Here is a 55395-nt window from a genome sequence, read left to right as displayed (position 1 = left end):
CGCGCCCGGTACGTGGGGCTGAGCAACCACCCCGGCTGGGCCACGGCCCGCGCCGCGACGCTGCTGGAGCCCGACGTCGGCCTGGCCGCCGTCGAGCTGGAGTACTCGCTGCTGCAGCGCGGCGCGGAGCGCGACGTGCTGCCCGCCGCCGACGCCCTGGGCGTGGGGCTGCTCGCCTGGTCGCCGCTCGGGCGCGGCGTGCTCACCGGCAAGTACCGGCGCGCCATCCCGGCGGACTCCCGGGCGGCCGGGGCGCTCGCGGGGTTCGTCCAGCCGTACCTGGAAGGTTCGGCGTCCGCCGTCGTCGAGGCCGTGGCGACGGCCGCCGAGGGCCTGGGCCGCACGCCCGGGGAGGTCGCCGTGGCGTGGCTGCTGGAGCGCGACGGCCTCGCGTCGGCGATCCTGGGCGCGCGCACGCCGGCCCAGCTGCGCTCGTCGCTCCAGGCCGCGACCCTGGAGCTGCCGTACGAGGTGCACGCCGCGCTCGACGACGTGTCCGCCCCCGACCTCGGCTACCCGGAGCGCTGGTGACCGTACCCGTGCCGGACCCGGCTCAGCCCTGCCGTGCGGGCTGGGGCTCGTCCTCCTGGGCGCTCTCGTCCGCGTCGTCGAGGTCGTCGTCGAAGTCGAGGTCGTCGAGGTCCTCGTCGTCGTCCTCGTCCTCGTCGTCGTCGACCTCGTCGGCCAGGTAGAAGGGCGTCACCTCGCCGAACACCGTCGCCAGGGACTCCTCGTACACCTCGTAGGCGTCGGCGAGCACGTCGTAGGCGTCGTCGACGGCGGGGTCGTCGTCACTCCGGCGAGTGGCGACCGCGTGATGGTGGGCCTCGAGTGCGGCAATGAGGCGATCGAGCGCGGCACGCGGTTCAACGGTCATGCCTTGAAGGTAGCGCCCCGTGGGCCACAATGGGCAGACGAAATCCGTGGCTGTCATCGCACTGCAACGAAACCGGCATAAACTGACCTCACCCGCGACCCGAGGACGGTGCATCAGATGGCGAGAGAAGGATCCTTGTTGCACAAGCACAGTCAGTACGAGTACCGCGTCGTGACGTTCGAACCGGGCACCACCGTGCCGGACGCCCGCAAGGTGCTCACCGAGGAGGCCGAGTACGGCCGCTGGGAGCTGGCGAGGACTCTTCTCTACATCGGCGGCAGACGCAAGGTCTGGCTGCGCCGCAAGATCATCCGGGTCCGGTCGACCCTCTGACCCTGCGGCGCACCCGCGTCAGCAGGTCGCCAGCAGCCGGTCCAGCACGCGGGTGCCGAACCGCAGCGCGTCGGTCGGCACCCGCTCGTCCACGCCGTGGAACATCCCGGCGAAGTCGAGGTCGCCCTCCAGGCGCAGCGGCGCGAACCCGTACCCCGTGATGCCCAGCCGGTCCAGCGACTTGTTGTCCGTGCCGCCCGAGAGCGTGTACGGGAGCACCGTGGCCCCCGGGTCCTCGGCGTCGATGGCCGCCACCATGGCGTCGACCAGGGACCCGCTGAACGGCACCTCCAGGGCCGTGTCCAGGTGGATCGGCTCGATCCGCACCCGGGGCCCGGCCAGCTCGCGCAGCGTCGCCATGCCGGACTCCTCCTGGCCCGGCAGGAGCCGCACGTCCACGGTCGCCTCGGCCCGGCCGGGGATCACGTTGGCCTTGTACCCGGACGCGAGCTGCGTCGGGTTGGACGTGTTGCGCACCGTGGCGCCCACGAACTTCGCCGCCGGCCCGAGCGCCGCGACCAGCTCGTCCACGGAGGCCGGGTCGGACAGGTCGACCCGCAGGCCGGTGAGGTCGCCGACACCACGCAGCAGCGCGTCCACCGTGGGCGTGATGGTGTACGGCCAGGCGTGCTGACCGATCCGGGCCACGGCCGCGGCGAGCTCGGCCACCGCGTTGTCCTCGTTGATCTGGGAACCGTGCCCGGCGCGGCCCTCGGCGATCAGCCGCAGCCAGGCGATGCCCTTCTCCGCCGTCTGGAGCAGGTAGGCGCGCTTGCCGCCCACCTCCACGGAGAAGCCGCCGACCTCCGAGATCGCCTCCGTGGCGCCCTCGAACAGGTCGGGCCGGTGGTCCACGGCCCACCGGGCGCCGTGCACCCCGCCGGCCTCCTCGTCGGCGAAGAACGCCACCACCACGTCGCGGGCGGGCTTGCGGCCCTCACGCGCCATCTGCCGGACGACCGCCAGGATCATGGCGTCCATGTCCTTCATGTCCACGGCGCCACGGCCCCAGAGCAGCCCGTCGGTCTCCTCGCCGCCGAACGGGTCCACGCTCCAGTCGTCCTTCGCGGCCGGCACCACGTCCAGGTGCCCGTGCAGCACCAGCGCGGGCCGAGCCCGGTCCTGCCCCTCCAGGCGCACGACGACGGACGCCCGCCCCGGCCGGGACTCGAACAGCTCGGGCTCCAGGCCGACCTCGTGCAGCAGCTCCATGACGTACTCGGCCGCGGCCCGCTCCCCCGGCCCGTCGTCGGTGCCGTAGTTCGAGGTGTCGAACCGGATCAGCTCCTGACAGATCCGGACCACCTCGTCGGCGGCGGTGGGCACGGGCGCGGAAGTCGGCACAGTCTCAGTCACAGGGGCCACGGTAACCGGCCGGGCAACCTGCCGGAATCCCGACCGGCCCGCTGACTCGCTGCACGGCGCGGCGAGTCAGCGGCCCGCTCCGCGAGGTCAGGCCAGTCCGCGCCGCTCCAGCAGCGGCGTGATGTCGGCCGCACGGCCCCGCAGGTCCTCGAACGAGGCCAGCGGGTCCTGCGACCCGCCGCGGGCGAGCAGCTTGCGCCGGAACGCCTCCCCGTTCTCGCGCGTGAGCCCGCCGTTCTCCGCGTACCACTGCACGGTGTCGGCGTCGAGCACCTCGGACCAGATGTACGAGTAGTACCCGGCCGAGTAGCCGCCGCCGAAGATGTGGTTGAAGTACGTGCTGCGGTACCGGGGCGGCACGGAGGCGAAGTCCACGCCCGCGGCCGCGAGCGCCGCCGCCTCGAACGGCAGCACGTCGTCGACCGACGTCGGCACCTGCTCGGGGGTGAGCTGGTGCCACGCCTGGTCGAGCAGCGCGGCGGCGAGGTACTCCGTGGTCGAGAAGCCCTCGCCCCAGACGCGGGAGGCCAGCATGGTGTCCACCCACTGGGCGGGCATGGGCTCGCCGGTGGCGTGGTGCACCGCGAACGACTTCAGGATCTCCGGCTCCCAGGACCACATCTCGTTGACCTGGGAGGGGTACTCGACGAAGTCGCGCGGCACGGAGGTACCGGACTGCGACGGGTAGCGCACGTCGCTCAGCAGGCCGTGCAGCGCGTGACCGAACTCGTGGAAGAGGGTGGTCACCTCGTCCCACACCAGCAGCGTGGGCTCGCCGGCCGGCGGCTTGACGATGTTGAGGTTGTTGACCACGACGGGCTTCTCGTCCAGCAGGGCGCTCTGCACTACGAGGCTGTCCATCCAGGCGCCGCCACGCTTCGACTCGCGGGTGTAGAAGTCGCCGAGGAACAGGCCCAGGCCGGTGTTCGGCTCCCCCGGCTCGACGCTGTCGAACACCTCGAAGACGCGGACGTCCGGGTGGTAGCCCGGCAGGTCGGGGCGCTCGACGAAGGAGAGGCCGAACAGCAGGCCGGCGGCCCTGAAGACGCCGTCGTGCAGCACGCGGTCGAGCTCGAGGTAGGGGCGCAGGGCGGCGTCGTCCAGGTCGAAGCGCTCCTTGCGCACGGCCTCGTTGAGGTAGGACCAGTCGGCGGCGGCCACGCCGTCGGCCGAGCCGCCGGCCTTCGCGAGCTCCGCGGCCTCACGCCGGGCGTTGGCGACGGCGGCGGGCGCGAGGCGCCCGAGCATCTCGTTGACCGCGGCGGTGGTGCCGGCCGTGGCGTCGGCGGCGATGTACGCGGCGTGGTGCTCGTAGCCGAGCAGCTGCGCGCGGCGGGCGCGCAGCAGCGCGAGCTCCAGGAGCACCTCGCGGGTGTCGTTCTCGCCGCCGGTGGCACCGCGCGCCATGGAGGCGCTCTGCACGCGCTCGCGCGTGGCCGCGACCTCGAGCGAGGCGAGCACGTTCTGGTGCGTGAAGAGCTGCATCTCCAGGAGCCAGCCGTCCTGGCCGCGCGCCTCCGCTGCGGCGCGCGCACCGGCCTTGGCGTCGGCGGAGAGCCCGGCGAGGTCGGCCTCGTCGGTCACGAGCACGCTCGCCTCGTTGGCGCCGGCCAGGAGCTTGCGCCCGAAGCTCGCCTCCAGCGTCGTGATGCGCGCGTTGAGATCGCGCAACGTGTCCTGGTCGGCCTCGGACAGCTCGATGCCGGAGCGCTTGAACTGGGTCATCAGCTTCTCGAGCAGGTACGCGGTGTCGGGCTCGAGCTCCAGGTCGCCGGCCGCGGCGGCGTCGGCCAGTGCCTTGGCCCGCGCATGGAGGCGGGCGTCCATGGTGATCGCGTCCTGGTGGGCGGCGAACAGCGGCGCGAGCCGCTCCTGGATGTCCTCCAGGCCGGGCGTGGAGTCGGACGGGAGCTGGTTGAAGTACGCACGAGCGGCCCGTCCCAGGAGCTGGCCGGACCGCTCCAGCGCCTCCAGCGTGTTCTCGACGGTGGCAGGCTCGGGGTTGGTGGCGATCGCCTCGACCTCGGCGCGCTGGGCCGCCATGCCGGCCAGGACCGCCGGCTCGTAGTGCTCCTCGCGGATCGCGGAGAAGTCGGGCAGCCCGTACGGAAGGGTGGACGGCACGGCGAACGGGTTGGCCGGGTCCAGCTCCGTGGGCGTGGTGGTCTCATGCGTCGAGGTCATGGGGAACATCCTCACTCATCGGCGGGGCCTGGGGCGCACGCTTTCCGGGCGGGCGGGAGCAGTTAGGGTCGGGGCGTGGATCCTCTGCGGCTCGTCGGCACCTGGGACTTCCGGCGGGAGATCCGGCACGCGGACGGCGCGGAGTACACCGCCGACGGCGAGGCCCGGTTCTCCCTCCAGGACGACGGCCGGGTGTGCTGGGCCGAGCACGGCACGCTGCACTGGGCGGCGGGCAGCACACCGGTGACGCGGACGCTGTTCATCGTCCGTGACCGGCACGGCCAGACGCCGTCGGGCAGGTCGGACGACGACGCGCCGGCCGGGGACCCGGCCGGCGACCACGAGCCGCCGTGGCGCGTGACCTTCGAGGACGGCCGCGACTTCCACCCGTGGACCGCGGGCGCCGTCGAGCACCTGTGCGGGCGGGACCTGTACCAGGGCGGGATCGAGGTGCCGGCGCGGACGGCGTCGTCGTGGGAGCTGCGCTGGCACGTGACCGGGCCGGAGAAGGACTACCTGATGCACACCTGGTACATGGAGCGCCCCTGAGGGACCTCTGTCCCGCGGCTCGCCGAGGTCGGCAGCTTGCCAGCCGGTCGGGGGGGGGGGGGGGGGGGGGGGGGGGGGGGGGGGGGGGGGGCGGGCGGGGGGGGGGGGGGGGGGGGGGGGGGGGGGGGGGGGGGGGGGGGCGGGGGTGGCGGGGCCCCCCCCCCCCGCGGGGGGGGGGGGCGCCGCGCCCCCCCCCGCCCCCCCCCCCCCCGCGCGCCCCGCCCCCCCCCCCCCCCCCCCCCCCCCCCCCCCCCCCGACCCGTCAGTAGACGACCACCGGCGTGCCCGACGGAGCGCCCCAGGTGTCCCAGATCCAGTCCATCGCGCCGTTCGACACACGCACGCAGCCGTGCGACGCCGGGAACGCCGGCACCGACGCCGAGCCGTGCACCGCGATGCCACCCGTGAAGAACTTGGGCCGCCACATGTCGCCCAGCTCCAGCGACGACGAGTACATCCGGTTCTCCTCGCGGTACACCGCGAACGAGCCGCGCGGCGTGTACGCCGTGTAGGTGGCGCCCTTCGCCTCGTACGTCTCCCCGTTGCCGGACGACGCGTTGATGATCTTGACGACCTTGCCGTTCTCGACCGCGAGCACGAGCTGCCGGTCGATGTCGATCTCCAGCACCTTGCCCGAGGACGTCTGCGCCCGCGGCACCACGCCCTTGTCGGCAGCCTGCTGCGTGACGTCGCCGACCACGCCGTCGCGGTAGAGGCCGCCGGCCTTCTGCAGCGCGAACACCGCCTGCTGCGTCTCGCTGCCGAACGCGCCGTCGACGGACGTCACGAAGTACCCCAGGTCCTGCAGCCGCTGCTGCAGGGCGCTGACGCGTGCGCCCGTCTCGCCGAGCTCCACGTAGTCGGGCTTCTCCTCCTCCGCGGAGTCCTTGCCGTCGCCCTTGCCCTCGTTCCCGCCCTTGCCGTCGCCCTTGCCGCCGGACTGCTCGTCCCCCTGGGACGAGCCCTTGCCGGGCTGCTCGTCGTCGGTGCCATCCTCGTCGTTGCCCGCGCCGTCCCCGGCGTCGCTCGGGTCGTCGCTCGGCTCGGCCGTCGTACCGTCGTCGGTCGGCTCGCCGGAACCCTCGGCACCGTCGGACCCGTCCGTGCCGTCCTCACCGGCCGTCGGCTCGCCGGTCCCCGGCTCCGCCGAGCTCCCGGGATCCGTGCCGGGGCTGCTCTCGGCCGGGGCGCTGCTCGCCCCGGCGTCCGACGGCGGCTCCTCCTGGTCGCCGCAGGCGGACAACAGGCCCGCCGTCAGCGCCACGGCGCCCAGCGTGCCCAGGACCCTCTTGCCGACGGTCCGGCCCGCACCAGGGGCCGGCCTTGCGTGCATTACCCGCATCGTGACTCCTCCTCGGCCGCACCTTCTGGGGTGGCGCGGCACCGCACCCGCGAGACGACGTCGTCCCCTCGCGAGTGTCCTGTATCTCTAACCGACGCGCGGCCGCTCAGGATGGTTGGGTAGGTCTATCGTCACCCAATCGTGACAGTGCCACGCGCCGGGAGGGTGTTCAGGGTGTCGGCGGGGTCGGGCGCCAGCAACCACGCGTCGACGTCGGCCAGGAGCCGCGCCTTGGTGCTCTCGGACGCCCGGCTCGCCCGGATGGACGACGCCGCCAGCGCGGCGAGCTCGGCGTCCGTGAACCCGTGGGCGTCGCGCGCGATCTCGTACTGGTCCACGAGCCGGGAACCGAACAGGAGCGGGTCGTCGGCGCCGAGCGCGACCAGGGCGCCGGCGTCCACCAGCGTGCGCAGCGGCACCTCGGCCGCCTCCGCGTAGACGCCCAGGCCGATGTTCGACCCCGGGTTCACCTCCAGCGCCACGCCGCGCTCCACGATGCCGGCCAGGACCCGCTCGTCCTCGGCGGCACGCACGCCGTGCCCGATGCGGTCGGGAACGAGCTCGCGCATGACCTCGCTGATGTGCTCCGGCCCCAGCAGCTCGCCGCCGTGCGGCACGGCCGCCAGGCCGGCGCGGCGCGCGATGTCGAAGGCCGCCGCGAACTGCGACGTGTCCCCGCGCCGCTCGTCGTTGGACAGCCCGAAGCCCACCACGTCGCCGACGCCGTCGCCGGCATGGCGGGCGGCCAGCCGGGCGAGGGTGCGCGCGTCGAGCGGGTGCTTCATGCGCGACGCCGCGACGATCACGCTCACCTCGATGCCGTGGGCGGCGCTCGCGGCCTTGGCGGCGTCGATGACGATCTCCACGGCAGGCGTGATGCCGCCGACGAAGGGTGCGTACGACGTGGGGTCCACCTGGATCTCGAGGCGCCGGGAGCCCTCGGCGGCGTCGTCGGCCGCGGCCTCGTGGACCAGGCGGCGCATGTCCGCCTCGGAGCGCACGCACGCCCGGGCGGCGTCGTACAGGCGCTGGAAGCGGAACCAGCCGCGCTCCGTGGCCGGCAGGCGCAAGGGATCGTTGTCGACGAGCGCCTCGGGCAGCCGGACACCGTATGCGGCGGCCATGTCGACGAGCGTCGGCACCCGCATGGATCCGGTGAAGTGCAGGTGGAGGTGCGCCTTGGGGAGAAGTGCGAGGTCGCGCATCTGCGTAGTCTGGCAAAGCGACGGGGTGGCGGCAGCCGCGATCGTGATACTCCGCACTACTCACACATCCCGTCGGTCATCGTTGGTGCGCTCGCGCCCCGCTACGTATCCTGAGAAGGACATGCCCCAGATAGCCGAAATGACTGATTTGCTCGATGCGCACCCATGGACACCGGTGAACCAGTGAACGAAGAGAACACGGGTGAGGACACCGCGGCAGACCTCCCCGTCCACGTCGTCCTCGGCGAGAAGTACGAGCTGGTCGACGTCCTCGGCACCGGGGCGACCTTCACCGTCTACGACGCGCAGCGGGTAGCACCGCCGGCCGTTCCCGAGCCCCTGGCGGACGACGCCGACGCGGCCACCGGAGCACCGGACGACGACGGAGCCGCGGACGATGCGGCCGCGGCGGGCGACGCCGCCGACGAGGCCGCCGTGCAGGGCGACGCCGCCGACGAGGCCGCCGTGCAGGGCGACGCCGCCGACGAGGACGACGAGTCCGGCGAGGGCGCCGCCACGACCGACGACGCCGAGGCGACGGCGGAGGACGAGACGGGCGCGGTGTCCGGCGAGGACGGGTCCACCCCGGCCGCCGAGGCCGACGCGGACACGACGCCGGACGTTCCCGGTCCCCCGGAGCCGGACGAGCCCGAGGACCCCTTCGACCAGCCGCTCGTGGTCAAGGTGCTCCACCCGCACCTGGTCGACGACGAGAACGCCCGCGCCTCCCTGCGCCGCGAGGTCGAGGCCTCCGCCCAGGTGGACCACCCGGGTGTCGTGAAGGTCCTGGACTCGGGCGAGGAGGACGTCGCGGGCGCGGCCGTGCCCTGGACGGTCATGAACCGGATGCCGGGCGTGTCCCTGTCCGAGCTCGCCGGCGACACCGGCCTGCCCTGGCGCGACGCGCTGGTGATCATCGACGGTCTGCTGGAGGCGCTCGCCGCGGTGCACGCGGCCGGCCTGGTGCACCGCGACGTCGCGCCGCGCAACGTCATGGTCGACAAGCGCGCTGACGGCACCTACGCCGTGGGCCTGATCGACCTGGGCCTCACCCGTCCGGCCGGCGGCGAGGGTGACGGGGACACCGTGGCCGGGTCGGTCATCGGCATGTCCCCGGAGCAGGCCCGCGGCAAGCCGCTCGACGCGCGCAGCGACATCTACGCCGTCGGCGCGCTCGCGTACTACGCGCTGACCGGGCACGCGCCGTACGAGCGTGCCAACGCCGAGGACGTGCTGCGTGCGCACGTGAACGCGCCCGTGCCCGCGGCGTCGGCCCGTCGTGCCGCGGTGCCGGCCTCGGTGGACCGGCTCGTGTCGCGGGCGATGGCCAAGGACCCCAACCGCAGGTTCCCGACCGCCGAGTCCATGCGGGAGACCGTGACGATCCTGCTCGGCGGGCCCGCGGGCCGGATGGGCACCAGCGACGAGACCATGCAGCTCGGCGTGGGTGCGGGCGGTACCGAGGTCATCGACCCGGTCACCGGCGCGGCCGGGTCCGGCACGATGAAGCTCGGGCAGGTGGTCGACGAGACCGAGCGCACGACCATGATCGGGGCCGTCGGTGCGGGTGCCGCCGGTGCGGCCGCCGTCGGCGCGCTCGGTGCTCAGGACGCGGCCGCGTCCGTGCCGCCGCCGGCGGACCCGCCGGAGGAGGAGAAGTCCTTCTGGCAGAAGATGACCACCGGCCGGGGCCGCGTGGTCACGATCATCGTGTTCGCGCTGCTCGTGTTCGGCGGCGCCGGCCTGGTCATCGCCGGCATGCTCTCCGACGACGGTGGTGCGCCCGCGGTGACGCCGAGCAGCACGCCGTCGTCACCCGAGCCCTCCCGGACGCCGTCGCCGACCCCCACCCCCACCCCGACGGAGACCGACGAGGAGGTGGTCCCGCCGCCGGCCTACACACCGTCGCCGACCCCCACCCCGACGCCGTCGAGCTCGCCGTCGCCCTCAGCCACCCCGAGCGAGGAGCCGACCCCTTCGCAGGAGCCGACGCCGTCGCAGGAGCCGACTCCTTCCCAGGAGCCGACCCCCTCGCAGGAGCCGACGCCGTCGCAGGAACCGTCCGCCGACCCGAGCGTCCCGGTCGAGGAGCCCTCGCCGGACCCGACCGGTGGTGGCGAGGCGGGCGCCGGGGGAGAGACCGGGGCGGGCACCACCAGCCGGTGAGTCAGAGCGCCTTCAGGCGCTCCTTGAGAGCCATCGCGGCGCGGGCCCGGAGCATCGGTCCTTCGGCCTCCTCGTCCGACGCCGCGGCCGCGACCGTCGCCATGTGCGCCGCGAACCGGGCGTCGGCCGCGGCCAGGACGGCGTCCGGGTCGGCGCGGTACGCCTCGGTGACCTCGTCCAGCGTGGCGTCGTGGAAGGTCACGCCCAGGGTGTCGATCGGCAGCGCGACGTCGTAGATCGCTGATGCGACCGCCGCCTCGACGCGTGCCGTGATGCCGTTCTTGACCGAGTTGTCCATGTGGGCAACGTACCGGCAGCGACCCGTACCCGTCCCCGAAAGGTCAGGCGATCCAGCCGCGCTCGCGGGCGACCGTCACGGCCGCCGTCCGGTCGGCCACCCCGAGCTTGGCGAAAGCCCTGATCAGATGGGTCTTGACCGTGGCCTCCGTGATCGACAGCGCCCGCCCCACCTCCGCGTTCGACCGCCCCCGCGCCACCAGGGCGAGCACCTCGGCCTCCCGGGCCGACGGTCGTTCCGCGGCCGTCCGGACCGAGCTGACCAGGCGGGTCGCCACGCTCGGCGCCAGCACCGTCTCGCCCCGGGCCGCCGCCCGGACGCCCGCGACCAGCTCGGCGCGCGGCGTGTCCTTGAGCAGGTACCCGGTCGCACCGGCCTCGACCGCACGCAGGATGTCGGCATCGGTGTCGTACGTGGTCAGCACCACCACGCGCGGCCCCGTCCCGACGATCCCTGCGGTCGCGGCGACGCCGTCGAGCACGGGCATGCGCAGATCCATCAGCACGACGTCGGGCCGCAGCTCCGCCGCCAGGTCCACCGCCTCCTGACCGTCGCCGGCCTCACCCACCACGTCCAGGTCGTCCTCGACGCTGAGCATGCCCGCCAGCCCCGACCGCACCACCGGATGGTCGTCCACCACCAGGACCCGGATCATCGGGCCACCCCCTGTTCCCGCGTTCCGTCGTGATCACCGGGTGCGTCGTCGCCGGGTACGTCGTCACTGGGTGCGCCGTCGCCGGGTGCGGCTGCGTGCTCGGTGCGTGTGCCCGGCGCCGTGCCGCTGCCCGGCGCCGTCCCGGCGGCTGTGCCCGGCGCCGCACCGGCGCGAGCCTCGACCGGGACCCGCGCACACAGGTACGTGCCCCCGTCGGCGCCCGGCGTGACCGTGAGCGTGCCGCCCACCGAACGTACCCGGTCGCGCATCCCCGCCAGCCCGAACCCGTCGGGTACGCCGGGTGCGATGCCCCGGCCGTCGTCGGACACGACCAGGACCACCTCGTCCTCCGTCCGTCTCAGCCGCACCACGACGGTGAGCGCCCGCGCGTGCCGGCGTACGTTGGCCAGCGCCTCCTGCGCGGCCCGCAGCAGCACCACCTCGATCGCCGGAGGCAGCGGCCCCACGCCGTCGGCCCGGAAGCCCACCACGAGATCCGTCTCCTGCGCGAAGAGGTCGGTGACCCGGCTCAGCGCCTGAGGGAGTGACGCGTCCTGGAGCGCGACCGGTGCGAAGGCGGCCACCAGGGCGCGCGCCTCGGCGAGGTTCTCCCGGGCCGTGTCCTCCATGACCTCCAGACGGTCGCGCACGGTTCCCTCGTCCCCGACGTCGAGCGCCGCCGTCGCAGCCTGCGCCTGCATCACCACGCTCGTGAACCCCTGTGCGAGGGTGTCGTGGATCTCCCGGGCCAGGCGCTCGCGCTCGGCCAGCACACCCGCCTCGTGGTTGGTCCGCGCCAGCTCGGCCTGTGCTGCCTGCAACTCGTCCAGCAGGCGCGAGTGCTGCTCCGCGCGCCGCATCGCCACGTGGAACCACAGGCCCAGCCCGATCGCGAACACGAGGGTCACGAGCATCTGCGGCACCACCTCGGCCAGCACCGCCGGGTCAGAGCCTGATCCCACGACGATGCCTCCCGCCACCGCCGTCCCCAGCGCCACGCAGCCCACCACGCCCTGGCGGATCGACTCCAGGAGCATCCACGTCTGCGCGAACGCGATGAACAGCAGCAGCGACGCCACCCCACCCTGCGACACCGTCACCGCCGTGCCCAGGACCAGGACCACCAGGTACGCCCTCGCCCGCCACTGGTCGCGGGTCCGCGCCGCCCGCGCGCCCCACACCACGTACGCCACCACGATCGCGCCCATCGCCGCCAGGGCGACCGCGAGCCGCACACCCCGCGTGCCCTCCAGGACCAGGGCCACGGCGGTCAGCGCCACGATCACCCCGAACGCCGCGTCCCACCACCGCACCTGCTGGTCCCACCCGGCGTACAGGCGGTCGACGGCGAGCTCCTCCTCGCCGGTGGGCCGGGCTTCGTCAGCCGTCATCGTGCCGTCGCCAGCGGAACGTCCGGGTGCCCACCAGGAGCGCGACGACCAGCCATGCCGCCAGTACAGCAGCCGTCGCCCCGGGCTGCCAGGCCCCGGACGGCTCGGCCGCCGCGAACGCATCCGGCAGGAACACCGACCGCATGCCCTGCGCGATCCACTTGAGCGGGAACAGCGACGACAGATCGATCATCCAGTCCGGGAGCTGGCTGACCGAGAAGAACACCCCCGAGGTGAACTGCAGCACCAGGAGCGGCGTCACGACCACGGCGCTCGCGGACCGCCCGGACCGGGGGACCGACGAGTACGCGACGCCGCACACGGCCCCGGCGGCGGTGCCGAGCACGAAGACCCATGCGAACGTGACCCAGCGTGCCGGGTCGTCGGGGAGCGGGACGTCGAAGGCCAGTGCCGCCACGGCCAGCAGGAGCGCGGTCTGCACCAGCACGGTGGTCAGCGACAGGAAGACCTTGCCCAGGAAGTACGACGTCGCGGGCAGGGGCGTGCCGCGCAGCCGCTTGAGGCTGCCGTCGTCGCGGTCGACGGCGATCGAGATCGCCAGTGTCTGGTAGGTCGAGAGCATGACCCCCGTGGCGACCATGCCCGGCAGGAAGTACTGCGCGAAGCTGACCGTGACGCCGTCCGCGACGATCGGGTCGTCGTCGCCGAACACCGTCGCGAAGATGGCGAGCATGACGATCGGGTAGGCGAAGCCGAAGATGACCGAGTCGCGCTCGCGCACGTACTCCAGCAGCTCCACGCCGCCGCGCACGAGTCCGAGGCGGAGCGTGCCGGGCAGCCGCCGGGCTCGGGCGCCCGTCGTGGGGGCGGTGCTGCCGGCCGTCGTTGTCGTCGTGCTCATCACGCCGCCTCCGTGTTCGCGTCGTCGTTGTCGTCGGGGTCCGTGCCTGCGGCGTCGTCCGCGGTGGGCTCGCCGATGAGGGAGAGGTACACGTCCTCCAGGGTCGGCCGCGTCACGGACAGGCCAGGCACCTCGCGGTCGGGCCCCGCCGCCGCGATCAGCTGGGCGACGAGCGCCGTGGGCCGGTCGGTCCGCTCGGTGCGCCGCACGCCGTCCTGCTCCCACGCGACGAGGGGGGTGCGCGCCGCGGGGCCGCCCAGCGTGTCCGGCGTGCCCTCGGCGACCACCACGCCGTCCCGCACCACGACCACGCGGTCCGCGAGGTACGCCGCCTCGTCCAGGTAGTGGGTCGTCAGCAGGATCGTGGTGCCGGCGTCGCGCAGGCCGGTCACGAGGTCCCAGAAGGAGCGCCGGGCCTGCGGGTCGAAACCCGTGGTCGGCTCGTCGAGGAACAGGAGCTCGGGCCGGCCGACGATCCCGAGCGCCACGTCCAGCCGGCGCCGCTGCCCGCCCGACAGCATGCGCATCCGGGCCCGTGCCTTGTGCTCCAGGCCGACTGCGGCGACGACCTCGGCGGGTTCCCGCGCGTCCGGGTAGGCCGCCGCGGTGGCGCGCACCTGCTCCAGCACCGTGAGCTCGCTCATGTCGCGCGAGTCCTGCATGACGATGCCCGTGCGCGCCCGCCAGCCCCGGCCCGCGCGCCGGGGGTCCTCGCCGAGCACCGCGACCTCGCCGGCGTCCCGGTCACGGAAACCCTCGAGGATCTCGATGGTGGTGGTCTTCCCGGCCCCGTTCGGGCCGAGCACCGCGACGATCTCGCCGTGCGCCACGTCGAGATCGAGCCCGGCCACGGCGTCCTTGTACCCGCTGCGGGGGGTGCCGTACCGCTTGCGGAGGCCGCGCACCCGGACGGCCCCGGAGTCGTTGTTCTGCATGGTGCGAGCATGCTCCGAGGGGCGGGTCCGGCGGGACGCCCGTTCGGCTGCACCTGGTGTCCGTCGTTCGGTGGACACCGCTCCCGGGGCCGTTCCCGGGGCTGGTGGGAACGGGTTCGACCTACGGCCGTGGGTACCGTACAGTTGTGCCTCGGTGATCGATGCTCACCTGATGTCCTGCGCCCCTCGGGGCACGGTGTGCGGACATCTGACAAGGCATCGGACACAGAGGGTAGTGGCGCAATTGGTAGCGCAGCGGTCTCCAAAACCGCAGGTTGCAGGTTCGAGTCCTGTCTACCCTGCCAGCGTGAACCCCAGCGGGGCCGCGCGCAGCGGGCCCACGTGAGTGGACCTGGCAAGCCAGTCCGCGCCGCCCGGGCGCGCCGGGCCACAGGAGTGGGGTAGCAGTGAGCGACACCGAGGTGATCCAGAGCGCCGCGGAGCGTCCGAGCAAGGGCAACGGCAACATCTTCGCCCGTATCGCGCTCTTCGTGCGCCAGGTGGTGGCCGAGCTCAAGAAGGTCGTGTCGCCGACGCGTTCCGAGCTCGTCACCTACACGACGGTGGTGCTGGTCTTCCTTGTCGTGGTCATGATCTTCGTGGTCGCGCTGGACTACGCCTTCGGCATGCTCGCCGGCTGGGTCTTCGGCTGACCGAGCAGATCCGGGCCGGTCGCTGAGGCGACCGTCGTCGGCCCAGGGCTGCGGTCCCGATCCGGTCGGGGTGCGCCACGCCGGGGCATGGTGCACGCTGCGCAGTATCTCGCTGTGATCGTTCTCGCCTGTCGCCGATTGTTCCTTCGCGGTGTTTTCGCGCGACAATGAGCGGATACAGCTCGTAGAGGTACGCACACCCGTGCCGGGCGCAGCCCCGGCGCACGAAGAGAAAGCAGGTTCGTTCGTGTCCCAGGACTCTCTGGACCAGACGGAGAACGCCTCGACGCCCGACGGCGACGAGGCGGCCGTCGATGCGCCCCTGGACGCCGAGAACGCTGACGTGCCTGCGGACGCCGAGACTCCCGACGAGGCCACCGAGGAGCGAGTCGTCGACGCCGACGGCGACGTCATCGTGGACGAGGTCGAGGAGTTCAAGCGGACCCTCCGCAGCCAGCCGGGCGACTGGTACGTCATCCACTCGTACGCGGGCTACGAGAAGCGCGTGAAGACCAACCTCGAGAACCGCATCCAGAGCCTGAACATGGAGGACTACATCTTCCAGGTCGAGGTTCCGATGGAAGAGGTCGCCGAGATCAAGAACGCGCAGAAGAAGATCGTGAGCCGGGTCCGCATCCCGGGCTACGTCCTCGTGCGCATGGACCTGACCGACGAGTCGTGGGGCGCCGTCCGGCACACGCCGGGTGTCACGGGCTTCGTCGGGCACACGCACCAGCCGGTCCCGCTGAGCTTCGACGAGATCTACTCGATGCTCGCGCCGTCGATGCTGCCGCAGCAGGCGCAGGGCGGCCAGCCCGCAGCGGGCGCCGCCGCGGCGTCGACCGCGGGCAAGGCCCCGGTCCACGTCGACTTCGAGGTGGGCGAGTCGGTGACCGTCACGGACGGGCCGTTCGACACGCTGCCCGCCTCGATCTCCGAGATCAACGTCGAGGCCCAGAAGCTCAAGGTCCTCGTCTCCATCTTCGGCCGGGAGACCCCGGTCGAGCTGGGCTTCAACCAGGTCGCCAAGATCTGACCGTTCGTCCCAGCATTGCAACCGGGTCATCGCCCACGGCGTAGGCCCACCCAACAGAAGGTAGACAACGCATGCCCCCGAAGAAGAAGGTCTCCGGCCTCATCAAGCTGCAGATCCAGGCCGGCGCCGCGACGCCGGCTCCGCCGATCGGCCCCGCGCTGGGTCAGCACGGCGTGAACATCATGGAGTTCTGCAAGGCGTACAACGCGGCGACCGAGTCGCAGCGCGGCAACGTCATCCCGGTCGAGATCACGGTGTACGAGGACCGCTCGTTCACCTTCATCACCAAGACCCCGCCGGCCGCCGAGCTGATCAAGAAGGCCGCCGGTGTGGCCAAGGGCTCCGCGACGCCGCACACGGTCAAGGTCGCCTCGATCACCAAGGACCAGGTCCGCGAGATCGCCACGACCAAGCTGCCGGACCTGAACGCGAACGACCTCGACGCCGCGTCGCTGATCATCGCGGGCACCGCCCGCTCGATGGGCATCACCGTCTCGGAGTGAGCTGAAGGACCACGGTGACCCGGCGAACGGCGTCGGGCGCCACAGTGGCAGGGCCGCGAGGCCCGCTACGACCACAAGAGGAGAGAAACATGGCAAAGCGCAGCAAGGCGTACCTCGCCGCCGCGGAGAAGATCGACAGCGAGAACCTGTACTCGCCGCTCGAGGCCATCCGCCTGGCCAAGGAGACCGCCACGGTCAAGTACGACGCCACCGTCGAGGTCGCGTTCCGGCTGAGCGTGGACCCGCGCAAGGCGGACCAGATGGTCCGCGGCACGGTCAACCTGCCGAACGGCACGGGTAAGACCGCCAAGGTCATCGTGTTCGCCAACGCCGCCAAGGCGGAGGAGGCCCGCGCGGCCGGTGCCGACGAGGTCGGTGGCGACGAGCTCATCGAGAAGGTGGCCGCCGGCTACACCGACTTCGACGCGGCCGTGGCCACGCCGGACCTCATGGGCAAGGTCGGTCGTCTCGGTAAGGTGCTGGGCCCCCGCGGCCTCATGCCGAACCCGAAGACCGGCACCGTGACCATGGACGTCACCAAGGCTGTGTCCGACATCAAGGGCGGCAAGATCGAGTTCCGCGTCGACAAGCACGCGAACCTGCACTTCATCATCGGCAAGTCCTCCTTCTCGGAGGCTCAGCTGCTGGAGAACTACGCCGCCGCGCTCGACGAGGTCCTGCGTCTCAAGCCGTCGTCGTCGAAGGGCCGCTACATCAGCAAGGCCACGATGACCACGACGATGGGCCCCGGCATCCCGCTGGACCAGAGCAAGACCACCAAGCTGCTGGAGGAGCTCTCGGCCTGAGCCGAGCAGCTCTCCTGAGCACAAGGAGGCCCGCATCCCGACAGGGATGCGGGCCTTTTTGATCTGTGCTCAGTCCGATGTATCGAACCTGGTGCTCGTCCCTCTTGTCTGGTGAGCGGCACCCTGCCGCCGTGCGCCGAGGAGAGAGGAGTGCCTGGTGGGCACGGTCTTCCACCTCCCCGGAGCCACGGCGTCGGTCGTAGACTCGGCTGGTCCAAGTACTCCACGTCCTGTGCCGGATGTGGAAACATCCGCCAGCAGAGAATCCCGTGGTGCAATGACAGGATCAAGGGAGGCCCTGCCCGACGTCGACGGGTCCGGTCTCACACTCGGCGATCGCGCGGCGATCGCACTGACCGACTACCGCGAGGGCAACCCCCAGGCGCTGGGCGACCTGGTGCGCGAGGCGACACCGCTGCTCTGGCACACGGTCCGCGCGCAGGGCGTCGAGCCCGACGCCGCGGAGGACGTGGTGCAGAGCACCTGGGTCGCCCTCGTCCGGCACGCGGAGACCATCGCCGAGCCCAAGGCCGTGCTGAAGTGGCTGCTGGTCACCGCGAAGCGCGCCGCCTGGGAAGCCGTGCGCAAGCACCGCGACGACGAGAAGCGCCGTACCGAGCTCCCGGACGACAGTCCTGAGCACCCGGCGTCGCTCCCCGCGAAGGACCCGCTGCCCGACGCCGAGGTCCTGCGCGACGAGCGCGACCGCATCCTGTGGACGTCGCTCCAGAAACTTCCCGGACGCTGCCAAGAGCTGCTGCGTCTGGTGTCGCTCGCCGACCGGCCGGACTACCGGTACATCTCGGCGGCGATCGGAATGCCGATGGGTTCCATCGGCTCGACCCGTGGTCGCTGCCTGGCGAAGCTGCGCACCATCCTCGACGAGCAGGGGGACTTCTCGTGGACCTGACGCCGGAACCGAACAAGGACGACGAGGCCGTGGGGGACCTCTCGTTCGACCCGAAGGGCGTGCTGGACGCCGGGGACGGTGCCGTGCTGACCCGGCTCGCCCGGCTGGTGGAGACGGTGGACCCCGTGCCGGACGATCTCGTGGAGCGCTCGCTCTTCGCGATCACGCTGGCCGGCCTGGAGGCCGACCTGATGGAGGCGGTCTACCTCGACACGCCGCTCGCGGGCGTCCGGGGGGCCGCCGCCGCAGCACGTGCCGACGACGCCGCACCGGCCGAGGCCAAGACCATCACCTTCACGCACGACTCGCTGACCGTGATGATCAGCCTGTCGCCGGCCGCGGGCGGTCGCGTCCGCATCGACGGCTGGGCGGCCCCGGCGGCGGGCCTGTCCGTCGAGCTGCACCGCCCGGGGGTCGACGTCGTGACGACGGCCTCCGACGAGGACGGCCGGTTCGCCTTCGACTCTGTCGAGCGAGGGCGCGCGAGCCTGGTGGTGCGCCGGACCGATGGCGGGGGCGGGGCCGTGAGCACGCCGGTGATCGAGCTGTGAGCTGCTGAACTTCCTGAACACCTGATGATCCGGCCGAGGGGCGCGGCGGGATTCGCTGAGCAATCGTTGTCGATGGAGAGGTATTGCTGTGAGTGAGCCCATGCCCGAGTCGGAGCTGCGCGTACGGGACCATGCCGGGGGGTGGCGGCCGGTCCGGGAGCTGGATCCGGCGGAGGCACCTTGCCGCCGTGACGTTCGACTGGCGCCGACGCGGTACGTGGCGGACCGGCTGATCGTGCGCAGTGCGCCGGGCGAGGACGACAGCCTGCTGGCGCTGCTCCAGGAGCGTGCGGCCGAGCGAGGGCTGTCCCTGGAGATGGAGGAGCTGGCCCCGGCACCGATGAGGTCGGAGGTGCCGCGTACGGGCGTTGCGCTGCACGTGGCGGCCGGTGGCGCCGAGGACGCTGATGTGTGGGACCTGCTGGACGACGTGGCGACTCTGGCCAGTGAGGACGATCGCAAGAGGATCGGGCTCGACCACGTGCTGCACGGACACCAGAATCGGCCCGGTGTCGCCAACCCCGGCGATCGAGAGCCATCTCGTCACGTTGGCCCGGTACCGCGCCGAGCGCTTGGAGCGGGCCCTGTGCCGTGGCTTGCCGAGTCCGGGGTCCAGCGCCCGGTGGTAGCCCTCGTCGACACCGGAATCGGAGCCCATCCGTGGTTCGACAGCTCACACGTCGTCATTCGGGACGCAGAACTCGACGGACGGCCCATCGGCACTTTCACGGACGACGAGCCGGTGGCAGGTCATGAACCATCGACGGAACTGGCACCGTATACCGGCCACGGAACCTTCATCGCGGGGGTCGTGCACCAGGTGTGCCCGGACGCGGCGATCCTTCCGGTGCGGGTGATGTACACAGATGGAGAAGTACGCGAGTGGGACCTCGTGCGTTCGCTCGAGAGGTTGCTGGAGTACCACTTGCGAGGTGTTTCCGGCATTGATGGGTATACCCCCGTCGACGTCGTGGTCCTGGCGCTCGGCTTCCAGCCGGAGGACCCGGACCTGGACGACTACGAGGGAATGCTCCGAGGTGTTCTGCGAGATCTCCGGAGGGCCGGTGTGCTGGTCGTCGCGTCCGCAGGAAACGACGGCGGCGAACGCCCGGTGTTTCCCGCGGCCTGGGCTCCCCATGTTCGCCGGGTCGACGGCCGGGCAGAGCCGTTGAACGTCCACGACTTGCGAGCGGACTACACGCCTCTGCTGGTGGTCACAGCGTCGAACCCGAACGGCACCCTGGCGGAGTTCGCCAATGATGGCCCGTGGGTGACCAGCGTGCGCCCGGGCACCAATGTCCACAGCACCATGCCAACGACCGCCGATGGCGCCCTGCCACCCCAGCGAGTGGCGGACGGAGGGCGCGAATCGGTCGACCCGGACGACTTCACGGGTGGCTTTGCGACGTGGAGCGGGACGTCGTTCGCGTCGCCAGTGCTGGCAGGCGAACTCGCCCAGCACCTCCTGGACGGCCGTATGGCCGAAGGGCCGGCTGACCGGGTTGCGGCGGCGTGGGAGGCTGCACACCAGGCGACGGGATTACCGATCCCGCATTGAACATGACGGGGTGAGCGTGGAGGCGACCACTCGTACCGGTCCGTGGGGTCGGCTGTTCGAGCGGCTGGCAGCCGCCCGCGACCTGCATTCGCGAGCCAAGTGGGCGTCTGCGGAGTCTGGCTTTCGTGCGCTGCTCGCTGATCTGGCCGAGTTTGATCCAGGTCGTCTCGATGCCAAAGGCCGGGCCCAGTGGGCGGAGCTGATGGTGCGGAGCTACCTGGGGCTGTCGAACCCGGTCTATGCGCTCACCGGGTCGCTTGGCGAGGCGCTCGCGCTGTGCGACCGGGCGGCGGAGATCGAGAGCAGAGTCCACGATCCCTCGATGTCGTGCCTGATCTTCGTGCAGCGCGGAGTGCTCCACTCACGGTCTGGCGACGTACGACAAGCTCTTGAGCACCTCACAGAAGCCGTCGAAACACCAGGGCTGAACGGCCATCGTGACCTCGCGATCGCCTACCTGAACCGGGGTGCGGTGTTCGGCATGCTCGGAGAGTTCTCCGATGCGCTCCGTGACTACGAAGAGGCGAGGGCACACGCTGTCGCGTTGGGCGACCCACAGTTCGTCTCGTTCGCATTGCACAACTTCGGCTACGCGCAGTACACGCTGGGCGACCTGCCAGGTGCGCTGCGCTCGATGGAGCAGGCCCGGCTCGCGGCGCCCGACCAGGACGACGGCATCCCGGAGCTCGGCCGTGCCGAGGTGCTATTCGAGAGCGGGCTGCTCGCGGATGCCGAACAGCTGTTGTCGCGTGCAGCCGATCGTTTGGCACGCGCAGCACTACGAAGCGACCATGCGGTGGCGGAGTGGTTCCGCGCACGGGCCATGATGGGGCTTGACCGCTTCGACGAGGCGCAGGCGCAGGCAGCACAAGCACGACGTCGATTCGAACGTGGCGGGCAACGGTCGATGGCTGCGCTCGCGAGAGTTCTCGAGCTGGAGGCCTTGCTGTCAGCGGCTCGACGCGCACCAGGTCGTTATCCACTGGCCACCGCCCGGCGGTGGGCGCGGAAAGCACTCGTCGTGGCTGAAGCAGGGGACGAGGCAGGACCGACGTTCGGCTATCACCCAGGCCACACCGCACGACTCGTTGCTGCTCGGTGGTTTCTGCTGAGCGGTGACGTGGATGCCGCGCGATCCGTCAGGGCGCAGATGCCCCGCACCATGACGAGCGCACCACTGACAGTTCGCCTCCAGCACTACACCGTTCAGGCTGAGCTTGCCTTCGCAACGGCTGATCGCGCCCGGGGTCTGCGCGCCGTACGAGCGGGGCTCGGGCTGTTGACCAGCCATCGCAGTCGGCTTGGATCCGTCGAGTCGGTCACGGCTGCGGCCGCTCATGGCGTCGATCTCACACGAGTGGATGTCGAAGCCGCCGTCCGCACCGGCAGGCCTGAAGCGCTGTTCGATGCCCTGGAACGTGGCCGTGCCACGTTCGCGGGCACCGGCCGAGTCACTCCACCGGACGATCCGGAGGCAGCAGCACTCCTGACCGAGGCACGAGCACTACTGGTCAGAGCTCGCGAGCTGGGCGCGGATCAGTCTGGAGAACGCGAGATGCTCACCCGTCGTGCCACGCGGATCCAAGGCGAGGTCCGCGAACGCTCCTGGCGGCATGCCGGCAACGCCGGTGCGGTGCAGCGACCGGTCACGGCACGCGAGCTCCGGGGCATCCTGAACGTTCGTGACAGGGATTCCGTGGTCGCCAACTTCGTCTCGATGAACGGCACGCTCCGCTGCGTCCGCGTCGACGCCACCAGCGTCACCGCCGTCGACATCGGCCCCGCCGACGACGTCGTCGAACACGTCCGCCGCCTCACCGCCGACTTCGCCATGGCCGCCAACGACCTGATCCCCGCCCCGCTCCGCGCCGCGGCCACAGCATCCCTCGAACGCAACCTCAAGGCCCTCGACGCCATCCTGCTCGCCCCGCTCCGCGCCGACGGCGACCTGTACGTCGTCGCCCGTGAGCCACTGCTCAGCGTTCCGTGGGCGGCGCTCCCGTCGCGCAGCGGCCTGCGCACCTCCGTGAACTCCTACGTCGCGCGCGGACGTACCCACGCGCGACCCACGGGCGAGGGCAAGCTGCTCGCCGCAGCGGGCCCCGGGGTCCGGCACGGTGCCGACGAGGCCCGGGCCGTCGGTGAGCAGTGGCCCGGTGCAACCGTGCTGACCGGCAAGGACGCCGTCACAGAGCAGGTCCGCAAGGCCCTCGCCACGCACGACGTCGTCCACCTCGCCACGCACGGCCAGCACGACGCCGACAACCCACTCTTCGCGAGCATCGACCTCGCCGACGGCCCGCTGTTCGCCCACGAGCTCGACGGCACTCCGCTGCCCGGGTCGGTGGTGATCCTGTCGTCCTGCGAGGTCGGTGGTTCGACCCAGGTGCTCGGCGGTGAGCTCCTGGGCCTCACCTCCGTGCTCCTCCGCCTCGGCGCCCGCGCCGTCATCGCCTCGGTCGCCAAGCTCTCCGACGAGCTCGCCGCCCGCGTCATGCCCCGCCTGCACGCGCACCTGCGTGAGACCGACGATCCCGAGGCGGCGCTCGCGGCCGCGCTGACCGACGTCGCCCAGCCCGTCCCTCTCGTCTGCTTCAGCTCGGTCGAGGGACTCACTGCGGGGTGATTCCGCCGCCCGAAGATCGTCTTCACCCGAGCCCGACGCGCTGACCTGCGTCGTCGCAGCGGGCGATGACAGCGCCCATTCCGCCCCGCTATCGTGTCCCGCCCGGTGCCCCACGAGGGCCCGCAGAGGCAAGGGGACAAGCATGTGGCCGGAACTCGAGGCGGAGCTGCTGGCCGCCCGGGAGCTCAACTCCCGGTCGCGGCCCGGCGATGCCCTGCCGCGGTTCCGGGAGGTCCTCGACCGGCTGCGCGTCGTCGATCTGGCCACGCTCAGCGCTACCGACCGCGAACGCTGGGCGGAGGGCATGGTCCGCTCGCTGGCGGGGGAGGCCGTCGCCGTCCACGCCGTGGGGGAGACCCTGGACAAGCCCCTCGCCCTGCTCGAGGACGCCGACGCCCGCGTGGACGCTGCGCCGCCCAGCGTCCGCCGCCGGCTCACCGCCGTCGTCGAAGGCACGCGTGGTCTGCTGCTCCAGCGTGCGGGCCGGCTCGTCGAGGCGGTGACCGCCTTCGACCGGGTGCTCGCGGACGTGGCGGTGCTCCCCGTGCGCGACCACGCGACCGCCCTGCTCAACCGGGGTGCGGCCGCCATCGAGCTCGGCCGGCTGGACACCGCGCTCCGCGACTTCGACGCCTGCCACGAGCTGGCGATGCGTGCCGACCTGCCTGGCATCGCGTCCCTGGCCCTGCACAACACGGGCTTCGTCCGGTACGCGCTCGGCGACCTGCCGGGCGCGCTCCAGGCCATGGCCGCCGCTCGTGCCGTCGACCCCGAGCGTGCCGACGGCGTGCTCGACATCGGCCGTGGCGCCGTCCTCTACGAGGCCGGGCTGCTGGAGGACGCCGAACAGGTCCTCACCCAGGCGATCTCCCGCATGGTGGTGCCTGGCCGCGCGCACCATCGTGCCGAGGCCGAGTACTTCCGAGCGCGCTGCCTCATGGCGCTGCACCGCTGGGACGAGGCCCGCGCGGGAGCGGCCTTCGCGCGGCGGTACTACACCGGCGTCGGCCATCCGCAGCGTGCCGCCGTCGCACGCGTCGCCGAGCTGGAGGCGATCCTCCTGCCGATCCGGCGCGGCGAGGCCCCCGTGCCCGACGACGCCCGCCACCGGGCCGAGCAGGCCATGGCCGCCGCCGAGGCGGGCGACGAGGTGGACCCCCTGCTCGGCCAGCATCCCGGCCTGACCGCACGCTTCGTCGCCGCGCACTGGTACCTGCTCGCCGGCGACGTCGCCGCGGCCCGGGCCGTGCTCGACAGTCTCCCGGCCGCCATCGCCGACGCCCCGCTGTCCACGCGCATCCAGCGCCAGACGGTGCTCGCCCAGCTCGCGTTCGCGTCCGGCCACCGGGACGCCGGCATCCAGGCGGTGACCACAGGCCTCGGCCTGCTCGCCGACCACCGCGTGGGCCTCGGCTCGGTCGAGTCCGTGACCGCCGCGGCCGTGCACGGCGTCGACCTGCAGTGGACCGACGTGCGTGCCGCGCTGCAGACCGGTCGGCCGGACTGGCTGTTCGAGGCCGTCGAGCGGGGGCGGGCCACCTTCGCCGGGGTGGGCGGCACCACCGCACCGGACGAACCCGCCGTCGGCGCGCTCGTCACCGAGGCTCGCGGCCTCGTCGCCCGCGCCCGGACGCTCACCGACCGGGACAGCGCGACCGAGCGCGCCTACCTGTTCGAGCGATCGCGCAGGCTCCTGGCGGCCGCGCGCGAGCGAGCCTGGCACCGCACCGGCGCCCACCACGACGTCGTCGAGGAACGTCCGGCCGGGACGGCGGAGGTCCGGCAGCTCCTCGCCGCCCGTGACGACGGTGCCGTCGTCGCCAACTTCTTCGTGATCGACGGCGTGCTGCGCTGCGTCCGCGTCGACGCGCACGGCGCGCGACTGCTGGAGCTGGGGTCTCGGGCCGAGGTCACCGAACGCGTGCTCCGGGCCCGGGCCGACCTCGGCGTGTGCGCCAACGACCTCGTGCCGCCTGGTCTGCACGAGGCCGCCCGGCGCTCCCTGACCCGGAACCTCGACGCCCTCGACGCGCTCCTGGCGCGGCCGCTGGACGCCGACGGCCCGCTCTACGTCGTCGGCCGTGAGCCGATCGTCGGGGTGCCGTGGACGGCGCTCCCGTCCCGGCGGGGACGACGTACGACGATGCGCTCCTACATGGCACGCGGCCGTGCGCCCGCAGCCCCGGGAAAGGCCCACCGACTGCTGGCCGCCCACGGACCCGGCGTGACCCTGGGCGCGAGCGAGGTGCTGGCGGTCGGCGGGATGTGGCCCGGCGCGACGGTCCTCACCGGCGCCGCCGCCACGACCACGGCCGTGCGCGAGGCGCTCGTCACGCACGACATCGTGCACCTCGCGACCCACGGCACGCACGACGCCGACAACCCGCTCTTCGCCAGCATCGACCTGGCCGACGGCCCACTGTTCGCCCACGAGCTCGACGGCGCGCGCCTGCCAGGGTCGGTGGTGATCCTGTCCGCCTGCGAGGTCGGCGGCTCCTCCCAGGTGGTGGGCGGCGAGGTGCTCGGCCTGACGGCGGTGCTGCTGCGCCTCGGCGCGCGCGCCGTCGTCGCCGCCGTCGCCCCGCTCTCGGACGCCGTGGCCGCTCGGGTGATGCCGCGGTTCCACGCCCACCTCCGGGCCACCGACGACCCCGAGGCGGCACTGGCGGCGGCACTCGCGCCCGAGTCCGACCCGGCGCCCCTGGTGTGCTTCGCGTCCCTGGAGGCCCTGCCCCGCTGACGCCGACCTCGCCGGCTCCGTGTGGTGAGTGACACCCGGCGCCCGTGCGGCGGCACGCCCGTCGCCATGTATAGTTCTCGGGTAACCCAAGACCGCCGGTCGTCCGACGCTGCCCGCTCCTCGGAGCATCAGGGAGAGCAGAAGACCGAAGTCCCGCTGAGAGCGGGGGCCTGCGCAGGTGACGAACTCGAGTGCAGCCCTGCTGCACGAACCGAGCCCCGTGCGCCTGCGCCGGGGCTCTTTCTCGTTCCGGGGCCAAGCCCGGGGCTCACGCCCCAGGGAGCCGGTGGTACCACCACCGGAAGGATTGCCATGGCGAGGCCGGACAAGGCAGCCGCTGTCGCAGAGCTCGCGGACAAGTTCCGCGACTCCAGCGCGGCCGTGCTGACCGAGTACCGCGGGCTCACCGTCGCGCAGCTCAAGGAGCTGCGTCGGTCGCTCAGCGGCAACGCAACCTACGCCGTGGTGAAGAACACGCTGACGGGGATCGCGGCCAAGGAGGCCGGTGTCGATGGTCTCGACGCCGACCTGAAGGGCCCGTCCGCCATCGCATTCGTGACCGGGGACCCGGTCGAGGCTGCGAAGGGTCTGCGTGACTTCGCCAAGGCGAACCCTGCTCTGGTCATCAAGGGTGGCGTGCTCGACGGCCGCCCGATGTCCAGCGCAGAGATCACGAAGCTCGCGGACCTCGAGTCCCGCGAGGTTCTGCTGGCCAAGGTGGCCGGCGGTCTGAAGGCCACGCTGACGCGTGCCGCGTACGCCTTCACCGCCAAGCCCGCCCAGGTCGCCCGCGCTATCGATGCCCTGCGTCAGAAGCAGGAATCGGAGGGCGCTGCCGCCTGATCAGGCGGTCGCGCTAGAACAAAACCCCCTGCTTCTGGCGGGCCGTGCCCGGCCCGCGGAGCGCAAACCGAAAGGAACGCCATCATGGCGAAGCTCAGCACCGACGAGCTCCTGTCCGCCTTCGAGGAGCTCACCCTCATCGAGCTCTCCGACTTCGTGAAGGCCTTCGAGGAGAAGTTCGACGTCACCGCCGCCGCTCCGGCCGCCGTGGCCGTGGCCGCCCCCGCGGGTGGCGACGCCGGCGCTGCCGCCGCCGAGGAGAAGACGGAGTTCGACGTCATCCTCGAGGCCGCCGGCGACAAGAAGATCGCGGTCATCAAGGAGGTGCGCGGCCTCACCTCCCTCGGTCTGAAGGAGGCCAAGGACCTGGTGGACGGCGCCCCCAAGCCCGTTCTGGAGGGTGTCGACAAGGACGCCGCCGACAAGGCCAAGGCTGCCCTCGAGGGCGCCGGCGCCACCGTCACGCTCAAGTGACCTGAGGGCTCACGCCCTCGTGACGGCGTGACGCCGCCGGGGTTTCGTCCCGGGCGGCGTCCGCCGGACGCAGCAGAGGCCCGTACCCGCGAGGGTGCGGGCCTCTCTCGTGTCTCGGGTACACGGGGAACCGTTCGAGGAGGTCGCCGGCGGGAATGTCACCCGCGGTTCACCCGTTGACCCTCGGGAAGGGCATGATCTGGCCGCAGCGTCGCGGCAGTGCGGATACGCAACGATTCGAGGTTTACCACAGTCTCGACGTGCGCGCGCTGGGGGTACTGGACATACTTACGGGAGATAGGTATGCTAGCGCTTTGCGCCCGCGTGTGCCCTCGACGCCTCCCCCTGCTTCCCGAAAGTCCTGGTCCCGTCCCCGTCTGTGGGACGGCCTCCGGTGACCGGTGAAGACCGGCAGAGCTTCCTGCAGCACCGCAGAGCGTACAGCGTTCACCCGAACTGCAGGGAAGGACCCCTCTTGGCTGCCTCGCGCACCCCTTCAGCTCCGTCCGCCGAAGCCATTGCGAACCGTACCGCTTCCCGTCGCGTTTCCTTTGCAAAGATCTATGAGCCACTCGAGGTCCCGGACCTGCTTGGCCTCCAGACCGAGAGCTTCGACTGGCTCCTCGGTAACCCAGCCTGGCAGGCGAGGGTAGAAACTGCCAAGGCGGCTGGCCGTAATGATGTCCCGGAAACCTCGGGTCTGGAAGAGATCTTCGAGGAGATCTCCCCGATCGAGGACTTCGGCTCCTCGATGTCCCTCTCCTTCTCGAACCACCGCTTCGAGCCGCCGAAGTACACGGCGGACGAGTGCAAGGAGAAGGACTTCACCTACGCGGCCCCGCTGTTCGTCACCGCGGAGTTCGTCAACTACACCACCGGTGAGATCAAGAGCCAGACGGTCTTCATGGGCGACTTCCCGCTCATGACCGCCCGCGGCACCTTCATCATCAACGGCACCGAGCGCGTCGTCGTCTCGCAGCTGGTGCGTTCCCCGGGCGTGTACTTCGAGCGCACCCCGGACAAGACCAGCGACAAGGACGTCTTCTCCGCGAAGATCATCCCGTCGCGTGGCGCCTGGCTGGAGTTCGAGATCGACAAGCGTGACGCCGTCGGCGTGCGTGTCGACCGCAAGCGCAAGCAGTCCGTCACCGTGCTGCTCAAGGCGCTCGGCATGACCGAGGCGCAGATCCGCGAGGAGTTCGCCGAGTTCCCGTCGGTGCTCGACACGCTGGAGAAGGACCACGTCCACACCGAGGACGAGGCCCTGGTCGACCTGTACCGCAAGATCCGCCCGGGCGAGCCGCCGACCGTCGAGGCCGGCCGCGCGCTGCTGGAGAACTTCTACTTCAACCCGAAGCGCTACGACCTCGCCAAGGTCGGCCGCTACAAGGCGAACAAGAAGCTGGGTGTCGACGCGGAGCTGGCCGAGTCCACGCTGTCGCTGACCGACGTGGTCGCCACGATCAAGTACCTGGCCGCGCTGCACGCGGACAAGACCACCCTGGACGGCGTCCGCAACGGCCAGCCGGTCGAGGTGCGGGTCGAGGTCGACGACATCGACCACTTCGGCAACCGCCGCATCCGCGCCGTGGGCGAGCTCATCCAGAACCAGGTGCGCACGGGCCTGTCCCGCATGGAGCGCGTGGTCCGTGAGCGCATGACCACGCAGGACGTCGAGGCCATCACGCCGCAGACGCTGATCAACATCCGCCCCGTGGTGGCGTCGATCCGCGAGTTCTTCGGTACCTCGCAGCTGTCGCAGTTCATGGACCAGAACAACCCGCTGGCCGGTCTGACGCACAAGCGGCGTCTGAACGCGCTGGGCCCGGGTGGTCTGTCCCGTGACCGCGCCGGCATGGAGGTCCGTGACGTCCACCCGTCGCACTACGGCCGCATGTGCCCGATCGAGACCCCTGAGGGTCCGAACATCGGTCTGATCGGCTCGCTGGCGTCGTTCGGTCGCATCAACCCGTTCGGCTTCATCGAGACGCCGTACCGCAAGGTCGTCGACGGCAAGGTCACGGACCAGATCGACTACCTCACGGCGGACGACGAGGACCGTTACATCATCGCGCAGGCGAACACGCCGCTGGCCGAGGACGGCACGTTCCTCCTCGACCGCGTGCTGGTGCGCACCAAGGGTGGCGAGACCAACGACATCCCGGGTGCCGAGGTCGACTACATGGACATCTCGCCGCGCCAGATGGTGTCGGTCGCGACGGCCCTGATCCCGTTCCTCGAGCACGACGACGCCAACCGCGCCCTCATGGGTGCGAACATGCAGCGCCAGGCCGTGCCGCTGGTGCGGTCCGAGGCCCCCGTGGTCGGTACCGGCATGGAGCGCCGTGCGGCGGTCGACGCCGGCGACGTCATCGTGGCGACCAAGCCCGGTGTGGTCACCGAGGTCTCGGCCGACCTGGTCCTCGTGGCGAACGACGACGGCACGACGGGCTCGTACCGCGTGCACAAGTTCGTGCGCTCCAACCAGGGCACGAGCTACAACCAGCGCGTGCTGGTCGAGGAGGGCGCGCGGGTCGAGGTCGGCTCCGTGCTCGCCGACGGCCCGGCGACGGACGAGGGCGAGCTCGCGCTCGGCCGCAACCTGCTGGTCGCGTTCATGTCGTGGGAGGGCCACAACTACGAGGACGCGATCATCCTGTCGCAGCGCCTCGTGGAGGACGACGTCCTCTCCTCGATCCACATCGAGGAGCACGAGGTCGACGCGCGTGACACCAAGCTCGGCCCCGAGGAGATCACGCGGGACATCCCGAACGTCTCCGAGGAGGTCCTCGCGGACCTCGACGAGCGCGGTGTGATCCGCATCGGTGCCGAGGTCGGCGCGGGCGACATCCTGGTCGGCAAGGTCACCCCCAAGGGTGAGACCGAGCTGACCCCGGAGGAGCGCCTGCTGCGCGCCATCTTCGGTGAGAAGGCGCGCGAGGTGCGCGACACCTCGCTCAAGGTGCCCCACGGCGAGCAGGGCACGGTCATCGCCGTGCGCGAGTTCAACCGTGAGGACGGCGACGAGCTGCCCGCCGGCGTGAACCAGCTGGTGCGCGTGTACATCGCGCAGCGCCGCAAGATCACCGTCGGCGACAAGCTGGCCGGCCGTCACGGCAACAAGGGCGTTATCTCGAAGATCCTGCCGCAGGAGGACATGCCGTTCCTCGAGGACGGCACGCCGGTCGACGTCATCCTCAACCCGCTGGGTGTGCCGGGCCGCATGAACGTGGGCCAGGTGCTGGAGACCCACCTCGGGTGGATCGCCAAGCAGGGCTGGGACGTCTCGCTGGCCGAGGACAAGGGCGGCGAGTGGCTGGAGAGCCTGCCCGAGATCGCCCACAAGAGCGAGCCGGGTCGCCCGGTCGCCACGCCGGTGTTCGACGGTCTCGAGGAGGTCGCGCTCCGCGGTCTCTTCGGGGCGACCCTGCCGAACCGTGACGGTCAGCGCATGGTCAACCAGGACGGCAAGGCGCGGCTGTTCGACGGCCGCTCCGGCGAGCCGTTCCCGGAGCCCGTCTCCACCGGTTACATGTACATCCTGAAGCTGCACCACCTGGTCGACGACAAGATCCACGCGCGCTCGACCGGCCCGTACTCGATGATCACGCAGCAGCCGCTGGGTGGTAAGGCGCAGTTCGGTGGTCAGCGTTTCGGTGAGATGGAGGTCTGGGCGCTCGAGGCGTACGGCGCCGCGTACACGCTCCAGGAGCTGCTCACCATCAAGTCCGACGACGTCCCGGGCCGCGTGAAGGTCTACGAGGCGATCGTCAAGGGCGAGAACATCCCCGACTCGGGTATCCCGGAGTCCTTCAAGGTGCTTCTCAAGGAGATGCAGTCGCTGTGCCTGAACGTCGAGGTGCTCTCGAGCGACGGTGTCTCCATCGAGATGAAGGAGTCCGACGACGAGGTGTACCGCGCTGCTGAGGAGCTCGGCATCGACCTCTCGCGGCGGCCGAACGCCGCCTCCAGCGTCGACGAGATCTGACACCGGTCGGCGCCCGGGTACCCCGGGCGCCGACCTGGACACCAGGCGCGGTCCTGGACACCAAGGATTTTCGAGAACTTCAGGAAGTAGGACATCTTGCTCGACGTCAACGTCTTCGACGAGCTGCGTATCGGCCTCGCCACGGCCGAGGACATCCGTGCCTGGTCGCACGGTGAGGTGAAGAAGCCCGAGACCATCAACTACCGCACCCTCAAGCCGGAGAAGGACGGGCTCTTCTGCGAGAAGATCTTCGGCCCCACCCGCGACTGGGAGTGCTACTGCGGCAAGTACAAGCGCGTGCGCTTCAAGGGCATCATCTGCGAGCGCTGCGGTGTCGAGGTCACGCGTTCCAAGGTCCGCCGTGAGCGCATGGGCCACATCGAGCTCGCCGCTCCCGTCACGCACATCTGGTTCTTCAAGGGTGTGCCGTCCCGCCTGGGCTACCTGCTGGACCTCGCCCCGAAGGACCTGGAGAAGGTCATCTACTTCGCGGCGTACATGATCACCTCGGTCGACGAGGAGGCGCGCCAGGAGGACCTGCCCAACCTGCAGAACGAGATCGACCTCGAGAAGAAGGAGATCTCCGACCGCCGCGACAACGACATCAACACCCGCGCCCAGAAGCTCGAGGCCGACCTGGCCGAGCTCGAGGCCGAGGGTGCCAAGGCCGACGCGCGCCGCAAGGTCCGCGACTCCGCCGAGCGCGAGATGGCTCAGATCCGCAAGCGCGCGGACCAGGAGCTGGACCGCCTCGAGCAGGTCTGGGACCGGTTCAAGAACCTCAAGGTCGCCGACCTCGAGGGCGACGAGATGCTGTACCGCCAGCTCCAGGACCGCTACGGCACCTACTTCGAGGGTGCGATGGGCGCGAACGCGATCCAGCAGCGCCTGCAGAACTTCGACCTGGAGGCCGAGGCCGAGTCGCTGCGGGAGACCATCCGCTCCGGCAAGGGCCAGCGCAAGACCCGCGCCCTCAAGCGCCTCAAGGTCGTCAACGCGTTCCTGACGACGACGAACTCGCCGACCGCGATGGTGCTCGACGCCGTCCCGGTCATCCCGCCGGACCTGCGCCCGATGGTGCAGCTCGACGGTGGCCGGTTCGCGACGTCGGACCTGAACGACCTGTACCGCCGCGTCATCAACCGGAACAACCGCCTCAAGCGGCTCCTGGACCTGGGCGCGCCGGAGATCATCGTCAACAACGAGAAGCGGATGCTCCAGGAGGCCGTGGACTCGCTGTTCGACAACGGCCGTCGTGGTCGCCCGGTGACGGGCCCCGGCAACCGTCCGCTGAAGTCGATCTCCGACATGCTCAAGGGCAAGCAGGGCCGGTTCCGCCAGAACCTGCTCGGCAAGCGCGTCGACTACTCGGGCCGTTCGGTCATCGTCGTCGGCCCGCAGCTCAAGCTGCACCAGTGCGGTCTGCCCAAGCAGATGGCACTCGAGCTGTTCAAGCCGTTCGTCATGAAGCGGCTCGTGGAGCTGAACCACGCGCAGAACATCAAGAGCGCCAAGCGCATGGTCGAGCGCACCCGTCCCGTGGTCTGGGACGTGCTCGAAGAGGTCATCACGGAGCACCCCGTGCTCCTGAACCGTGCGCCGACGCTGCACCGCCTGGGCATCCAGGCGTTCGAGCCGCAGCTCGTCGAGGGCAAGGCCATCCACCTGCACCCGCTCGTCTGCGGCGCGTTCAACGCCGACTTCGACGGTGACCAGATGGCCGTGCACCTGCCCCTGAGCGCCGAGGCGCAGGCCGAGGCCCGCATCCTCATGCTCTCGAGCAACAACATCCTCAAGCCGTCGGACGGCCGTCCGGTGACCATGCCCTCGCAGGACATGATCATCGGTCTGCACCACCTCACGAGCGACCGTCCGGGCGCCGTGGGCGAGGGCCGTGCGTTCGGTTCCGTGGCCGAGGCGATCATGGCCTTCGACCGGGGCGAGCTGGACATCAACGCCAAGATCAAGCTTCGGATGTCGGACCTCGTGCCGCCGCTGAAGGACTTCGAGGCGCCCGAGGGCTGGGAGCAGGGGCAGCAGCTCCTGTTCGACACCACCCTCGGCCGGTACCTGTTCAACGAGGCGCTGCCCGTCGACTACCCGTACGAGAACGGCGTGGCCGACAAGAAGCGCCTGTCGACGATCGTCAACGACCTCGCCGAGCGCTACCCGAAGGTGGAGGTGGCCGCGGCGCTGGACGCGCTGAAGGACGCCGGCTACCGCTGGGCCACGCGCTCCGGTGTCACGATCGCCATCTCGGACGTCGCGGCACCGACCGTCAAGGGCGAGATCCTCGACGAGCACGAGGCCCGGGCCCTCAAGGTCCAGCAGCAGTTCGACAAGGGTCTGATCACCGACGACGAGCGCCGTCAGGAGCTCATCGAGATCTGGACGCAGGCCACCGACCGCGTCGCCTCGGCGATGCGGGAGAACCTCGAGAGCGACCAGCGCAACACCGTCATGCGCATGGTGGGCTCGGGTGCCCGTGGTAACTGGATGCAGGTCCGTCAGATCGCCGGTATGCGCGGTCTCGTGGCGAACCCGAAGGGCGAGATCATCCCTCGTCCGATCAAGTCCAACTACCGCGAGGGTCTGTCCGTCCTCGAGTACTTCATCGCGACGCACGGTGCCCGTAAGGGTCTGGCCGACACGGCTCTCCGTACGGCGGACTCGGGTTACCTGACCCGTCGTCTGGTGGACGTCTCGCAGGACGTCATCATCCGCGAGGAGGACTGCGGCACGGAGCGTGGCCTCACGCTGCCCGTCGCGGAGAAGCTGCCGGACGGCTCGCTCGTCCCGCACGACCGCGTCGAGACCAGCATCTACTCGCGCACCTTCGCGACCGACGTGGTGGACGCCGACGGCAACGTCATCGCGGCCGCCGGTTCGGACGCGGGCGACGTCATCATCGACAAGGTCATCGCCGCGGGCATCGAGAACGTCAAGGTCCGTTCGGTCCTGACGTGCGAGTCCCGCGTCGGTACCTGCGCCAAGTGCTACGGCCGCTCCCTGGCCACGGGCCTGCTCGTGGACATCGGCGAGGCCGTCGGCATCATCGCGGCGCAGTCGATCGGTGAGCCGGGTACGCAGCTGACGATGCGTACCTTCCACACCGGTGGTGTGGCCGCGGCCGAGGACATCACGCAGGGTCTGCCGCGTGTCACCGAGCTCTTCGAGGCCCGCACCCCCAAGGGTGAGGCGCCCATCGCGGAGTACACGGGTCGCGTGACGATCGAGGACACCGAGCGGACGCGTCACCTCGTGCTGACGCCGGACGACGGTGGCGAGGAGATCAAGTACCCGGTCACCAAGCGTGCCCGCCTGAAGATCGCGGACGGCGACCACGTGACGGTCGGTACCCAGCTCGTCCAGGGTGCCGTCGACCCGAAGAAGGTGCTGCGCATCCTCGGCCCCCGCGCCACGCAGACGCACCTGGTGGACCAGGTCCAGGAGACCTACCGCAGCCAGGGTGTGGACATCCACGACAAGCACATCGAGGTCATCGTGCGGCAGATGCTGCGTCGCGTGACCGTGCTCGACTCGGGTGACTCGCAGCTGCTGCCGGGTGAGCTCGCGGAGCGCATGCGCTTCGAGGACGCGAACCGCAAGGCCGTGTCGGAAGGTGGCCAGCCGGCCGCCGGCCGTCCCGAGCTGATGGGTATCACGAAGGCGTCGCTCGCGACCGACTCGTGGCTCTCGGCGGCCTCCTTCCAGGAGACCACCCGGGTGCTCACCGAGGCGTCGATGAGCGGTCGTCGCGACCCGCTGCTGGGCCTCAAGGAGAACGTCATCATCGGTAAGCTCATCCCGGCCGGTACGGGTCTGCCCCGTTACCGCAACGTCGAGGTCGAGCCCACCGAGCAGGCCAAGGCCGAGCTCTACCCGAGCTTCGGCTACGACGAGATCGACTTCCCGACGCTCGGCATGGGCTCGGGCGAGGCGATCCCGCTGGAGGACCTGGACCTCGGCGACTTCCGCTGATCCGGTCCTGACTGCGAAGTAGCGAACCTGTCAGAAGCGCGCTGACGTGTCAGACGTGCAGGCCACTCCCGTGACCTGCACGTCTGGGACGGCGGGGGCATCTGGCAGGTTCGCTCGCTTGTTCCCGCGGTTTCTCGGGCGCACCTCACACCCGATTCGTTTTGACCCCCCGTAAACACGCGGGTAACCTAGGAGTCCGTGCCTGCGCCGTCGGGCCGCACCTCCTGAAGGCCGCCGCAAGGCGGCTTCGGAAGCGGCCGATGTGAGTGCGTGGGCACCCCGGCGAGAACCTCCCGGGGCACGTCGTGCCCCGACGGCGGAGCCGGGCCATCGAGCCGGTGGTAAGTGGCGTAGCAGTCCCCGTGGGGGCTGTGGGTGCCGCATGCGATCGGCACGCACAAGCCAGAACCATCGACGGGGACGCCGGCAGGGCGTCGCCGAAGCTCAAGAAGACGACGGAGACGTAGTGCCTACGATCCAGCAGCTCGTCCGCAAGGGGCGGACCTCGAAGGCCGGGAAGTCGAAGACCCCGGCCCTCAAGGGTTCCCCGCAGCGGCGCGGCGTGTGCACCCGTGTGTACACCACCACCCCCAAGAAGCCGAACTCGGCCCTCCGCAAGGTCGCCCGTGTGAAGCTCTCCTCGCAGGTCGAGGTCACCGCGTACATCCCCGGTGTCGGCCACAACCTCCAGGAGCACTCCATCGTGCTCGTGCGTGGTGGCCGTGTGAAGGACCTCCCCGGTGTCCGCTACAAGATCGTCCGCGGCGCGCTCGACACGCAGGGCGTGAAGGGCCGCAAGCAGGCTCGGTCCCGTTACGGCGCCAAGAAGGAGAAGAGCTGATGCCCCGCAAGGGTCCGGCCCCGAAGCGGCCGCTCATCGTCGACCCGGTGTACGGGTCCCCGGTCGTCACGCAGCTGATCAACAAGGTCCTGCTCGACGGCAAGAAGTCGACCGCCGAGGCGATCGTCTACGGTGCGCTCGAGGGCGTCCGTGCCAAGACCGACGGTGACCCGGTCGTCGTGCTCAAGCGCGCGCTCGACAACGTCCGTCCCGCGCTCGAGGTGCGTTCGCGCCGCGTCGGAGGTGCCACGTACCAGGTGCCGGTCGACGTGCGCCCGGCTCGCGCCACGACGCTCGCGCTGCGCTGGCTCACCGACTTCTCCCGCGCCCGTCGCGAGAAGACGATGACCGAGCGCCTGATGAACGAGATCCTCGACGCGTCGAACGGTCTCGGTGCCGCGGTCAAGCGCCGCGAGGACATGCACAAGATGGCCGACTCCAACAAGGCCTTCGCGCACTACCGCTGGTAGTAGCTTCCGAACGGCCCCGGGTGACCCCCGGGGCCGTCGGTGGATGCAGCCGCCGGCTCCCCACCCACCTTTAGACCAAGGGGTAAGACACCGTGGCACTCGACGTGCTGACCGACCTGAACAAGGTCCGCAACATCGGCATCATGGCCCACATCGATGCCGGCAAGACCACGACGACCGAGCGCATCCTGTTCTACACGGGTGTGAACTACAAGATCGGTGAGACGCACGACGGCGCGTCGACGATGGACTGGATGGAGCAGGAGCAGGAGCGCGGCATCACGATCACGTCCGCCGCGACGACCTGCTACTGGAAGAACAACCAGATCAACATCATCGACACGCCGGGTCACGTCGACTTCACGGTCGAGGTGGAGCGTTCGCTCCGCGTGCTCGACGGTGCCGTTGCCGTGTTCGACGGCAAGGAGGGTGTCGAGCCCCAGTCGGAGACCGTGTGGCGCCAGGCGGACAAGTACGACGTCCCGCGCATCTGCTTCGTCAACAAGATGGACAAGCTCGGTGCGGACTTCTACTTCACCGTGGACACCATCATCAACCGCCTCAAGGCGAAGCCGCTCGTCATCCAGCTCCCGATCGGTGCTGAGAACGACTTCGAGGGCGTCGTCGACCTGGTCGAGATGAAGGCGCTCACGTGGCGCGGCGACACCAAGATGGGCGAGGAGTACGAGGTCGAGGAGATCCCGGCCGACCTCCAGGAGAAGGCGGAGGAGTACCGCGCCCAGCTGGTCGAGGCCGTCGCCGAGACCGACGAGGAGCTCCTGGAGAAGTACCTCGGCGGTGAGGAGCTGACGGTCGCCGAGATCAAGGGCGGCATCCGCAAGCTCGTCATCAACTCGGAGGCCTTCCCGGTCCTGTGCGGCTCGGCGTTCAAGAACAAGGGCGTGCAGCCCATGCTCGACGCCGTGATCGACTACCTGCCCTCGCCGCTCGACGTCCCCTCCATCGAGGGCCACGACGTCAAGGACGAGGAGAAGGTCGTCGTGCGGCACGCGGACGCCACGGAGCCGTTCTCGGCGCTGGCGTTCAAGGTCGCGTCGCACCCGTTCTTCGGCAAGCTCACCTACGTCCGCGTCTACTCCGGCAAGGTCGCCCAGGGCGCCCAGGTCCAGAACTCGACCAAGGGCAAGAAGGAGCGCATCGGGAAGCTCTTCCAGATGCACTCCAACAAGGAGAACCCGGTCGAGGAGGCGCAGGCCGGCCACATCTACGCGTTCATCGGGCTCAAGGACGTCACCACCGGTGACACCCTGAGCGACCCGGCGAACCCGGTGATCCTGGAGTCGATGACCTTCCCGGAGCCGGTCATCGACGTGGCCATCGAGCCGAAGACGAAGGCCGACCAGGAGAAGCTGTCGACCGCCATCCAGAAGCTCGCCGAGGAGGACCCGACCTTCCGCGTGAAGCTGGACGAGGAGACCGGCCAGACCGTCATCGGCGGTATGGGCGAGCTCCACCTCGACATCCTCGTCGACCGCATGCGTCGCGAGTTCAAGGTCGAGGCGAACGTCGGCAAGCCGCAGGTCGCGTACCGCGAGACGATCCGCCGGGTGGCGGAGAAGATCGACTACACGCACAAGAAGCAGACCGGTGGTTCCGGCCAGTTCGCCAAGGTCCAGGTGACCTTCGCGCCGCTGGAGACGACGGAGGGCGAGCTCTACGAGTTCGAGAACGCCGTCACCGGTGGTCGTATCCCGCGCGAGTACATCCCGTCCGTGGACGCCGGTATCCAGGCGGCCATGCAGCAGGGTGTGCTGGCCGGCTTCCCCGTGGTCGGCGTGAAGGCGACGCTGATCGACGGTGCCTACCACGACGTCGACTCCTCGGAGATGGCGTTCAAGATCGCCGGTTCGATGGTCTTCAAGGAAGGCGTCAAGCGCGCCGACCCGGTCCTGCTCGAGCCGGTCATGGCCGTCGAGGTGCGTACGCCCGAGGAGTACATGGGCGACGTGATCGGCGACATCAACTCCCGACGTGGCATGATCCAGTCCATGGAGGACGCGACCGGTGTCAAGGTCGTTCGCGCCCAGGTGCCGCTGAGCGAGATGTTCGGCTACATCGGTGACCTGCGGTCGAAGACCCAGGGTCGCGCGGTGTACTCGATGCAGTTCGACAGCTATGCCGAGGTTCCCAAGGCGGTTGCCGAAGAGATCATCAAGAAGACCCGGGGCGAGTGAGTCCCCACAGGTCGACCCGCACAACCAACCTGTAGGAAAAACCGCAACGCCCCGCAGTTGTAGGCTTCTTGGCCGAGCATCTGCAACGTTCGGAACATCTACCCAAGTCCCAGGAGGACCCCAGTGGCTAAGGCCAAGTTCGAGCGGACCAAGCCGCACGTCAACATCGGCACGATCGGTCACGTCGACCACGGCAAGACGACGCTGACCGCGGCGATCTCGAAGACCCTCGCGGACAAGTACCCGGACCTGCCGGCGAACGTCCAGCGCAACTTCGACGAGATCGACGCCGCGCCGGAGGAGAAGCAGCGCGGTATCACGATCAACATTGCGCACATCGAGTACGAGACGCCCAAGCGTCACTACGCGCACGTTGACGCCCCGGGTCACGCCGACTACATCAAGAACATGATCACCGGTGCCGCCCAGATGGACGGCGCGATCCTGGTGGTCGCCGCCACCGACGGTCCGATGGCCCAGACGCGTGAGCACGTGCTGCTCGCCCGCCAGGTCGGCGTGCCCTACCTGCTCGTGGCGCTCAACAAGGCCGACATGGTCGACGACGAGGAGATCCTCGAGCTCGTCGAGATGGAGGTCCGCGAGCTGCTGTCGTCGCAGGAGTTCGACGGCGACAACGCTCCCGTCGTGCGCGTCTCGGGCCTCAAGGCCCTCGAGGGTGACCCCGAGTGGGTCGAGAAGGTCCTCGAGCTGATGGAGGCCGTGGACGAGAACGTCCCGGAGCCGCAGCGTGACCTGGACAAGCCGTTCCTCATGCCGATCGAGGACGTCTTCACGATCACCGGTCGTGGCACCGTCGTCACCGGTAAGGTCGAGCGTGGCACGCTGGACATCAACTCCGACGTCGAGATCGTCGGTATCCGCGAGCCGCAGAAGACCACGGTCACCGGTATCGAGACGTTCCACAAGCAGATGGACCAGGCTCAGGCCGGCGACAACACCGGTCTGCTCCTGCGCGGCATCAAGCGCGAGGACGTCGAGCGCGGCCAGGTCGTCGTGAAGCCGGGTTCGATCACCCCGCACACGAACTTCGAGGCTCAGGTCTACATCCTGGGCAAGGACGAGGGTGGCCGTCACAACCCGTTCTACTCGAACTACCGCCCGCAGTTCTACTTCCGCACCACGGACGTCACCGGCGTCATCACGCTGCCCGAGGGCACCGAGATGGTCATGCCCGGCGACAACACCGAGATGACGGTCGAGCTGATCCAGCCGATCGCCATGGAGGAGGGCCTGGGCTTCGCCATCCGCGAGGGTGGCCGCACGGTCGGTTCCGGCCGTGTCACCAAGATCCTCAAGTGATCTTGGAGCACAGGTTCATCTGACGGAAGTCAGCTGACACGAGGGGGCCCGGGCGCTTCGGCGTCCGGGCCCCTTCGCGCACGTAGCGGGCGTCACACGCGCTCCGTTTGGCCGATGCCAGGACGTGTGGCAAGATTGCATAGTTGCCTGTAACAGGCGCGCTCTTTCAAGTGTCGAACAGTGTGCAGAACCGCAGTCCTCGGTCCGGTCAGTCCGGACCGACAGAGGCTGGAGCGGTCACCCACCCGGGGAGAATTCCGGGTAAGGGGTCGTGGGTTGTCGCCTGTTTCGATCTGTACAGGGCGCCCCGCGGAGCACACGTTCTCCGGATCTCCGGAGGCACTGTTCCGAGCAGGCTCGGCAAACGTCGTGGTCGGTCCCGGTCTCGTACCGGGGCAGATCACTTCCCAACGGCCCCGGCACCAGGAATGGTGCTCTGCGCCCGGCTGTGCCGCTCCAAGCGACACGCCCGAGTGCGTGGGTCGGTCAGTAGCGGTTCGAGAGAGAGAGTCAGACGACGCCATGGCGGGACAGAAGATCCGCATCCGGCTCAAGTCCTACGACCACGAGGTCATCGACAGCTCGGCGCGCAAGATCGTCGACACGGTGACTCGCGCTGGTGCGACGGTCGTGGGTCCGGTGCCGCTGCCGACGGAGAAGAACGTCTTCGTCGTGATCCGGTCGCCTCACAAGTACAAGGACAGCCGCGAGCACTTCGAGATGCGTACGCACAAGCGGCTCATCGACATCATCGATCCCACGCCCAAGGCCGTCGACTCGCTCATGCGACTCGACCTGCCGGCGGACGTGAACATCGAGATCAAGCTCTGAGGCTGGAGGACATCATGACCAACCAGCAGAAGAACGTGACCGCGTTGCTCGGGACCAAGCTCGGTATGACCCAGCTCTGGGACGAGGCGGGTCGCCTCGTGCCGGTGACCGTGGTCTCCGTGGGCACGAACGTGGTGACCCAGATCCGCACGGTGGACACCGACGGCTACGCGGCTGTGCAGCTCGCGGCCGGCCAGGTGGACCCGCGCAAGGTCACCAAGCCCCTCAAGGGCCACTTCGAGAAGGCCGGTGTGACGCCGCGTCGTCACGTCGCCGAGATCCGCACCGAGAACGCGTCCGAGTTCACGCTCGGCCAGGAGATCACCGCCGAGGTGTTCGAGGCCGGTGCCGTGGTCGACGTGGTCGGCACCACCAAGGGCAAGGGCACCGCCGGTGTCATGAAGCGTCACGGCTTCGCCGGCGTGAGCGCCTCGCACGGTGCGCACCGCAACCACCGCAAGCCGGGTTCGATCGGTGGCGCCTCGACGCCGTCGCGAGTCTTCAAGGGCCTGCGGATGGCTGGTCGGATGGGTAACGCCCGTCAGACCACCCAGAACCTGACCGTTCACGCGGTCGACGCCGAGAAGGGTCTGCTGCTCGTCAAGGGCGCGGTTCCCGGCCCCAAGGGTGGCGTCGTCCTCGTGCGTAACGCCGCGAAGGGAGCGTGACCGCAGCCATGACTACGCAGACCGCTCTGTCCGTGGACGTCGTCGACGCCCAGGGCAAGAAGTCCGGCACGGCCGAGCTCCCCGCTGAGGTGTTCGACGTCGCCGTGAACGTCCCGCTGATCCACCAGGTGGTCGTCGCGCAGCGCGCCGCCGCCCGCCAGGGGACGCACGCCACCAAGACCCGCGGCGAGGTCCGCGGTGGTGGCAAGAAGCCGTACAAGCAGAAGGGCACCGGCCGCGCCCGTCAGGGTTCGACCCGCGCCCCGCAGTTCGCCGGCGGTGGCACCGTCCACGGCCCGCAGCCGCGCAAGTACGACCAGCGCACCCCGAAGAAGATGAAGGCCGCCGCCCTGCGTGGCGCTCTCTCGGACCGCGCCCGTGCCGGTCGCGTGCACGTCGTCACCGGCTTCGGCCTGGACGGTGCACCGTCGACCAAGACGGCGCTCGGCACCATCGCCAAGCTGACCACGCGCGAGCACGTGCTCGTCGTGACCCAGCGGGACGACGAGATCACGATCAAGTCGCTGCGCAACGTCCCCGAGGTGCACCTCCTGGTCGCCGACCAGCTGAACACCTACGACGTGCTCGTCTCCGACGACGTCATCTTCACCGAGGGCGCGCTCGCCGCGTTCCTCGAGGGCCCGGCCAAGGGCGCGAAGGCTGTCGCCACGGAGTCCGAGGCCGAGACCGCTGAGGAGACCGCAAAGTGAGCGTCACCGTGAAGGACCCGCGCGACATCCTGATCGCGCCGGTCGTCTCCGAGAAGAGCTACAACCTTCTCGACGAGGGCAAGTACACCTTCATCGTGGACCCGAGCGCGAACAAGACCGAGATCAAGATCGCGATCGAGAAGGTCTTCAGCGTGAAGGTCGCCTCGGTGAACACGATCAACCGCAAGGGCAAGACGCGTCGCACGCGTTTCGGCCTCGGCAAGCGCAAGGACACGAAGCGTGCGATCGTCACCCTCCGCGAGGGCACGATCGACATCTTCGGCGGTCCGGTCGGCTGAGCTGACTAGAGACGATTGAGGACAGGTTTCCATGGGAATCCGTAAGTACAAGCCGACGACGCCCGGCCGTCGTGGCTCCAGCGTCGCCGACTTCGTCGAGGTCACGCGCTCGCAGCCGGAGAAGTCGCTGGTCCGCCCGCTGAGCAAGACCGGTGGCCGCAACAACACCGGTCGCATCACGACGCGTCACAAGGGCGGCGGGCACAAGCGTGCCTACCGCGTCATCGACTTCCGTCGCCACGACAAGGACGGCGTGCCCGCGAAGGTCGCTCACATCGAGTACGACCCCAACCGCACGGCGCGCATCGCGCTCCTGCACTACGCGGACGGCGAGAAGCGCTACATCATCGCGCCGAACAAGCTGTCGCAGGGCGACCGCATCGAGGCCGGTGCGGGCGCCGACATCAAGCCCGGCAACAACCTGCCGCTGCGCAACATCCCGACCGGTACGGTCATCCACGCCATCGAGCTCCGGCCCGGTGGCGGTGCGAAGATCGCCCGCTCGGCCGGTGCGTCCGTGCAGCTCGTCGCGAAGGACGGCCCCTATGCGCAGCTGCGCATGCCGTCCGGCGAGATCCGCAACGTCGACCTGCGCTGCCGCGCGACGGTCGGCGAGGTCGGCAACGCCGAGCAGTCGAACATCAACTGGGGCAAGGCCGGCCGCATGCGCTGGAAGGGCAAGCGCCCGACCGTGCGCGGTGTCGCCATGAACCCGGTCGACCACCCGCACGGTGGTGGTGAGGGCAAGACGTCCGGTGGTCGTCACCCGGTGAGCCCCTGGGGCCAGCCGGAGGGTCGTACCCGCCGTCCGAACAAGTCGAGCGACCGGATGATCGTCCGTCGCCGTCGTACCGGCAAGAAGCGCTGATAGGAGCCTGAAACATGCCTCGTAGCCTGAAGAAGGGCCCCTTCGTCGACGACCACCTCCAGAAGAAGGTGGACGTCCAGAACGAGAAGGGGACCAAGAACGTCATCAAGACCTGGTCCCGTCGGTCGGTCGTCACGCCCGACTTCCTCGGTCACACCTTTGCCGTGCACGACGGTCGCAAGCACGTCCCGGTCTTCGTGACCGAGTCGATGGTCGGCCACAAGCTCGGCGAGTTCGCTCCCACGCGGACCTTCCGCGGCCACGTGAAGGACGACAGGAAGGGTCGTCGCCGCTGAGGCGTGGGGTTCTCCCCGCACACAGCAGCGATGACTCGGACTGTCTGAGAAAAGGAAGCAGGACAGCAATGGAAGCCAAGGCGCAGGCGCGGTTCGTCCGTGTCACGCCCCAGAAGGCCCGGCGCGTCGTGGACCTCATCCGTGGCAAGCAGGCCTCTGAGGCCGTCGCGGTGCTGAAGTTCGCACCGCAGGCCGCCAGTGAGCCGATCCGCAAGGTCGTGGAGAGCGCGATCGCCAACGCACGGGTGAAGGCCGACCGCGCCAGCGAGCGCTTCGACGAGGGCGACCTGGTCGTCTCCGCCGCGTTCGTCGACGAGGGGCCGACGCTCAAGCGGTTCCGCCCGCGGGCTCAGGGACGTGCCACGCGCATCCTCAAGCGCACGAGCCACATCACCGTGGTGATCGCCGACAAGCAGACCGTCAAGGAAGGGGCCCGATAGTGGGACAGAAGGTTCACCCGCACGGGTACCGCCTCGGTATCACCACCGACCACCGGTCGCGCTGGTTCGCCGACAGCACCAAGCCTGGTCAGCGGTACCGCGACTACGTCCGTGAGGACGTGCAGATCCGCAAGCTCATGGGCACCGGCCTCGAGCGGGCCGGCATCTCCAAGGTCGAGATCGAGCGCACCCGCGACCGCGTCCGCGTGGACATCCACACGGCGCGTCCGGGCATCGTGATCGGCCGCCGGGGTGCCGAGGCCGACCGCATCCGCGGCGAGCTCGAGAAGCTCACGGGCAAGCAGGTCCAGCTCAACATCCTCGAGGTCAAGAACGCCGAGATCGACGCGCAGCTGGTTGCTCAGGGCATCGCCGAGCAGCTCGCCAGCCGTGTCTCCTTCCGTCGTGCGATGCGCAAGGGCATGCAGTCCGCGCAGCGCGCCGGCGCGAAGGGCATCCGCGTGCAGGTCTCGGGTCGCCTCGGCGGCGCCGAGATGAGCCGTTCGGAGTTCTACCGCGAGGGCCGTGTGCCCCTGCACACGCTCCGTGCGTACATCGACTTCGGCTTCTACGAGGCCCGCACCACGTTCGGCCGTATCGGCGTGAAGGTGTGGATCTACAAGGGCGAGGTCACCGAGAAGGAGTTCGCCGCCCAGCAGGCCACCGCCGCTCCCCGTCAGGGTCGTGGCCGTGGCGAGCGCGGTGAGCGTGGCGGCGAGCGTCGTGGCGGCCGTCGCAACGAGCGTCCGGCCGAGCGCAGCGCAGAGTCCGCCCCCGCGGCGGAGGCCGCTGCCGCTCCGGCCGCAGAGACCGGAACGGAGGCCTGACCATGCTGATCCCGCGCAGGGTCAAGCACCGCAAGCAGCACCACCCGTCGCGCTCCGGCGCGGCCAAGGGTGGCACCCAGATCGCGTTCGGCGACTTCGGCATCCAGGCTCTGGAGCCGGCGTACGTCACCAACCGCCAGATCGAGGCGGCGCGTATCGCGATGACTCGTCACATCAAGCGTGGCGGCAAGGTGTGGATCAACATCTACCCGGACCGTCCGCTGACCAAGAAGCCTGCCGAGACCCGCATGGGTTCCGGTAAGGGTTCGCCGGAGTGGTGGGTCGCCAACGTCAAGCCCGGCCGCGTCGTCTTCGAGCTGGCCGGTGTTGACGAGTCCCTTGCTCGCGAGGCCATGCGCCGCGCGATGCACAAGCTCCCGATGAAGTGCCGTTTCGTGGTGCGCGAGGGTGGTGTCTGATGGCTATCGGTACGCAGGGGCTGGCCCCCATCGATCTGGATGGCATGGACGACGAGACTCTCGTCGCCAAGCTGAAGGAAGCCAAGGAGGAGCTGTTCAACCTCCGCTTCCAGTCGGCGACCGGCCAGCTCGAGAGCCACGGCCGGCTCAAGGCCGTGCGTCGCGACATCGCCCGGATCTACACGATCCTGCGCGAGCGCGAGCTCGGTATCCGTACGGCTCCGAGCGTGAGTGAGTGAGGCAATGAGCGAGAACACGACTGCTGAGGCCGCGCAGGCCCAGCGCACGACGCGTAAGGTGCGCCGTGGCTACGTGGTCAGCGACAAGATGGACAAGACCATCGTGGTCGAGGTCGAGGACCGGGTGAAGCACCCGCTCTACGGCAAGGTCATCCGTCGCACCAACAAGGTCAAGGCGCACGACGAGCAGAACACCGCCGGCATCGGCGACCTGGTCGTCATCATGGAGACCCGCCCGCTGTCCGCTACCAAGCGGTGGCGTCTGGTGGAGATCGCCGAGAAGGCCAAGTAAGACTTCTCTTCCCGCCGGGGGCGGTGCGTGACACACGTACGCGTGGCGCCCCCGGCACAGCAACTATCCGTTCGACCAGGCTCGCCGGAAGCAGTCCGAGCGAGAACCAGTTCGACGACAGGAGTTCACTCACATGATCCAGCAGGAGTCGCGACTTCGGGTCGCCGACAACACGGGTGCCAAGGAGATCCTCTGCATCCGCGTTCTCGGTGGCTCCGGCCGTCGCTACGCCGGTATCGGCGACACCATCGTCGCCACCGTCAAGGACGCGATCCCGGGCGGCAACGTGAAGAAGGGCGACGTCATCAAGGCCGTCGTCGTCCGGACCGCCAAGGAGCGCCGCCGTCCCGACGGTTCCTACATCAAGTTCGACGAGAACGCCGCCGTCATCCTGAAGAACGACGGCGAGCCTCGCGGCACCCGTATCTTCGGCCCGGTCGGCCGTGAGCTGCGCGACAAGCGGTTCATGAAGATCATCTCGCTGGCCCCGGAGGTGCTCTGACCATGGCGAAGATCAAGAAGGGCGACCAGGTCATCGTGATCTCCGGTCGCGACAAGGGCAAGACCGGCCGCGTGCTCGAGGTCCTCAAGGACTCCGACCGCCTCGTGGTCGAGGGCGTGCAGCGCGTCACGAAGCACACCAAGGTGGGCCAGTCGCAGCGCGGCACCCGTACCGGTGGCATCGAGACGGTCGAGGCGCCGATCCACGTGAGCAACGTGATGATCGTCGACCCGGAGACCAAGAAGGGCACCCGGGTCGGGTACCGCCTCGAGCAGGTGGAGCGTGACGGTCGTACCAAGACCGTCCGGATCCGCGTCGCGAAGCGCTCCGGGAAGGACATCTGATGACCGAGACGACCATCGAGGCCCCGGCCCAGCCGCGCCTCAAGCTGAAGTACCGCGAGGAGATCCTCCCGGCGCTGATCGAGGAGTTCGGCCACAAGAACGTGCACCAGGCCGGCGGTCTCACCAAGATCGTCGTGAACATGGGTGTCGGCGACGCGGCCAAGGACTCGAAGCTCATCGAGGGCGCGATCCGCGACCTCTCGGCGATCACCGGTCAGAAGCCGCAGGTCACCAAGGCTCGCAAGTCGATCGCGCAGTTCAAGCTGCGCGAGGGCATGCCGATCGGCGCGCACGTGACGCTCCGTGGCGACCGGATGTGGGAGTTCCTCGACCGCCTGCTGGCGATCGCCCTCCCGCGTATCCGCGACTTCCGCGGTCTGTCGCCCAAGCAGTTCGACGGGCACGGCAACTACACCTTCGGTCTCACGGAGCAGTCGATGTTCCACGAGATCGACCAGGACAAGATCGACCGGGTCCGCGGTATGGACATCACGGTCGTGACGACGGCGACGACCGACGACGAGGGCCGCTCCCTGCTGCGCCGTCTCGGCTTCCCCTTCAAGGAGAACTGACATGGCGAAGAAGGCCCTGATCAACAAGGCGGCCGGCAAGCCGAAGTTCGCGGTTCGCGCCTACACCCGGTGCCAGAAGTGCGGTCGCCCGCACTCCGTCTACCGCAAGTTCGGCCTGTGCCGCATCTGCGTGCGGGAGATGGCCCACCGTGGCGAGCTTCCCGGCGTCACCAAGAGCAGCTGGTAACACAACTACGCCGTAGGTCCGCCCGGCCGAGCATGGCCGTCCGGATACCCCGGTGAGGAAGGGCAAGAGCCCGATATGACTATGACCGACCCGATCGCAGACATGCTGACCCGTCTGCGGAACGCGAACTCGGCGCACCACGACACGGTCACCATGCCGTCGTCGAAGCTGAAGACGCACATTGCTGAGATCCTGCAGGCCGAGGGCTACATCGCCGGCTGGACCGTGGAGGACGCCCAGGTGGGCAAGTCCCTCACGATCGAGCTGAAGTACGGCCAGAACCGGGAGCGCGCCCTCGCGGGCGTTCGCCGCATCTCGAAGCCCGGCCTGCGCGTCTACCGCAAGTCCACCGAACTGCCCAAGGTCCTCGGCGGCCTGGGCGTGGCGATCCTGTCCACGTCCTCCGGCCTGCTGACCGACCGGCAGGCACAGGCCAAGGGCGTGGGCGGCGAAGTCCTCGCCTACGTCTGGTAATCCGGAAAGGAGAAAACGCCAATGTCTCGAATCGGCAAGCTTCCCGTTCCGGTCCCGGCCGGCGTGGACATCACCGTCAGCGGCGCGCTGGTGACCGTGAAGGGCCCCAAGGGTTCTCTCGAGCACACCGTGCCCGCACCCATCAATGTCGCCCAGGAGGACGCCCAGCTCGTGGTGTCCCGTCCGGACGACGAGCGGAACTCCCGTGCGCTGCACGGCCTGACCCGCACCCTGATCGCCAACATGATCACGGGCGTGACCCAGGGCTACGAGAAGAAGCTCGAGATCGTCGGTACTGGTTACCGCGTCGTGGCGAAGGGTTCGAGCCTCGAGTTCGCGCTCGGCTTCAGCCACCCCGTCGTCGTCGAGCCCCCTGCGGGCGTCACGTTCGCGGTCGAGAGCCCCACCAAGTTCTCGGTCTCGGGCATCGACAAGCAGCAGGTCGGCGAGGTCGCGGCGAACATTCGCAAGATCCGCAAGCCTGAGCCCTACAAGGGCAAGGGCGTGCGCTACGCCGGCGAGAACGTCCGCCGCAAGGTCGGAAAGGCTGGTAAGTGACGATGGCTATCAAGATCCTGGGCAAGGGCAAGGCCGTCGCTCGCCAGCGTCGTCACTCGCGCCTGCGCAAGAAGATCACCGGCACCGCCGTCCGTCCGCGTCTGGTCGTCACCCGCTCCTCGCGCCACATGGTGGCGCAGGTCGTGGACGACACCGTGGGCAAGACCGTCGCCTCGGCGTCGACCCTCGAGGCCGACCTGCGTGCGTTCGACGGCGACAAGACGGCCAAGGCCCGCAAGGTCGGCGAGCTCGTCGCCGAGCGTGCCAAGGCTGTCGGCGTCGACACCGTCGTGTTCGACCGCGGCGGCAACAAGTACCACGGTCGCGTCGCTGCTGTGGCTGACGGCGCCCGCGAGGGCGGTCTGGCCCTGTGATGACCAACGCACGGAAGAAGAGGACTCTCTGATGGCTGCAGGGCAGCGCAGCGGCGCCCCCCAGGGTGCCGCCACCGAGAACAAGGACCGTAACGACCGCCGTGGTGGCGGTCGTCGGGACGACCGTCGCGGCGGGCGCGAGGAGAAGAGCGCCTTCGTCGAGAAGGTCGTCACCATCAACCGCGTCGCCAAGGTCGTCAAGGGCGGCCGTCGCTTCAGCTTCACCGCGCTCGTCGTGGTGGGCGACGGCGACGGCACCGTCGGCGTCGGCTACGGCAAGGCCAAGGAGGTGCCCGCGGCGATCGCCAAGGGTGTCGAGGAGGCGAAGAAGAACTTCTTCCGCGTCCCTCGCATCCAGGGCACCATCCCGCACCCCATCCAGGGTGAGGCCGCCGCCGGTGTCGTGTTCCTGCGTCCGGCGTCGCCGGGTACCGGTGTGATCGCCGGTGGTCCGGTGCGCGCCGTGCTGGAGTGCGCCGGCATCCACGACGTGCTGAGCAAGTCGCTCGGTTCGTCCAACGCGATCAACATCGTGCACGCCACGGTCGCGGCCCTGAAGGGCCTCGAGGAGCCGGCTGCTGTTGCCGCTCGTCGTGGTCTCGCGCTGGAGGACGTGGCCCCGGCCGCGCTCCTGCGGGCCCAGGCCGCCGGTCGTGCCGAGTCGGCTGCGAAGGCAGGTGCGTGATGGCTCGGCTCAAGGTGACCCAGACCAAGTCCGCCATCGGCGGCAAGCAGAACCAGCGTGACACGCTGCGGACGCTCGGCCTCAAGCGGATCGGCGACACCGCCGTGAAGGAGGACCGCGCGGAGATCCGTGGCATGGTCAAGACGGTGGCGCACCTCGTCGCCGTCGAGGAGGTCGAGTGATCATGGCGGAGAACAAGCCGCTGAAGGTCCACCACCTCCGTCCGGCCCCCGGCGCCAAGACCGCGAAGACCCGTGTGGGTCGCGGTGAAGGCTCGAAGGGTAAGACGGCGGGCCGTGGAACCAAGGGTACGAAGGCTCGTTACCAGGTCCCCGCGGGCTTCGAGGGTGGGCAGATGCCTCTGCACATGCGCCTCCCGAAGCTCCGTGGCTTCAAGAACCCGTTCCGGGTCGAGTTCCAGGTCGTGAACCTGGACAAGCTTTCCGAGCTGTTCCCCGAGGGTGGCTCCGTCACCGTCGAGGACCTGGTCGCGAAGGGCGCGGTCCGCAAGGGCCAGCCCGTGAAGGTGCTCGGCAACGGCGACGTCACCGTCAAGCTCGAGATCGCGGTCGACCGCGTCTCGGCGTCCGCCAAGGAGAAGATCCTGGCGGCCGGCGGTACGGTCTCGGAGGCCTGAGACAGCTGACAGGGCCGGCGGCGCGTGAGCGCGGCCGGCCCTGTGTGCTCTCTTGAGTATTTCCCGGAGCGAACGTGGTCCACGGACCCGCGTGAGCAACGTAGAATCCGACACGGTCTGGCTGCACCGTTGTGGTCTGGCCCACGTTCGACACACCTCGCCGGCGTCCCGCCGGCGACACGAGATCCCGCAACGGCGGGCCAGGAGGATAGGGTGCTCAGCGCTTTCGGCCGGGCTTTCCGGACGCCAGACCTGCGGCGCAAGCTGCTGTTCACGATCGCGATCATGGCGATCTTCCGGCTCGGGTCGTTCATCCCGACCCCCGGTGTGGACTATGCGAACGTGCAGCAATGTATCGCCCTCGCGGGTGACAACAGCCTGCTCGGCCTGATCAACGTCTTCAGCGGCGGTGCTCTGCTGCAGCTGTCGATCTTCGCCCTCGGCATCATGCCGTACATCACGGCGAGCATCATCGTGCAGCTGCTTCGCGTGGTCATCCCGCGCTTCGAGGCGCTGCACAAGGAGGGCCAGTCGGGTCAGACCAAGCTGACCCAGTACACCCGCTACCTGACGATCGCCCTGGCGATCCTGCAGTCCACCACCGTCATCACGACGGCGCGCCAGGGCCTGCTGTTCCAGGGTTGCGACCTCGACGTCATCGCGAGCGACAGCATCCTCACCTCGGTCTTCATGGTCATCACCATGACCGCCGGTACCGGTCTGGTCATGTGGCTCGGCGAGCTCATCACCGAGCGCGGCGTCGGCAACGGCATGTCGCTGCTCATCTTCACGTCGATCGCGGCCAGCTTCCCGACCTCGCTGTGGTCGATCGCCGGTGGCGCCAACGGTGCCCTGAACTTCACCATCATGATCCTGGTCATCATCCTGGTGGTCGGCCTCGTGGTGTTCGTCGAGCAGTCGCAGCGCCGCATCCCCGTGCAGTACGCGAAGCGGATGGTGGGGCGCCGGATGTACGGCGGTACCAGCACCTACATCCCGATCAAGATCAACATGTCCGGCGTGATCCCCGTGATCTTCGCGGCGTCGATCCTCGCCATCCCCGGCCTGATCGCCCAGTTCGGCGACCAGACGGAGGAGTGGGTCGTCTGGATCTCGAACAACCTGGTCCAGCAGTCGTCGCCGCTGTACATCGCGATCTACACGCTGATGATCATCTTCTTCTGCTTCTTCTACACCTCGATCACGTTCAACCCAGACGAGGTCGCGGACAACATGAAGAAGTACGGCGGCTTCATCCCCGGTATCCGGGCCGGCCGCCCCACGGCGGAGTACCTCGACTTCGTGATCACCCGCATCACCTCCGCCGGTTCCCTGTACCTTGCGCTGATCGCGCTGATCCCGACGCTGGTGCTCGTCTTCCTGGGCGTCACCACCAGCCTGCCGTTCGGCGGCAGCTCCATCCTCATCGTGGTCGGTGTCGGGCTGGAGACGGTCAAGCAGATCGACTCCCAGCTGCAGCAGCGCCACTACGAAGGATTCCTCCGTTGAGCCAGACTCCCACCACCACCTCTCGCCGCGAGCTGCACGCTCGTCCGGACCAGGAGGGCCAGGTCACGCGTCTGGTCATCATGGGCCCGCAGGGCGCGGGCAAGGGTACGCAGGCCGCCCGCCTCGCCGAGGTCTTCGGGATCGTCCCGATCTCGACGGGCGACATCTTCCGCGCGAACATCGCGGGGGAGACCGAGCTGGGCCGGACCGCGCAGGAGTACACGAACAAGGGTGAGCTCGTCCCGGACGAGGTCACCAACGCCATGGTTCGCGACCGGCTCGGGGAGCCGGACGTGAAGCAGGGCTTCATCCTCGACGGGTACCCGCGCAACGCGGCCCAGGTGACGGAGCTCGACCAGATCCTCGCCGGTCTCGGCTGGGAGCTGGACGGCGTCATCGAGCTGACGGCGGACCGTGCCGAGCTGCTCGCGCGCATCGCCAAGCGGGCCGAGCAGGAGGGTCGCGAGGACGACACCGAGGAGGCCATCGCCCGCCGCCTCGACATCTATGCGGAGCAGACCGCCCCGCTGACGGCAGCGTACGGCGAGCGCAACCTCCTGGTGCAGGTGGACGGCCTGGGCGAGATCTCGGACGTCACCGACCGCATCGTCGCCTCGCTCGCGACGCAGCTGGGCTGAGGCGTGGTCTTCGGCCGGGAGCGGATCGAGTACAAGACGCCGGACCAGGTGCGCCTCATGCGGCGCGCCGGTCTGGTGGTCGCCGACACGCTCGCGGCGGTCCGCTCGGCGGCCCGACCGGGCATGACCACGGCCGACCTCGACGCCGTCGCCGCGCGGTCGATCGAGGATGCCGGGGCCAAGCCCTCGTTCCTGGGCTACCACGGCTTTCCCGGCGTCATCTGCACGTCGGTGAACGAGGAGGTCATCCACGGCATCCCGGGTGGCCGGGTGCTCGGGGCGGGCGACCTCGTCTCCATCGACTGCGGTGCGATCGTCGAGGGCTGGCACGGTGACTCCGCCATCTCCTTCGTCCTCGGCGCCGAGGGCGCTCTGGACCACAGGCTGCCCGACGACGACCTGGTCGCCGCCGGGGCGGACCTCGCCGACATCGCGCTCGTCCGGGCGACCGACGCGGCCATGTGGGCGGGCATCGCGGCGCTGGCCTCCGGGAAGCGCCTGAACGCCGTGGGCGAGGCGGTCGAGGCGGCGGTCGAGATGGCCGGCGAGTTCGTCGGTACCGAGTACGGGATCGTCGAGGAGTACGTGGGGCACGGCATCGGCAGCGCCATGCACCAGCCCCCGGACGTCCACAACTACCGGACGTCCGGCCAGGGCCCGCGGCTGCGCCCGGGCATGTGCCTGGCCATCGAGCCGATGATCACGCGGGGCGGTGCGGAGACGAGCGTGCTTCAGGACGACTGGACCGTGGTCACCGTCGACGGGTCCCGGGCGGCGCACTGGGAGCACTCGACCGCGATCATGGAGGACGGCGTCGTGGTCCTGACCGCGGTCGACGGGGGAGCCGAGCGCCTCGGCGTCTTCGGGGTGCAGCCGGTCGACCTCGGCTGAGCGATCTCGCCCGAGGACTATTTAACCTGGGGTCAGTTGGCTACGATCGCCGGGTGACCGACGACGCGCGCACTTCCTCGGGTGACACGGCCCCCTCGCGCTCGCGAGCCGGCGCCGGTCCGCGCGGGGACGCGCCCCGTGCGACACCCGTGCACGCGGTGCCAGGGTCTTCCGGGCGCCCGTGGTACGCCCGGGTGCTCCCCGCCGCCGGCCGGGGCCTGCGGCGCCTCGGCCGCTGGTCGGCGGTGTGGGCGCGGCGCCTGGTGCCGAGCCCGTTCCTGTGGGTCGGCATCGTGCTCGGGTTCGGCACGTCGCTCCTGGTCTGGGAGTCGGTGCTGCTGCTCGGTGTGCTGGTCTGGCTGGTCGGGGTGTGGCTGTGGACGGCTCGCGGCAGCTCGGTGCTCGTGGCGCTCGGGCTGGGCATGGTGCTCGGCTGGCTCCCGATGCTGTTCTTTCTCGTCGGCAGCCTGCCGCACACGATGATCGGACCACCCGGCGTCGAGTACGACCTATGACCGGACGCCGGCCGAGCGGCGCCTCGACCGCGGGCACTGCGGGGTGCGTGGCGAGACTCACGGCCCGCGGGCGGCGTCGGCGTCGGCCTGCGCTTTGAATGCTTTCCGAAGTGGCGTAGGCTGGACCGCTGGGTGTAGTCCGTTCAACGCCTCCAGTTCTTCAAAGGGTGCCACGAGCGCCTGCCGGTCCCCGCGCGAGCGGGGCGCAGGTCGAGGCACACGAGGCAGGCGGCACACGGACGCACACGACATCCACACCCGACTGTCGGTTGCGCAGGGTACCTGCGACGCCGTGGGCGTGGAAGCAGTCACGACGAGAGTTAGCGGAGGATATGGCAAAGAAGGACGGTGTCATCGAGATCGAGGGCAGCGTGGTCGAGGCTCTGCCGAACGCGATGTTCCGCGTGGAGCTGTCGAACGGTCACAAGGTTCTCGCGCACATCTCGGGCAAGATGCGGCAGCACTACATCCGGATCCTCCCCGAGGACCGCGTGGTGGTGGAGCTCAGCCCGTACGACCTGTCCCGCGGCCGGATCGTCTACCGCTACAAGTAGTCAGTCCCCGATCCGGGGCTATGTCACTCGCGGCCTGGCCAGAGGTGACGTCGCCGCACGATCGACCACCCACGACACTGCCTCGTGCGCACCCGGGCGACCGGACGCGCGTGGCGGAGGAAAATCCGATGAAGGTCAAGCCGAGCGTCAAGAAGATCTGCGACAAGTGCAAGGTGATCCGCCGGCACGGTCGCGTCATGGTGATCTGCGACAACCTGCGCCACAAGCAGCGCCAGGGCTGATCATCCTCCGGGCACCTGCCCGGGCCGGTGGCTGAGGCCACCACCAGCGCACCACCTCGAACCACTCCGCGAGACGCGGGGCGGGGAACCCTCGGTCCGGAGGCCGGGGCCCGTGAGAAACCACGGGATGGCGGTGCGGCAGACCTCCGACGAGCAGTACAGGAGCCGGAAGGCACATGGCACGTCTTATCGGCGTCGACCTCCCCCGCGACAAGCGGCTTGAGGTTGCGCTCACGTACATCTTCGGTGTGGGTCGTACCCGCGCGAAGGAGACCCTGGCCGCCACGGGCATCAGCCCGGACGTCCGCGTGAAGGACCTCGGCGACGCCGAGCTCGTTGCGCTCCGCGACTACCTCGAGGGCAACTACAAGCTCGAGGGTGACCTCCGCCGTGAGGTCGCGGCCGACATCCGCCGCAAGGTCGAGATCGGCACCTACCAGGGCCTGCGCCACCGCCGCGGCCTGCCGGTGCGCGGTCAGCGCACCAAGACCAACGCGCGCACCCGCAAGGGTCCCAAGCGCACCGTTGCGGGCAAGAAGAAGGCCCGCTGACAGCAGTCCGTGGAGCGGTCGCTCGCTGAGCTAGACCGCCCCGGTCCGATCAGACCAGGAGATAGAAGAACAGATGCCTCCCAAGACTCGCGCTGCCGCCGGCCGCAAGCCGCGCCGCAAGGACAAGAAGAACGTCCCGCTCGGCCAGGCGCACATCAAGTCCACCTTCAACAACACGATCATCTCGATCACCGACCCGTCCGGTGCCGTGGTGTCGTGGGCCTCTGCCGGCCACGTCGGCTTCAAGGGCTCCCGCAAGTCCACGCCGTACGCCGCGCAGATGGCCGCCGAGTCGGCCGCTCGCCGCGCGCAGGAGCACGGCGTCAAGAAGGTCGACGTCTTCGTGAAGGGCCCGGGTTCCGGTCGCGAGACCGCCATCCGCTCGCTCCAGGCGACCGGCCTCGAGGTCGGCTCGATCCAGGACGTGACGCCCCAGGCGCACAACGGCTGCCGTCCCCCGAAGCGCCGCCGCGTCTGATGCTTGTCGCGCCATGGTGCGGTGGCGGCCCCCCCCCCCCCCCCCCGGGGGGCCCCCCCCCCCCCGCGGGGGCCCCCCCCCCGCCGGGGGGGGCCGCATAGCCGGCCCCGATGCGGGAAATATCGGGCCCACCCCCCA

General features: G+C 69.8%; 60 protein-coding genes and 1 tRNA gene (1 of these 61 only partly in view). 51 read left to right on the top strand and 10 right to left on the bottom strand.

Annotation, left to right across the window (positions count from 1 at the left end; genetic code table 11):
• Positions 1 to 531: the 3' portion of an aldo/keto reductase gene (locus ACIBBF_RS21145; RefSeq protein ID WP_397417247.1), read on the top strand. Its footprint begins 441 nt before the window's first position; only the last 531 of its 972 coding nucleotides appear in the window; its start codon lies off the left edge, out of view; the stop codon is at positions 529 to 531.
• A 22-nt stretch (positions 532 to 553) separates the two neighbouring features.
• Here the strand turns inward: ACIBBF_RS21145 and ACIBBF_RS21140 are convergent, their stop codons facing one another.
• Positions 554 to 877, bottom strand: a complete 324-nt coding sequence (locus ACIBBF_RS21140) for a primosomal protein (RefSeq protein WP_397417245.1) — start codon at positions 875 to 877, stop codon at positions 554 to 556.
• 117 nt (positions 878 to 994) lie between these two features.
• Here ACIBBF_RS21140 and ACIBBF_RS21135 point away from each other — a divergent pair, with 117 nt between their 5' ends.
• The gene (locus ACIBBF_RS21135; RefSeq protein WP_397417243.1) at positions 995 to 1210 is read left to right on the top strand and encodes a DUF5703 family protein; all 216 of its coding nucleotides are present in this window, start codon (positions 995 to 997) and stop codon (positions 1208 to 1210) included.
• 18 nt (positions 1211 to 1228) lie between these two features.
• Here ACIBBF_RS21135 and ACIBBF_RS21130 read toward each other — a convergent pair whose 3' ends face one another.
• Entirely contained in the window at positions 1229 to 2566 is a 1338-nt protein-coding gene (locus tag ACIBBF_RS21130) for a M20/M25/M40 family metallo-hydrolase (RefSeq protein WP_397417241.1), read from the bottom strand.
• A 96-nt stretch (positions 2567 to 2662) separates the two neighbouring features.
• Complete coding sequence (locus ACIBBF_RS21125; protein WP_397417239.1) at positions 2663 to 4759, bottom strand: M3 family metallopeptidase; 2097 nt, start codon at positions 4757 to 4759, stop codon at positions 2663 to 2665.
• Between the two features lie 75 nt (positions 4760 to 4834).
• Between ACIBBF_RS21125 and ACIBBF_RS21120 the strand changes: the two genes are divergently transcribed.
• The gene (locus ACIBBF_RS21120) at positions 4835 to 5308 is read left to right on the top strand and encodes a DUF6314 family protein (protein WP_397417237.1); all 474 of its coding nucleotides are present in this window, start codon (positions 4835 to 4837) and stop codon (positions 5306 to 5308) included.
• A 262-nt stretch (positions 5309 to 5570) separates the two neighbouring features.
• Here the strand turns inward: ACIBBF_RS21120 and ACIBBF_RS21115 are convergent, their stop codons facing one another.
• On the bottom strand, positions 5571 to 6641 hold the full coding sequence (locus ACIBBF_RS21115; RefSeq protein ID WP_397417235.1) for a L,D-transpeptidase family protein: 1071 nt from the start codon (positions 6639 to 6641) through the stop codon (positions 5571 to 5573).
• A gap of 140 nt (positions 6642 to 6781) precedes the next feature.
• Positions 6782 to 7855, bottom strand: a complete 1074-nt coding sequence (locus tag ACIBBF_RS21110; RefSeq protein ID WP_397417233.1) for an adenosine deaminase — start codon at positions 7853 to 7855, stop codon at positions 6782 to 6784.
• 183 nt (positions 7856 to 8038) lie between these two features.
• Here ACIBBF_RS21110 and ACIBBF_RS21105 point away from each other — a divergent pair, with 183 nt between their 5' ends.
• Positions 8039 to 10021: a protein kinase gene (locus ACIBBF_RS21105; RefSeq protein ID WP_397417231.1), complete on the top strand. Its 1983-nt coding sequence runs from the start codon at positions 8039 to 8041 to the stop codon at positions 10019 to 10021.
• A 1-nt stretch (position 10022) separates the two neighbouring features.
• Here ACIBBF_RS21105 and ACIBBF_RS21100 read toward each other — a convergent pair whose 3' ends face one another.
• The 5 genes from ACIBBF_RS21100 to ACIBBF_RS21080 are packed head-to-tail and all read right to left on the bottom strand — an operon-like array spanning position 10023 to position 14162.
• Complete coding sequence (locus tag ACIBBF_RS21100) at positions 10023 to 10319, bottom strand: hypothetical protein (RefSeq protein WP_397417229.1); 297 nt, start codon at positions 10317 to 10319, stop codon at positions 10023 to 10025.
• 43 nt (positions 10320 to 10362) lie between these two features.
• Entirely contained in the window at positions 10363 to 10974 is a 612-nt protein-coding gene (locus tag ACIBBF_RS21095) for a response regulator (RefSeq protein ID WP_397417227.1), read from the bottom strand.
• The gene (locus ACIBBF_RS21090) at positions 10971 to 12365 is read right to left on the bottom strand and encodes a sensor histidine kinase (RefSeq protein WP_397417225.1); all 1395 of its coding nucleotides are present in this window, start codon (positions 12363 to 12365) and stop codon (positions 10971 to 10973) included. The genes ACIBBF_RS21095 and ACIBBF_RS21090 overlap by 4 nt, the downstream gene beginning before the upstream one ends.
• Complete coding sequence (locus ACIBBF_RS21085) at positions 12355 to 13227, bottom strand: ABC transporter permease (protein ID WP_397417223.1); 873 nt, start codon at positions 13225 to 13227, stop codon at positions 12355 to 12357. The genes ACIBBF_RS21090 and ACIBBF_RS21085 overlap by 11 nt, the downstream gene beginning before the upstream one ends.
• The gene (locus tag ACIBBF_RS21080) at positions 13227 to 14162 is read right to left on the bottom strand and encodes an ABC transporter ATP-binding protein (RefSeq protein ID WP_397417220.1); all 936 of its coding nucleotides are present in this window, start codon (positions 14160 to 14162) and stop codon (positions 13227 to 13229) included. The genes ACIBBF_RS21085 and ACIBBF_RS21080 overlap by 1 nt, the downstream gene beginning before the upstream one ends.
• 229 nt (positions 14163 to 14391) lie before the next feature.
• Between ACIBBF_RS21080 and ACIBBF_RS21075 the strand changes: the two genes are divergently transcribed.
• The 47 genes from ACIBBF_RS21075 to rpsK all read left to right on the top strand — a co-directional run bounded on the left by ACIBBF_RS21075 (position 14392) and on the right by rpsK (position 55257).
• Positions 14392 to 14467: transfer RNA gene (locus ACIBBF_RS21075), tRNA-Trp, on the top strand.
• A 102-nt stretch (positions 14468 to 14569) separates the two neighbouring features.
• Entirely contained in the window at positions 14570 to 14815 is a 246-nt protein-coding gene (gene secE / locus ACIBBF_RS21070) for a preprotein translocase subunit SecE (protein WP_119139948.1), read from the top strand.
• A gap of 247 nt (positions 14816 to 15062) precedes the next feature.
• Positions 15063 to 15851 (top strand): transcription termination/antitermination protein NusG, encoded by a 789-nt coding sequence (nusG, locus tag ACIBBF_RS21065; RefSeq protein ID WP_397417216.1) that lies wholly within the window; start codon positions 15063 to 15065, stop codon positions 15849 to 15851.
• Positions 15852 to 15922: 71 nt separating this feature from the next.
• The gene (rplK, locus tag ACIBBF_RS21060) at positions 15923 to 16354 is read left to right on the top strand and encodes a 50S ribosomal protein L11 (RefSeq protein WP_020016098.1); all 432 of its coding nucleotides are present in this window, start codon (positions 15923 to 15925) and stop codon (positions 16352 to 16354) included.
• Positions 16355 to 16443: 89 nt separating this feature from the next.
• Positions 16444 to 17160, top strand: a complete 717-nt coding sequence (gene rplA / locus ACIBBF_RS21055; protein ID WP_397417213.1) for a 50S ribosomal protein L1 — start codon at positions 16444 to 16446, stop codon at positions 17158 to 17160.
• 277 nt (positions 17161 to 17437) lie between these two features.
• A complete protein-coding gene (locus tag ACIBBF_RS21050) occupies positions 17438 to 18070 on the top strand; it encodes an RNA polymerase sigma factor (protein WP_397417211.1) in 633 nt (210 codons plus the stop codon).
• On the top strand, positions 18061 to 18621 hold the full coding sequence (locus ACIBBF_RS21045) for a hypothetical protein (protein WP_397417209.1): 561 nt from the start codon (positions 18061 to 18063) through the stop codon (positions 18619 to 18621). Before ACIBBF_RS21050 ends, ACIBBF_RS21045 begins: the two co-directional genes overlap by 10 nt.
• A 217-nt stretch (positions 18622 to 18838) precedes the next feature.
• Positions 18839 to 20179, top strand: a complete 1341-nt coding sequence (locus ACIBBF_RS21040; protein WP_397417206.1) for a S8 family peptidase — start codon at positions 18839 to 18841, stop codon at positions 20177 to 20179.
• A 10-nt stretch (positions 20180 to 20189) separates the two neighbouring features.
• Entirely contained in the window at positions 20190 to 22805 is a 2616-nt protein-coding gene (locus ACIBBF_RS21035; protein WP_397417204.1) for a CHAT domain-containing protein, read from the top strand.
• A gap of 142 nt (positions 22806 to 22947) precedes the next feature.
• Positions 22948 to 25545 carry a CHAT domain-containing protein gene (locus ACIBBF_RS21030; RefSeq protein WP_397417202.1) on the top strand — a complete coding sequence of 866 codons (2598 nt, stop codon included), beginning with the start codon at positions 22948 to 22950 and terminating at the stop codon, positions 25543 to 25545.
• Between the two features lie 312 nt (positions 25546 to 25857).
• Positions 25858 to 26388, top strand: coding sequence for a 50S ribosomal protein L10 (gene rplJ / locus ACIBBF_RS21025; RefSeq protein WP_253835535.1), 531 nt, complete (start codon positions 25858 to 25860; stop codon positions 26386 to 26388).
• An 84-nt stretch (positions 26389 to 26472) separates the two neighbouring features.
• Positions 26473 to 26862, top strand: a complete 390-nt coding sequence (gene rplL, locus ACIBBF_RS21020) for a 50S ribosomal protein L7/L12 (protein ID WP_171103634.1) — start codon at positions 26473 to 26475, stop codon at positions 26860 to 26862.
• A gap of 475 nt (positions 26863 to 27337) precedes the next feature.
• Positions 27338 to 30850: a DNA-directed RNA polymerase subunit beta gene (rpoB, locus tag ACIBBF_RS21015; protein WP_397417198.1), complete on the top strand. Its 3513-nt coding sequence runs from the start codon at positions 27338 to 27340 to the stop codon at positions 30848 to 30850.
• A 96-nt stretch (positions 30851 to 30946) separates the two neighbouring features.
• The gene (locus ACIBBF_RS21010; protein ID WP_397417196.1) at positions 30947 to 34831 is read left to right on the top strand and encodes a DNA-directed RNA polymerase subunit beta'; all 3885 of its coding nucleotides are present in this window, start codon (positions 30947 to 30949) and stop codon (positions 34829 to 34831) included.
• 466 nt (positions 34832 to 35297) lie between these two features.
• The gene (gene rpsL, locus ACIBBF_RS21005) at positions 35298 to 35672 is read left to right on the top strand and encodes a 30S ribosomal protein S12 (protein WP_020016109.1); all 375 of its coding nucleotides are present in this window, start codon (positions 35298 to 35300) and stop codon (positions 35670 to 35672) included.
• Positions 35672 to 36142, top strand: coding sequence for a 30S ribosomal protein S7 (gene rpsG / locus ACIBBF_RS21000; RefSeq protein ID WP_119139920.1), 471 nt, complete (start codon positions 35672 to 35674; stop codon positions 36140 to 36142). The genes rpsL and rpsG overlap by 1 nt, the downstream gene beginning before the upstream one ends.
• 92 nt (positions 36143 to 36234) lie before the next feature.
• The gene (gene fusA, locus ACIBBF_RS20995) at positions 36235 to 38337 is read left to right on the top strand and encodes an elongation factor G (RefSeq protein WP_397417193.1); all 2103 of its coding nucleotides are present in this window, start codon (positions 36235 to 36237) and stop codon (positions 38335 to 38337) included.
• 123 nt (positions 38338 to 38460) lie between these two features.
• Positions 38461 to 39657: an elongation factor Tu gene (gene tuf / locus ACIBBF_RS20990; protein WP_397417191.1), complete on the top strand. Its 1197-nt coding sequence runs from the start codon at positions 38461 to 38463 to the stop codon at positions 39655 to 39657.
• Between the two features lie 522 nt (positions 39658 to 40179).
• On the top strand, positions 40180 to 40488 hold the full coding sequence (gene rpsJ, locus ACIBBF_RS20985; protein WP_019146773.1) for a 30S ribosomal protein S10: 309 nt from the start codon (positions 40180 to 40182) through the stop codon (positions 40486 to 40488).
• 14 nt (positions 40489 to 40502) lie between these two features.
• Positions 40503 to 41156, top strand: coding sequence for a 50S ribosomal protein L3 (gene rplC, locus ACIBBF_RS20980; protein WP_397417189.1), 654 nt, complete (start codon positions 40503 to 40505; stop codon positions 41154 to 41156).
• A gap of 8 nt (positions 41157 to 41164) precedes the next feature.
• Positions 41165 to 41866 (top strand): 50S ribosomal protein L4, encoded by a 702-nt coding sequence (gene rplD, locus ACIBBF_RS20975; RefSeq protein WP_397417186.1) that lies wholly within the window; start codon positions 41165 to 41167, stop codon positions 41864 to 41866.
• Positions 41863 to 42165 (top strand): 50S ribosomal protein L23, encoded by a 303-nt coding sequence (gene rplW / locus ACIBBF_RS20970; RefSeq protein WP_253835543.1) that lies wholly within the window; start codon positions 41863 to 41865, stop codon positions 42163 to 42165. The genes rplD and rplW overlap by 4 nt, the downstream gene beginning before the upstream one ends.
• A gap of 31 nt (positions 42166 to 42196) precedes the next feature.
• Positions 42197 to 43033 (top strand): 50S ribosomal protein L2, encoded by an 837-nt coding sequence (gene rplB / locus ACIBBF_RS20965; protein WP_253835545.1) that lies wholly within the window; start codon positions 42197 to 42199, stop codon positions 43031 to 43033.
• 14 nt (positions 43034 to 43047) lie between these two features.
• Positions 43048 to 43329, top strand: a complete 282-nt coding sequence (rpsS, locus tag ACIBBF_RS20960; protein ID WP_397417183.1) for a 30S ribosomal protein S19 — start codon at positions 43048 to 43050, stop codon at positions 43327 to 43329.
• A gap of 68 nt (positions 43330 to 43397) precedes the next feature.
• Positions 43398 to 43769: a 50S ribosomal protein L22 gene (gene rplV / locus ACIBBF_RS20955; protein WP_397417180.1), complete on the top strand. Its 372-nt coding sequence runs from the start codon at positions 43398 to 43400 to the stop codon at positions 43767 to 43769.
• Entirely contained in the window at positions 43769 to 44596 is an 828-nt protein-coding gene (gene rpsC / locus ACIBBF_RS20950; protein ID WP_397417177.1) for a 30S ribosomal protein S3, read from the top strand. Before rplV ends, rpsC begins: the two co-directional genes overlap by 1 nt.
• Positions 44597 to 44598: 2 nt before the next feature.
• Entirely contained in the window at positions 44599 to 45015 is a 417-nt protein-coding gene (gene rplP, locus ACIBBF_RS20945; RefSeq protein WP_119139900.1) for a 50S ribosomal protein L16, read from the top strand.
• Entirely contained in the window at positions 45015 to 45254 is a 240-nt protein-coding gene (gene rpmC / locus ACIBBF_RS20940; protein ID WP_116673593.1) for a 50S ribosomal protein L29, read from the top strand. The genes rplP and rpmC overlap by 1 nt, the downstream gene beginning before the upstream one ends.
• Before the next feature lie 4 nt (positions 45255 to 45258).
• The gene (gene rpsQ / locus ACIBBF_RS20935; RefSeq protein ID WP_253835551.1) at positions 45259 to 45546 is read left to right on the top strand and encodes a 30S ribosomal protein S17; all 288 of its coding nucleotides are present in this window, start codon (positions 45259 to 45261) and stop codon (positions 45544 to 45546) included.
• A gap of 133 nt (positions 45547 to 45679) precedes the next feature.
• Positions 45680 to 46048 (top strand): 50S ribosomal protein L14, encoded by a 369-nt coding sequence (rplN, locus tag ACIBBF_RS20930; RefSeq protein ID WP_020016123.1) that lies wholly within the window; start codon positions 45680 to 45682, stop codon positions 46046 to 46048.
• Between the two features lie 2 nt (positions 46049 to 46050).
• A complete protein-coding gene (rplX, locus tag ACIBBF_RS20925; protein ID WP_020016124.1) occupies positions 46051 to 46392 on the top strand; it encodes a 50S ribosomal protein L24 in 342 nt (113 codons plus the stop codon).
• On the top strand, positions 46392 to 46964 hold the full coding sequence (gene rplE / locus ACIBBF_RS20920) for a 50S ribosomal protein L5 (protein ID WP_397417174.1): 573 nt from the start codon (positions 46392 to 46394) through the stop codon (positions 46962 to 46964). Before rplX ends, rplE begins: the two co-directional genes overlap by 1 nt.
• A 1-nt stretch (position 46965) precedes the next feature.
• A complete protein-coding gene (locus tag ACIBBF_RS20915) occupies positions 46966 to 47151 on the top strand; it encodes a type Z 30S ribosomal protein S14 (RefSeq protein WP_020016126.1) in 186 nt (61 codons plus the stop codon).
• A 75-nt stretch (positions 47152 to 47226) separates the two neighbouring features.
• A complete protein-coding gene (gene rpsH, locus ACIBBF_RS20910) occupies positions 47227 to 47625 on the top strand; it encodes a 30S ribosomal protein S8 (protein WP_119139892.1) in 399 nt (132 codons plus the stop codon).
• A gap of 21 nt (positions 47626 to 47646) precedes the next feature.
• Positions 47647 to 48183 carry a 50S ribosomal protein L6 gene (gene rplF / locus ACIBBF_RS20905; protein WP_119139890.1) on the top strand — a complete coding sequence of 179 codons (537 nt, stop codon included), beginning with the start codon at positions 47647 to 47649 and terminating at the stop codon, positions 48181 to 48183.
• 2 nt (positions 48184 to 48185) lie between these two features.
• Positions 48186 to 48557 (top strand): 50S ribosomal protein L18, encoded by a 372-nt coding sequence (rplR, locus tag ACIBBF_RS20900; RefSeq protein ID WP_397417170.1) that lies wholly within the window; start codon positions 48186 to 48188, stop codon positions 48555 to 48557.
• Between the two features lie 31 nt (positions 48558 to 48588).
• Positions 48589 to 49242, top strand: a complete 654-nt coding sequence (gene rpsE / locus ACIBBF_RS20895; RefSeq protein ID WP_397417167.1) for a 30S ribosomal protein S5 — start codon at positions 48589 to 48591, stop codon at positions 49240 to 49242.
• Positions 49242 to 49424, top strand: a complete 183-nt coding sequence (rpmD, locus tag ACIBBF_RS20890) for a 50S ribosomal protein L30 (RefSeq protein WP_020016131.1) — start codon at positions 49242 to 49244, stop codon at positions 49422 to 49424. The genes rpsE and rpmD overlap by 1 nt, the downstream gene beginning before the upstream one ends.
• A gap of 2 nt (positions 49425 to 49426) precedes the next feature.
• Positions 49427 to 49879, top strand: a complete 453-nt coding sequence (rplO, locus tag ACIBBF_RS20885) for a 50S ribosomal protein L15 (protein ID WP_026365835.1) — start codon at positions 49427 to 49429, stop codon at positions 49877 to 49879.
• Between the two features lie 213 nt (positions 49880 to 50092).
• Entirely contained in the window at positions 50093 to 51388 is a 1296-nt protein-coding gene (gene secY, locus ACIBBF_RS20880) for a preprotein translocase subunit SecY (protein WP_397417163.1), read from the top strand.
• An 80-nt stretch (positions 51389 to 51468) separates the two neighbouring features.
• Entirely contained in the window at positions 51469 to 52026 is a 558-nt protein-coding gene (locus ACIBBF_RS20875) for an adenylate kinase (RefSeq protein WP_397417330.1), read from the top strand.
• A gap of 3 nt (positions 52027 to 52029) precedes the next feature.
• Complete coding sequence (map, locus tag ACIBBF_RS20870; protein ID WP_397417160.1) at positions 52030 to 52917, top strand: type I methionyl aminopeptidase; 888 nt, start codon at positions 52030 to 52032, stop codon at positions 52915 to 52917.
• Positions 52918 to 53111: 194 nt separating this feature from the next.
• Complete coding sequence (locus tag ACIBBF_RS20865; RefSeq protein ID WP_397417157.1) at positions 53112 to 53432, top strand: hypothetical protein; 321 nt, start codon at positions 53112 to 53114, stop codon at positions 53430 to 53432.
• A gap of 332 nt (positions 53433 to 53764) precedes the next feature.
• Positions 53765 to 53986 carry a translation initiation factor IF-1 gene (gene infA / locus ACIBBF_RS20860; protein ID WP_029290613.1) on the top strand — a complete coding sequence of 74 codons (222 nt, stop codon included), beginning with the start codon at positions 53765 to 53767 and terminating at the stop codon, positions 53984 to 53986.
• A 128-nt stretch (positions 53987 to 54114) separates the two neighbouring features.
• Positions 54115 to 54228 (top strand): 50S ribosomal protein L36, encoded by a 114-nt coding sequence (rpmJ, locus tag ACIBBF_RS20855; RefSeq protein WP_003956441.1) that lies wholly within the window; start codon positions 54115 to 54117, stop codon positions 54226 to 54228.
• Between the two features lie 176 nt (positions 54229 to 54404).
• A complete protein-coding gene (rpsM, locus tag ACIBBF_RS20850) occupies positions 54405 to 54779 on the top strand; it encodes a 30S ribosomal protein S13 (RefSeq protein ID WP_119139878.1) in 375 nt (124 codons plus the stop codon).
• Between the two features lie 73 nt (positions 54780 to 54852).
• Positions 54853 to 55257 (top strand): 30S ribosomal protein S11, encoded by a 405-nt coding sequence (gene rpsK / locus ACIBBF_RS20845; RefSeq protein ID WP_020016139.1) that lies wholly within the window; start codon positions 54853 to 54855, stop codon positions 55255 to 55257.
• The last annotated feature ends 138 nt before the right edge of the window (positions 55258 to 55395 follow it).

The sequence above is a fragment of the Promicromonospora sp. NPDC050880 genome, from assembly GCF_044456525.1.
GTDB lineage: Bacteria > Actinomycetota > Actinomycetes > Actinomycetales > Cellulomonadaceae > Promicromonospora.
Note: the sequence above shows the minus strand (reverse complement) of the source record. Positions and strands in the feature narration are given on the sequence as shown.

What these genes read in the sequence shown, in the direction of transcription:
- rplD (WP_397417186.1), top strand. Translation starts at nt 41,165, where the DNA reads ATGACTACGCAGACCGCTCTGTCCGTGGACGTCGTCGACGCCCAGGGC.
- rplF (WP_119139890.1), top strand. Translation starts at nt 47,647, where the DNA reads ATGTCTCGAATCGGCAAGCTTCCCGTTCCGGTCCCGGCCGGCGTGGAC.
- rplJ (WP_253835535.1), top strand. Translation starts at nt 25,858, where the DNA reads ATGGCGAGGCCGGACAAGGCAGCCGCTGTCGCAGAGCTCGCGGACAAG.
- ACIBBF_RS21080 (WP_397417220.1), bottom strand. Translation starts at nt 14,162, where the DNA reads ATGCAGAACAACGACTCCGGGGCCGTCCGGGTGCGCGGCCTCCGCAAG.
- rplX (WP_020016124.1), top strand. Translation starts at nt 46,051, where the DNA reads ATGGCGAAGATCAAGAAGGGCGACCAGGTCATCGTGATCTCCGGTCGC.
- rplC (WP_397417189.1), top strand. Translation starts at nt 40,503, where the DNA reads ATGACCAACCAGCAGAAGAACGTGACCGCGTTGCTCGGGACCAAGCTC.
- ACIBBF_RS20915 (WP_020016126.1), top strand. Translation starts at nt 46,966, where the DNA reads ATGGCGAAGAAGGCCCTGATCAACAAGGCGGCCGGCAAGCCGAAGTTC.
- rplV (WP_397417180.1), top strand. Translation starts at nt 43,398, where the DNA reads ATGGAAGCCAAGGCGCAGGCGCGGTTCGTCCGTGTCACGCCCCAGAAG.
- rplA (WP_397417213.1), top strand. Translation starts at nt 16,444, where the DNA reads ATGGCAAAGCGCAGCAAGGCGTACCTCGCCGCCGCGGAGAAGATCGAC.
- ACIBBF_RS21115 (WP_397417235.1), bottom strand. Translation starts at nt 6,641, where the DNA reads ATGCACGCAAGGCCGGCCCCTGGTGCGGGCCGGACCGTCGGCAAGAGG.
- rplL (WP_171103634.1), top strand. Translation starts at nt 26,473, where the DNA reads ATGGCGAAGCTCAGCACCGACGAGCTCCTGTCCGCCTTCGAGGAGCTC.
- rplO (WP_026365835.1), top strand. Translation starts at nt 49,427, where the DNA reads ATGGCGGAGAACAAGCCGCTGAAGGTCCACCACCTCCGTCCGGCCCCC.
- infA (WP_029290613.1), top strand. Translation starts at nt 53,765, where the DNA reads ATGGCAAAGAAGGACGGTGTCATCGAGATCGAGGGCAGCGTGGTCGAG.
- rpsJ (WP_019146773.1), top strand. Translation starts at nt 40,180, where the DNA reads ATGGCGGGACAGAAGATCCGCATCCGGCTCAAGTCCTACGACCACGAG.
- rpsE (WP_397417167.1), top strand. Translation starts at nt 48,589, where the DNA reads ATGGCTGCAGGGCAGCGCAGCGGCGCCCCCCAGGGTGCCGCCACCGAG.
- rpsG (WP_119139920.1), top strand. Translation starts at nt 35,672, where the DNA reads ATGCCCCGCAAGGGTCCGGCCCCGAAGCGGCCGCTCATCGTCGACCCG.
- ACIBBF_RS21050 (WP_397417211.1), top strand. Translation starts at nt 17,438, where the DNA reads ATGACAGGATCAAGGGAGGCCCTGCCCGACGTCGACGGGTCCGGTCTC.
- ACIBBF_RS21100 (WP_397417229.1), bottom strand. Translation starts at nt 10,319, where the DNA reads ATGGACAACTCGGTCAAGAACGGCATCACGGCACGCGTCGAGGCGGCG.
- ACIBBF_RS21135 (WP_397417243.1), top strand. Translation starts at nt 995, where the DNA reads ATGGCGAGAGAAGGATCCTTGTTGCACAAGCACAGTCAGTACGAGTAC.
- ACIBBF_RS21090 (WP_397417225.1), bottom strand. Translation starts at nt 12,365, where the DNA reads ATGACGGCTGACGAAGCCCGGCCCACCGGCGAGGAGGAGCTCGCCGTC.
- rplB (WP_253835545.1), top strand. Translation starts at nt 42,197, where the DNA reads ATGGGAATCCGTAAGTACAAGCCGACGACGCCCGGCCGTCGTGGCTCC.
- rpsQ (WP_253835551.1), top strand. Translation starts at nt 45,259, where the DNA reads ATGAGCGAGAACACGACTGCTGAGGCCGCGCAGGCCCAGCGCACGACG.
- rplE (WP_397417174.1), top strand. Translation starts at nt 46,392, where the DNA reads ATGACCGAGACGACCATCGAGGCCCCGGCCCAGCCGCGCCTCAAGCTG.
- rpsM (WP_119139878.1), top strand. Translation starts at nt 54,405, where the DNA reads ATGGCACGTCTTATCGGCGTCGACCTCCCCCGCGACAAGCGGCTTGAG.
- rplN (WP_020016123.1), top strand. Translation starts at nt 45,680, where the DNA reads ATGATCCAGCAGGAGTCGCGACTTCGGGTCGCCGACAACACGGGTGCC.
- ACIBBF_RS21030 (WP_397417202.1), top strand. Translation starts at nt 22,948, where the DNA reads ATGTGGCCGGAACTCGAGGCGGAGCTGCTGGCCGCCCGGGAGCTCAAC.
- ACIBBF_RS21140 (WP_397417245.1), bottom strand. Translation starts at nt 877, where the DNA reads ATGACCGTTGAACCGCGTGCCGCGCTCGATCGCCTCATTGCCGCACTC.
- rpmJ (WP_003956441.1), top strand. Translation starts at nt 54,115, where the DNA reads ATGAAGGTCAAGCCGAGCGTCAAGAAGATCTGCGACAAGTGCAAGGTG.
- rpmC (WP_116673593.1), top strand. Translation starts at nt 45,015, where the DNA reads ATGGCTATCGGTACGCAGGGGCTGGCCCCCATCGATCTGGATGGCATG.
- rpsK (WP_020016139.1), top strand. Translation starts at nt 54,853, where the DNA reads ATGCCTCCCAAGACTCGCGCTGCCGCCGGCCGCAAGCCGCGCCGCAAG.
- ACIBBF_RS21085 (WP_397417223.1), bottom strand. Translation starts at nt 13,227, where the DNA reads ATGAGCACGACGACAACGACGGCCGGCAGCACCGCCCCCACGACGGGC.
- rpsS (WP_397417183.1), top strand. Translation starts at nt 43,048, where the DNA reads ATGCCTCGTAGCCTGAAGAAGGGCCCCTTCGTCGACGACCACCTCCAG.
- rplP (WP_119139900.1), top strand. Translation starts at nt 44,599, where the DNA reads ATGCTGATCCCGCGCAGGGTCAAGCACCGCAAGCAGCACCACCCGTCG.
- ACIBBF_RS21125 (WP_397417239.1), bottom strand. Translation starts at nt 4,759, where the DNA reads ATGACCTCGACGCATGAGACCACCACGCCCACGGAGCTGGACCCGGCC.
- ACIBBF_RS21095 (WP_397417227.1), bottom strand. Translation starts at nt 10,974, where the DNA reads ATGATCCGGGTCCTGGTGGTGGACGACCATCCGGTGGTGCGGTCGGGG.
- rpsH (WP_119139892.1), top strand. Translation starts at nt 47,227, where the DNA reads ATGACTATGACCGACCCGATCGCAGACATGCTGACCCGTCTGCGGAAC.
- ACIBBF_RS20875 (WP_397417330.1), top strand. Translation starts at nt 51,469, where the DNA reads ATGGGCCCGCAGGGCGCGGGCAAGGGTACGCAGGCCGCCCGCCTCGCC.
- rplK (WP_020016098.1), top strand. Translation starts at nt 15,923, where the DNA reads ATGCCCCCGAAGAAGAAGGTCTCCGGCCTCATCAAGCTGCAGATCCAG.
- rpmD (WP_020016131.1), top strand. Translation starts at nt 49,242, where the DNA reads ATGGCTCGGCTCAAGGTGACCCAGACCAAGTCCGCCATCGGCGGCAAG.
- ACIBBF_RS21110 (WP_397417233.1), bottom strand. Translation starts at nt 7,855, where the DNA reads ATGCGCGACCTCGCACTTCTCCCCAAGGCGCACCTCCACCTGCACTTC.
- rplR (WP_397417170.1), top strand. Translation starts at nt 48,186, where the DNA reads ATGGCTATCAAGATCCTGGGCAAGGGCAAGGCCGTCGCTCGCCAGCGT.